We start from the raw sequence: 57,494 nt of genomic DNA, 5'->3' as shown, positions 1-57,494 counted from the left end.
TTTACGGGTATTGCCTTTTACTTTATCCGGCGGTGATAAACGCGGGTAATAAAAAAACGACGCCATGGCGTCGTTTTTTATTGGGACAATTTTATAAGCGACTAACAGTGAGATTTAACTGCTAAATTTAAGCGCCATGCCAATTACGCATTTGGTTAGCTTCTTTGGATAACACAACTACTTCAGAACGGGTCATCATATCCTGCAGTGCGAGTTTATCGTCGTTGATAAGCACCCACAGATTACCAATGCCGAGTAATGACCAGACGATGCGTGCATAGGCGGTGATAAGGCTTAGATTTTGGCCGTTTGGGTGCTGGATCTTAAGGCGCCAGGCGCGCATTCCGAGGGTTTGGCCGCCCTTACTCCAAAATAGCGCATAGAAAGTGCCTACACAGAGCGCTAACCAAAGTTGATAAATCCCATGGTAAATCGGTGTGCCATTGAGGGCGTCGGACACATGCTCAAAGCCATTCATGCTAACGAGGCCAGAGGCTGTGAGTCCAAAAAAAATACCAAAGCCAATAGCGCCCGAAAACATATATACGGCTACCGCTAGCAGTAGGTCATAGATCATTGCCCCTAGGCGGCGAAAGAATCCGGCGCGGGGAAAGTTGGCATGTTCAGCATTTAACATCGGCGATCCTAATTCTAAATGGATAAATGACGATAAGGTTTAGGCTTCGGGTTCTTCATCACGTACAAAGTGGATATTGCTAAACCCAAAGCGAGCAAATTCGACTTTGCGATAATCTTTTTCAGCCTTGGCGCCTTTGCGTGAGGTCATGGCAATTTGTTGCTCCATCGCCAGAAACTTGGTTAAGTCTATACCTTCGGCCTCCGCTACGGCCTCGTATAAATCGTGGTGTTTAGCATAACTAAAGGCAATGGTTTTCGTCTCACCTTTGAAGGTGTAAGTCACTTGACGCGCCATGGATATCTCCTGAAATAAGTCCTGAAATGGTTCTGAAATTAATTAAATTCGCTTCTAAAAATAAAATACACCGCACCGAGGATGCACAGACCCGCCCAGAGATAATCGAGTTTCAGTGGTTCCTTCATGTAGAAGTAGGCGAAGGGCACAAACAAGCTTAAGGTAATGACTTCCTGTAGGATTTTTAATTGTCCGACATTCATCACTGTGTAGCCGATACGGTTAGCCGGCACTTGCAGTAGGTATTCAAACAGGGCGATGCCCCAACTGACCAAGGCAGCGATAATCCAAGGCTTTGAGCCTAAGGACTTTAAATGTCCGTACCAAGCAAAGGTCATAAAAATATTGCTAAGACAGAGTAAACCGATAGTCGTCAGGGTTGGATTCATCATTCTTCTCGATGATTAAGTTTATAAATCATGTACATGGCATCATCAGTGTAGCTACTAAGGCATTTCTCTATGGCTTTAGGTTTAAAGCCCATTTTGCGCCAATAGCTATCAGCGCCTTGCACTGCCACTAAGGAGAGGGAGCTCAAGTTAAAGCGATCGGCAAGCTGCTTTAGACGCATTAAGGCTTTAGACCCCGCGCCTAAACCTTGAGCCTTTGCCGATATCGCAATATCGTGCAGATACAAAGTATCGGCCTTAGGTAAATGGGTGATTGGCTCATAAAGTGCGGGAGGCATATTGGTGGTCCAAGGATGAGCAAGACAATAGCCCACCACTGTGTCATTTACCTCAAATACAAAACAGGATTGAGGTGATACGTGCCACTTGCTTTGCAATACATGCAGGGGTTCAGGATCCAGTTGAGAATAACATTCCTCCTGGATCTGTAAAATAGCATCCCAATCCTGTGGGGTGATTGCACGCAGTAACATGGTCGACCTTTTTCCGTCCAAAAGCAGTTTGAATAAATAAGTCCGGGATTATATACCCAAATCGCAGCAAAAGCTTTGAAACTCCGATAGTGATGCGATTGCGCCAAGTCTAAGCGCTAGAGTGTTATTGCCAACGCTTTATGACCTAGCGCTATTGCATTTAGCCCAAATAGCGTTGAGTTAAATGCTTAGCCAGATATTGACTGTTTAACGGCTCGCCCGTGGCTTGAATGATGAGTTCATCCGTTGTCAGTAATGAGCCTTTGGACCAAATATGCTTGCCAAGCCAGTCAAATACTTGGGATAACTGACCGTTATCGATAAGGTTTTCAATAGGGCCTAAACTTCGCTCCATTGCAAAACGGCACTGAGCAGCATACATGGCGCCTAGGGTATAGCTAGGGAAATAGCCAAGTTCACCGACTGCCCAATGGATATCCTGCATACACCCATCGCGATAGTTACCATCGGTATTGATCCCGAGCAGTTGTTGCATCTGGCTTGACCAAAAGTCGGGTAGGTCATCCACACTCAAGCTACCGTCGATAAAGGCTTTTTCGGCTTCAAAGCGTAATAAAATATGGCAAGGATAGGTGACTTCATCGGCATCGACGCGGATAAGCCCTGGATTGACGCGGGTGTAGTGTCTTGCCAAGTCTTGGGCGCTGAAATCGCAGCCGAAGTGCTGTTTAATCAGTGGCTGCAATTGCCGTAAAAACGCGGGATTGGCACCGAGCTGCATTTCACAAAATAAGCTTTGGCTCTCATGGACGCCCATGGAACGAGCCAGTCCTGCGGGTTGACCGCGCCATTGTTTCGGTAAACCCTGTTCATAACGGGCGTGGCCAGTTTCATGCACTATGCCCATGATAGCACTACTAAAATCGGCTTGGTTATAACGCGTCGTGATGCGCACATCACTCGGTACACCGCCGCAGAATGGGTGGCTACTGATATCGAGCCTGCCATGGTTAAAATCAAATCCTAAATACGCCATCACATCGAGGCCAAGGGCTTGCTGCGCCTTGATATCGAAGGGGCCGTTAAGCTTAAGTGTTGGCTCACCGGCTTGTTTTTCGAGTACATTTTGGATGAGCGTGGGGAGCCAAGTTTTTAAATTACCAAAGGTTTGCTCAAGCTTTGCGGTAGCCATGCCAGGCTCAAATTTATCGAGCAGGGCATCATAGGGGGAAATATTTTGCGCTTGGGCGCGGATTAAAGCTTCTTCCCTCGCAAGGGCGATTATCGCCTTAAGATTAGGTTTAAAGCCTTGCCAATCATTGTTTTTACGTTGCTCACGCCAGGCATTTTCACACTGATAGGCCATCTTGGTTTTGGCTTGAACCAGCTCACCAGGCACTAGAGTCGCCTGTTGATACTGATATTGCATTTCCCTTAGGTTGGCGTGTTGTTCTGAGGTAAGCGCTTCTTGCGCGGCAAGAGCGAGATTTTCAGCAAGGTGAGGGGACGTTTTAAGGGTATGGATATGCAATGCGAGTTCGGCCATGGCATCGCCACGCTCACTGCCGCCGCCCAAGGGCATCATTGCTGCCTGATCCCAATCACCTAGCGCACTAAAATGTTCAAAATGTGAAATTTTCTGGAAATGCGCCGTAAGTTTATCGTAACTTTGCGTAGGTTGTTTGGTGTTCATAGCGGTATCCATAGACTCAATCTTAAGGTGCGGTCGTTATCTATTAGCACGAAAAATAACAATAACAGCATGATAATATCATGCAGTCAAAAGCACACTAGACCCCTAAAGGGAGGACGTGAACATTATTGACCATAACGGCTCACGCCATTATGGCGTAATGGGGAGTTATTCAAATCTGCTTTAGGATAAATTTTTGTTTGGAAACTAAGCTTGCCTTGCTATGCTGTCACTCGTAAGTTGATAATTACAGTGAAGTAAATGGACTGCTGTATCGTTCAAGGAGATGACTATGTGGGCGTTTTTAGTTGAACAGCCTAACCTACCTTACACTATTGCCTTCGCCTGTGTGCTTGTCCTTGGTGTTTTTGAAGCCTTATCACTCGTCATAGGATTAAGTATGATGAGCGCCTTAGACCAGTGGGTGCCTGCTGATGTTGAGTATGATGCTGATATTGGTGGTAGCGGACTCACAGGGATTGCTGGCTGGCTTTGTCTCAATCGTTTGCCGCTGCTTATCTGGTTTGTGCTGGCACTAACCAGTTTTGCCATTGCAGGCTATCTCGTTAATTACATTAGCTTAATAGTCTCGGCTACCTTGCTGCCGCAACTATTTACCTTACCTATCGCCGTAGTCGGCAGTGCATTGTCTTGTCGCTATCTTGGCCGAGTGCTGGCTGATTTGCTCCCCAAAAATGAATCTACCGCCATCTCCCTTGATGACTTAAGCGGTTATGTCGGCACTATCACCTTAGGCTGCGCCATTAAAGGCATGCCATCGGAAGCGGTTGTTCGCGATAAACATCAACAAAAACATTATGTATTAGTCGAGCCTGAAACTTCAGGTATCGAGTTTGCTAGTGGTACTCAAGTGGTGCTGCTTAAAAGAGAGGGAAGAGTCTGGTCTGCGACTCGCTTTGATAATTAATTTTCCAAAGCTATTAATGAAGAAGGAAAGCAAATGGATGTGTTAAACGAAGTCACCAGTTCGAGCAATTTTATATTGTTGGTTGCCGCAATGGTATTGATTGGCCTGATTGTGATTGGTCTGATTTTCGCCAAGTTATACAAACGGGCAACGAAGGAAATGGCCTTTGTGCGTACTGGTTTTGGTGGTGAAAAAATCATTAAAGACGGTGGTGCAATCGTCTTGCCCGTGCTGCATGAAACCATCGCCGTAAACATGAATACCCTGCGTATCGAAGTGGAAAAAACTCAAAAAGATGCACTGATCACCAAAGATCGTATGCGGGTTGATGTTAAAGCAGACTTTTATTTGCGGGTGGCACCTAATGCTGATGGCATTTCGATGGCGGCACAAACCTTAGGTACCCGTACCACGCGGGTGGAAGAGCTGAAAAAGCTGATGGAATCTAAGTTTGTCGACGTGTTGCGTGCCGTTGCTGCCGAGATGACTATGACTGAGATGCACGAGCAGCGAGCCGATTTTGTACAACGGGTGCAGAACAACGTTGCGAACGATTTAGAGAAAAACGGTTTAGAACTTGAATCAGTTTCCTTGACGGGATTTGACCAAACCGACTTGCAGTTTTTCAATGAAAACAACGCATTCGACGCAGAAGGTCGCGCGCGTCTAGCTAAAATCATTGAAGAAAAGCGTAAAGAAACCAACGATATTCAGCAGGAAAACCGCATTAAGATTGAGCAGCGTAACTTAGAGGCTGAAAAAGAATCGCTGGAGATTGAAAAGTCGGAAGAAGAAGCACGTCTTATCCAGCAACAGTCACTCGAATTTAAGCGCGCCGAGCAAAAAGCTGAAATTATTAAGCAAAAAGAAAACAAGGCGCGTGAAGAACGTGAAGCCGAAATTGCCAAAGAACGTGCAATCGAAACCGCGGAAATTGAAAAGACCAAAGATATTGAAACCCGCGAGATTGAAAAACGTAAATCTATCGAACAGGCGCGTATTCAACAGCAACGTGATATCGAAGTCGCCGAGCAGGAAAAACACATCGCGGTAGCCGCGAAGTCGGAAGAAGAGTCGGCCGCCCGTGCCCGCGCAGCAGAAGCGGAAAAATTGAAAGTGGAGAAAGAAGAAGCGGTAATTACAGCGCGCCAAATAGCCGAAGCCAATCGTCGCAAAGAAATTGAAGTGATTGATGCCCGTAAGGAAGCGGAGCGCGATGCTGTTGGTGTGACTGTGCAAGCTGAAGCCGAGAAACGTGCCGCGGAAGACAGATCGAGTGCGATTTTGATTGAAGCGCGTGCCAGTGCCGATGCGAAAAAACTGCAAGCCGAGGCGGATGAAAAAGTCTATGCCGTTGAAGCGGCAGGTAAACAAGCTCTGTACGAAGCCGAAAACGTGCTGCGTGATGAGCAGATTGCGCTGCAAAAATCCCTTGCGATCTTAAAAGCCTTGCCAGAAATTGTTGCTCAAGCGGTTAAACCATTGGAAAACATCGAAGGTATTAAAATTCTTCAAGGTTATGGTGTTGCTCATCAATTTGCTACGGGTGGTGATGGTTCCGCCATCAACCAAGGTGGTATCGCTGAACAAGTGACTAGCGCAGCCTTAAACTATCGCGCCAATGCGCCAGTTGTCGATGCCATGCTACGTGAATTAGGCTTAGTCCAAGCGGATTCTGGTACTTTGAACGATCTGCTCAATGGCAATAATGCACTGACGACCGAGGCCTTAAATGTGGTGAAATCGGCCAACACTGGGCTGAATGGTTATAGTCAGCAACAGGCCATGATTGAACCAAAGATAAATAATTAAGAGTGGTCAATCACCAAAGACTAAAGCGCCTACGGGCGCTTTTTTATGCCTGAAACGGCTGTATCGATTTGTAGTATTCCACTATTACCCTAAATTTAATGGTCGGAGTAGAGTGAAATCCGCTGTTGCGTTTTCCCTTATCGAATAAAAGGAGTTTCTCATGGCCAATATTTTGATCATCGCCGGTGATTTTGTTGAAGATTACGAGTTAATGGTGCCGTTCCAAGCCCTGCAAATGGTGGGTCACAATGTAACGGTTGTTTGTCCCGATAAAGTGGCGGGGCAAACCATTAAAACGGCAATTCATGACTTTGAAGGCGACCAAACCTATACCGAAAAACCAGGACACTTATTTGCCTTAAATGGCAATTTTGCCGGTTCGAACGCGCGTGATTTTGATGCGCTGTTGCTTCCAGGTGGTAGGGCGCCAGAGTATTTACGCCTAAACCCTGCGGTGATTGCCTTGGTGGCTGAATTTGCCGCCCAAGATAAACCGATTGCGGCTATTTGCCATGGCGCGCAGTTACTCACGGCGGCCAATGTGGTTCGCGGTAAAAAAGTGTCAGCCTATCCCGCTTGCGCGCCCGAGGTGAAACAAGCTGGCGCCGAATATTGTGATATTGAAGTCACTGCGGCAATTACCGATGGCAAATTAGTTACCGCGCCCGCATGGCCAGCGCATCCTGCATGGTTGGCGCAGTTTAACAAGTTATTGAATTAGCGATACTCATCCTGTGTAATTTATGGCATAACAGTTCGGGTAGAGGCTTAAGTTGAGTATTCTCTGGGAACTTAAGTAAGGCGCAATGGCTGGAGCAAAGCGCAATAGCTGCTTGGGGAGTAATATTGTGTGTGAAATCTATTCCGGTGCCGAACCTGAACTGTTTGAACTCAAAACCCGCTCCATTCGCATCGATGGTGTGGTGACGAGCGTGCGCCTCGAGGCGATTTTTTGGCAGATTATTGAAGAGATTGCCGAAGATGCCGAGCTGAGTGTCGCGGTATTTTTAACCCGTATTTACCGAGAGGTGTTAACTCGCCACGGAGAAGTGGCTAACTTTGCTTCTTTATTGCGGGTCGCCTGCACAACCCATCTTAATCAGGGGCAGCGTTTGGTGTTAAAACCTAAGGTTGCACTAAACGCGAAATCCTCTTGAATATCCATTGCATCTTTGCGATTTGAAAAGACTAAAGTTGCCGCATACTTGCCGCGTTATTGCAGAGCCATTTTCTTGTGAGTACTTGGAAACATGAGCTTTTATCGATTTAGCTTGCGAAGGCTTGGGTATATTTGTTGATAATCTGCTCTACTTTTCCATTGGCTTTTAGCTGCGCTATTGCGTGATTGAGCGCAGGTAGTAGAGCAGCATGCTCTTTCCGTAGCCTTAGCACCAGTACGCCATCAGAATGCACCGCGGCTAATCCAACGGGGATCTTAAGCTTGTTTGACCAATATAAGGCGGGATAGTTACCCGAGATAATGGCCGTGATGCGGTGTTTATCTAATGCCTTAATCAACTCTTGTTCAGAGGTAAAATCGACACGGATAAACTCCTTGTCGTCATGGTACAAATATCCCCTGACGGTACCGATTTGCTTGCCTTTAATTCCAGTGATTTCTTTAAAGGATTCAACATTTTCGGGTCTGGTCACTACGTACTCAGTGATAGGCATGATGGGATCGGATTTCACGAATAAGGGACCAAAATCTTGGTTTTCAAACCAACTGGGGCTAACCACATCAAAATCTAATTGACCCGTTTCAAGGGCGTTGTTCGTCCGTTTGGGCGGCAAGGACAGATTTTCTCCCTCAATATTCGCTAAGGATAAAATCTGCGGAATTAATTCAGAAATTATTCCCGGAGCATCGGGTTGATTGGCAATAAAATACGGATACCAAGAATATGAGCCAGTAATGTTGTACTTGAGTTGTTCTGCATAGGACTGAGGGGCAAACAAAATCAGTAATAAAACGCCTTTAACGAGGCAACGATAGAGAATACTTCCTTTACCCATCGAGTCCTTCACTCCTTGGTTGATCGAGCTTAGTGGTTACTACGCTACATTGTATTCTTTCGTTGTGAAAAAATGGTTATCTGTGGCGCAGTTTACCTATTCAAGCAGTTTTCAGCCGTTAAGCCAACAGTTGGCACAATGCAGGTTGCTGATTGTGAGGATAAATTCGATAGGTCTTATGGTGTTTGATAAGACTCGTTTTCTTATTGCCCTGGCTTATCAACAAACCATGGGAGAGGGCGATTTGAGTCAACTGTTGCTCATCGGCACGGACATATAAGTTGATGGGTTTGATGAGCTGATTATCTTGAATATGCTGGGTAAATTCTTTTACATCAATGACTAAGCTCGATTGGCCATCGCCGTCTAGCTTCAGTTTCGTATTAATTTCTGTATCGGTAAACACTAACCACTCGCGCTCAGTCAACTCGGCAATCATAGCGTTTAACGCCGTACCTAACTCCACGTGCGAGTTTTCAACGCTCTGATATTGATGAACAATTCTTTCCAATAACCGCTTAAGTTCGGCGCCAGCACCTTGGCTGCGAGCCATACGGATCCACGTGGTCAGATCCTCGGCAACCAATTTTGAAAAGCGTTTTTCCTTCAGGGCCTCAACCATCCAGTTGCATAAAAAATGGCTTTCCTGTGCGGGTGTGCGTTGGGCTTTTTTGGCTTGAGCTGAAGTGGTTAAATCGGTAAGCCCCGCCAGTGCGAGTTCGAGTATGGCTTGATTATAGGTTTGAGAATTCATTGTGGCTCCGCCGCGGGCTAAAGGGATTGATCTGATTAAATTGGGGCGATATTTATTGCGGCGGAGCTAGTTTAGCAAAGCAGTCGCTAAATCGATAACGATTCTTAGCGGCTGCTTGGGTGGGATATGGATTATTATGGCGCACCGACGAGGCTAGCCGCCGTCAGAATCAACTTAGGCGCAGGTCTCACCTTGTAGTTGGGATTCACATATTGGAAATGGATTAATCCTTGAGTATCAGCAATATAAATTGCCGGTACTGGCAGGACTAATCTTTTATCGCCTTCGGGCGTTGTCCAAAGTGGATTATCCAGTTTTAAGCGGCTCAGGTAAGTCTCAGTAACTTGCTTGCTGGTATAAAAGGCAAGCCCAAAGGCTTGCGATGCAAGCATTTTTTCATCTGAAAGTAATAAGTATTTCAGCTCATTTTTCGCCGCCGAGGCTTTTAACAGTGCTGGAGTATCGGGTGATATACCCACTAATTGAAAACCCATTTCAATGAGTTTTGGCTCGATCGCTTTTAATTGTCCCATTTGGTTGTTGCAAAACGGGCACCAGCCGCCACGGTAAAAGAAGAAAATCGTTGGTTTTTGTGCCGTTAATTTGGCTAAATCAACATTTTGGCCATTCATGTCTTGCAAAGTGATTGCGGGGATTTGCTCGCCATTGAGTAGTGGGCTAACCGAATATTCATCTTTGGCGATAGGTTGAGCGAGCGTGCTAAAACTGCCGAGCAGTAGGCTTATGGTCAGTAAAAAGCGCTGTAGTGTGGACTGCATTAGAGCATATCTCCTTGTCATTAGTTTTTGTTTCAATTAAATATTCTGCTGTTAACGGTAAACCGTTATTAGCCTGTGTGCTTGGGTGGACTGAGCATGGGTAGTAAACGTAGAAATAAGAACGGCGAGATGCGAAATTTATTGCAGTATTTGTCGTTATTTATTGGGTTTGTTAATCAGTGCTATCACTCGGATATTGCAATAAGAACAAGATGTCCGCAAATCACTCTGAGTCAGATAGGTTTTAAATGGTAATAAAAAAGCGTCCGTTTAAGGACGCTTTAACATTATTATTAGTGTATTAAATTAGCGCGTTAAGATAGTTATCAACACAACATTATTTGAGTTTTTTGCCTTTGCTTGGGGCTTGACCAACTTTCATTTTCACGCGGCGGCCCTGCATGCTTTTTTCGGCGATGATCTGCTCGCTGACGTTGTCGAGTCGCTGTTGTTTTTTGGCAAAACTGCGACGGGTTTGCAGCTGTTTTAACAACAACTCACGGCTACCGACCTCATATCCTGGAACGGTAATGCGGCGAATTTTTTGGCCGATTAGCTTTTCAATATCCGCTAGGGTGCGCTCTTCTTCACGGCTCACAAATGAAATCGCCACGCCACTTTTACCTGCACGACCTGTTCGGCCGATACGGTGAACATAGTCTTCGGCAAGGAAGGGTAAGTCGAAGTTGACCACATACTCAAGGCTGGGAATATCTAAACCGCGGGCGGCCACTTCGGTCGCCACTAGCACACGTACTTTACCGGATACAAATTCGCGCAGCGCACGGCGACGGCTACCTTGGGCTTTTTCACCGTGGACGACTTCAGAGGGAATACCATCTAAATTTAATTCTTTAACCAGAGTATCCGCTGCATCGCGGGTCGCGGTAAACACTAACACTTGTTGCCAGTTTTTCTTACCAATCAACTCCGATAATAGCTCGCGTTTACGACGCTGCTCTACCGGATACACCACTTGGCTAACGGTATCTGCGGTGGTGTTTTGTTTATCGGCGCTGATCACTTGGGGTTTGACCATCATCTCGTTAGCCAGTTTTTTCACTGCGCTGGAGAAGGTGGCTGAAAACAGTAGGTTTTGACGCTTCTTATTGACCGCTTGAAGAATTTTTTGAATGTCGGCACTAAAGCCCATATCCAGCATGCGATCGGCTTCATCGAGCACTAAAAAGTCAACGCTGGACAGACTTAAGTTACAGGCGGTAAGGTGCTCAAGTAAACGGCCAGGGGTCGCGACAATAATATCGGCACCGCGTTTTAACTTTTGCGCTTGAGTCTCAACTTTTACGCCACCGTAGATCGTTAATACGCTGAAATTTAAATACTTGCTGTAGGCTTCAACGTTTTCTGCTACTTGGGCGGCAAGTTCGCGAGTCGGAGTGAGGATTAATACCCGCGTGTTAGATTTTAAGGTTTCACTTGGGTTTTCAACCATTTTTTGTAGTATCGGCAGTGCGAAGGCGGCGGTTTTACCTGTGCCGGTTTGCGCGCTGGCGAGCACATCTTGGCCGCGGCGGATGGCTGGGATCGCTTGCTGCTGAATCGGTGTCATTTTTTGATAACCGCAATCTGAGATAGCGCGTAAAATCTCGGGGCAAAAACTAAAAGATTCAAATCTCATTTTGGATTCCTGTCATTCACTCATTCAATCATTCAAGCGCCTTACCCTATTACAGACACTTTTACAGCAAAGTATTCTGCCATGGGCGAACGTTAACGCACTTGTTTGTGCCTTTCTAACGCTTAGCGGTCAGAAAAATGGCGGGCGCGGAGTATAGCAAAATTTTCGGTTAAAACCTGTACTTTTTAACCCTTTGGCCGTTTATAACGATATTGCTGCTGTTTTGCTGATAATCAGAGGATTAACTTAAGGCGTGGATTGGCTTGGATAAAGGATGCCGCGCTATTGTGTGTCGACAATCGCGCGGCATTACAGCTAGCCAAAGGCGCGGCGTAGGCCAAGTGCTTTTTCAGCGCTGTGTTTTAAATGATTGGCGGCATCACCAATCTGATGCGTTGCCGCGAGGTTTTCACTGCTGCTTTGGGTGATGAAATGAATATTGTTGGTGATTTCATGCACCACTTGGCGCTGCTGATCGGCGGCCACCGCATTTTGCTGTGCAAAGGTGTGGATCTCGCTGACTTCTTGGTAAATGGTGTTGACGTTTTTGGCGGAGGTTTGAATGTCGTTAGCGCATTGCTCTGCATGTTGGCGGCTTTGCTCCATTTCTTTTGCCCACGCATTTAACATGCTGAACATCTTATCGACACTCTGCGAAATACTGTTGGTCGATAACTGAGTGCGGCTCGATAGGGCGCGCACTTCATCGGCCACCACCGCAAAGCCGCGCCCTTGTTCACCCGCTCTCGCGGCTTCAATGGCGGCATTGAGGGCAAGCAGGTTAGTTTGCTCAGCAATAGAATCAATCTCACCCATGGCACTGGCAACTCGTTCAGCTTCTTGATTAAGCAGATTGGCATTATTCGCTGCATCGGCGACGGATTTAGCCAGCTGTTCGACCTTTTGGGTATTAGCCTTCATATTGGCGCTGCTTTTTAGGCAGAGATCATAGGCGGTATTAATGCTGGTTGAGGTTCGTTGAGTGTTTTGAGCAACTTCGGTAATCGTCGAACTCATTTCTTCCATTGCACTTGCCAGTTGCTCGAGCTGGTTTTTCTCTTGATCTAGGCTGGCATAGGTTTGTTCAGTGGTGACCACAAGTTGATCGGCTATCGCATGCAATTGATTAGCTTGATCTTGAGTGCGGCCGAGTACGCCATTCATCTTGGCTTGTAATAAGATCAATTGAAAATCGAGAATCGATGAGGTGTCAGCTCCCGAGTAGATGTAGCGACTAATAGAATCGTATTTTGTTTGCATATCAATCAACTTGGCCGGAATACGAAAGGCTTCATCGTAGAAGATAGCTAAGTTAAGGCCCATTAAAATCGCGCCAGCGATAATCACTCCCCAACCCCAAAGGTAACCCGCAATTAATAATCCTGTCGATGCAACTACAGCAGAGACAACACGTTTTTGCATTAAACTAAGTGGCTTAGTAATGGATTTATTGTCCAATAACCTGCGGTAAATAGCTGTTGCTCTAGTGACATAGGCTGCCTGCGGTTGCAGACGAACCGACTGATAACCAACAATTGTGCCATTCTCAAACACGGGAGAAACAAAGGCATCAACCCAATAAAAATCGCCATTTTTACAGCGATTTTTAACTATGCCACGCCAAGATTGGCCGGATTTTAGTTTTTGCCACATCTCTTTAAAAGCGGCACTAGGCATATCGGGATGACGTACTTTGTTATGCTGATGCCCAATTAATTCTTCGGCACTGTATCCTGATACTTCGGCAAATCGTTGATTAACATAAGTAATAATCCCGCGGGTATCTGTGGTGGATATCAATTCGTCTTGAGGAGTGAGGCGGATCTCTTGTGCGTGATGATGGTTGTTACTGATTTTATTGTGACTAGGGTTACTCTGGCTCATTTCGTGTGTCCATTCTGGGCCGATATTATGATTAGGGTAAATGTAATGCTAAAGCTTGTGCCGACTCTCATGGGGGTCGGCTAATTATGTGATAATGGTATCATTTTTGTGTGGATATTGGAAAGTGGTTTTTAGCATTACCCATAAGAAAAGTAATGCATTTTTATTTTTCTAACTTTTTAAAAATATTAGTTTTTTTATTGCTATTTAAACGAGTGTTTATCCTGTTCATCAGCATATTTAGTGTGATATCTACTTTAGTATTAGCGGTTTTTGTCAGGTTAATAAGGTTGTTTTGAAGCAATAGGGAGAGGGTTTATACAAGCCAACGTCAGTGCATAAAGCGCTTTATATAGTGAATATTCGTCGTCCTTTGTGAGCCTCACAGGCATTGTGCCCACATGGTGCATTGACTTAAAAGGAAGTCGCGTCAATGCACCTTGGATTGAAATACCAGTGATAGTCCGAATTGATTAGATATCTAATGTTGTTGGTATTACATGATGATCTGCGGTTTACTGACGCACAAACCTAAAATGGTGTAGCTTCAATACTCTAAAACAATAAACCCAAGACAGTATGTCTTGGGTTTATCTAGTTACGAGGGGTTTTAACGATGAGTCATTAAATAGCTTTTGTCGCCTGTGTGAGCCACTCTAGTTCAGTGCCAGACATCAAAGGCGACAGGGTATTAAACACTTTCTGATGGTAAGCATTAAACCAGTCGATTTCGCCTTGGGTTAACAGGCGCTTATCGATAAGGCGAGCATCCATGGGGATCAGCGTTAGGGCATCGAATTCATACATTTCACGTTCGGCGCCCTTTAAGGCTTCGCAATGCTGCACTACCACTAGATTTTCGAGGCGAATACCAAAACTGTCGGCGCGGTAATAACCTGGCTCATTTGATAACACCATGCCAGGCATTAAGGCGATAGCATTAAGATTTTTACCGATGCGCTGTGGGCCTTCATGCACACTCAGGAAATGACCGACGCCATGGCCTGTGCCGTGGTCGTAATCAAAGCCATGTTGCCACAGATATTGGCGGGCAAAAGCATCGAGTTGTTGGCCTGTCGTGCCTTTAGGGTAGCGGGCTTGATCTAAGGCAATATGGCCTTTAAGTACCAGTGTCACCATCTTTTTCTGTTCATCATTCACTTCGCCAATGGCGATGGTGCGGGTGACGTCCGTGGTGCCGTCCAGATATTGAGCGCCAGAATCCACTAAGTAGATGCTGTTCATCGTCATCATCGCAGGCGTGCCATTGTTATGGTTATAGTGACACATGGCCGCATTGGCGCCAGCGGCGGAGATGGTGTCGAAGCTTGGCTCGCGATACTTGGGATCTTCGAGGCGGAAACTTTCTAACTTGTCGGCAAGAGTGGCTTCATCGTGCAGACGATTAGCCACGACTTCGGCATCGAGCCATGCAAGAAAACGGCTCACTGCTACACCATCACGGATATGGCTGGCACGCATGCCCGCTAATTCGGCGGCATTTTTTTGGGCTTTAGGCAGAGAGACTGGGTCGATACCAGCAATCAATTTGGCGCCAGCATCGCGGGCAAGATTTTGCGCCCAAGCGTTAGCAGAGTTGGGATCGGCCAGCAGTTTCACGCCCTGCAAACTTGCCAAGGTATCGGCAAGTGAAGCTTCACTGTTAAAGCTCACACCCGCTCCAACGTGTTCCTCAATGCCTTCGGGGAGTTTGCTCAAATCGGTAAACAGCTGCATATCACCATTGGCATGGAGCAGGGCGCAGCCGAGCACGACAGGGAGGCGAGGAACATCATTACCACGGATATTAAGCAGCCAGCAGAAAGAATCCAAAGCGGCTATTAGCGCGACATCGGCGCCGGCTTTTTTGACTAGTGCGCCAATCTCGGTCCGTTTTTGCAGGCTGGTCTTACCCGCACTTTCATTACTAAATAAGGTGATAGCTGCGCTCGACGGTGCAGGTCGATTTTGCCAGTGCTTATCAATCGGATTCTGTTCGACGGCAACCAGCTCGATTTGGGCTTTCGCTAACGTCGCTTTGGCGTTTTCAAACCAGGCTAAGGTGTGTAAACGGGCATCAAATCCGACACGTGAACCTGCGGGTAACGTGTCGCATAACCATTCGATTTGCGGAGTGTCTGTCAGGCTTTCATAGCTAAAGAGGTTTGCATCGACCTGTAAACGCACTTGTACCGTATAACGACCATCGGTAAAAATGGCGGCTTTGTCTTTTAGGACAATGGCCATGCCGGCTGAACCGGTAAAATCCGTCGCCCAATAAAGACGCTCGTTGTGCTCTGGCACATATTCGCCTAAATACTCATCGGCGCGCGGAATAATAAAGGCGTCTAAGTTGGCGTTTGCTAGCTCGCTACGAATGGCGGCAAGACGGTTGGCAATCTTATTTGATTGCAATGGTTGTGACGACGAAGGTAACGACATAGGGGCTCCAAATTGATGGCATGGGCTACAAAGGTAGGCTGCCAAATTATCATGGGTAATGCTGGCGAAAAGGATGCAAATTGACAGCGATTATCGCAAGCTCAGCAACGAAGTTGCAAGGTATGGAATAAAGGATTTTGTATACAATTTTGTTTTTTAGGCAACATTTTGTGATGAAAATGGCTGTGATCTCTCGCTAATAATCAAATTGAATTGTTATCTTAATCACTCTGGAATCATGACTAATTCTTACAAATTAGCTACTTAAGTTTTATTCAATCGCTAATATTGACCCATTATGCTAACATTCGCCATCTCCGCTCGGGGTCAGAGGGGAGCACATGTATCAGTGGAGTTGGCGATGCAAACATTAACAATAGACGTGGGCGGTAGCAAAGCCCTGTTCGAACTTCAACTCAAGGGGCATACAGAACAATATAAAATCCCCACGGGTGAAGGCTTTAAAATAGAAGACTTAAATAATCAAATCGCGGCGTTGGAACGGGATTATGATTTACAGCATTACCATTTAGCGATCGCTGTACCAGGGCTTGTACAACAGAATCGTTTGGTATCTTGTAAATCCTTGCCCGGTTTAAATGGGTTGAGTTTTGATACCTTGAAAACCCAAGGTCAGCTTAAGTTTATCTGTAATGATATCGATGCGGGCATGCAGGCAACCTGTGATGAAAAATATGCCTGTGAGTTGTTAGTCATGTGTGGCACCGGTATCGGTATGTCGATTGCCTTTAACGGCAAAGCGTACACCGGTGCAACTGGCGTCGCAGGAGAGCTGGGACATTGCCGAGTGATGACAGAATCGGGGGAGTTCACTTTAGAGCAGCTTGCCAGTGGTGATTCTATCCGTAGTCGGAAGATTTCTACTGCCGATGATGTATACCGTGCAGGTACTTATCTTGGTATGGGACTCGCATGGGCGGTAAATCTCTTTAATCCTAATCGGATCTGGTTAGCGGGCGGCATGATGAACAGTGCGCCTTACTATAAAGGATGTCTGGACAGTTTAAGACGCATGGCCTTGAGTGCGCCATTAGCCGAAATGAAGATTAATCGTGTCGATGATATGGAAACCTTAGTTTGTCGTGGTTTATCAGTGATCTTGGCAAGGGATTTTTCGGATAAGGCAGATTCGTAAAAAACGGAGATAGAAAAAACAAAGCCCTACAATGCAGGGCTTTGTTTTTAATGCAGAAATTAATTTATCTTTAGCAGCTCTACATCAAAAATCAGTACCGAACCACCGCCAATTTTGCCTGTGCTACGATTGCCGTAGGCAAGCTCACTTGGAATAAAGAAGCGATACTTATCGCCTTCGACCATCAGTTGCACGCCTTCGGTCCAACCTTTAATCACCCGATCCAACGGGAAGGCAATGGGCTCACCACGCTCGACCGAGCTATCAAATACGGTACCGTCGATCAAAGTGCCATGGTAATGCACGGTCACTGTATCGCTCGCCTTGGGATGAACTGTGCCAGAGCCTTGATTTAACACTTGATATTGCAAACCTGAAGCTGTGCTGAGTACACCTTCTTTGGTTTTATTTTGTGCTAAAAATTCATTACCTAAACGGATATTTTCTTGGGCCGCTTTTTGGTTATTCATCGAGGTAAAGAAGTAAAAAATCACCCCAGCAATCACAACAACGGCAAGTAACATTTTCATTTTAAGGAACACCTTAGTCAATTTTGGCTATGTTATCAGTTTTTTAGCGTGAGAGGCTAGCGATGTTCGTGCGCGTAGCCGTGGATGATTCGCGTTACATTTTCTCACGCTTTAAAAGCATCCGAAGGCTTTATCCAGCTTTAGATATCGCTTAACCTGTGGCATTAGACTCTATAAAAACTCAATAAAAACAGATAAGAAGAATAAACAAGGATAGTCCTATGTTAACTAAAGCCGCAAAACCGCTGGTCAAGCTTGTCGACCGTTATTTACCCGATCCCTATATTTTTGTCTTACTCCTCACGCTAGTCGTGATGATTTCGGCCGTGGTGGCCGAGCAAAAAACACCCATGGACGTCATCAGCTACTGGGGCGATGGCTTTTGGGCGCTGCTGAGTTTTTCAATGCAGATGCTGTTAGTGCTGGTGGCGGGATTTATGCTCGCCAGCTCACCACCGATAAAAAAATTGCTCGATGCCATCGCCGGCTTGGCTAAGTCTGCGCCGCAGGCGATTATCTTAGTGACGCTGGTTTCTCTGGCTGCCAGTTGGATTAACTGGGGCTTTGGTTTGGTAGTCGGCGCGTTATTTGCCAAGGCGTTGGCCCGTAAAGTGAGAGTGGATTATCGTTTATTGGTTGCTAGTGCTTACTCTGGTTTTGTGGTTTGGCACGGCGGCTTGGCGGGGTCTATTCCGTTAACCATTGCCACTGCGGGGCATTTCTCAGAATCACAAATTGGCATTATCTCTACCAGTGAGACCATTTTTGCCAGTTTTAACTTGCTGTTAGTGTTGGTTTTATTTGTGGTGATGCCACTGGTAAACCGTTTTATGTTGCCAGAAGAAAAAGACAGCATTTATATCGACCCTAAGGCGCTTGAAGATGTGAGTAGTGAAGAGAGCAACACAGGACATGTGCCAAACGCTATTACTCGTCCCGCAGATACATTAGAAAATAGCCGTTTACTGGGGTGGAGTGTGGGCGGCGCAGGGCTGGTGTATTTAGGCTATTACTTTGCAGTGCAGGGCGGCAGCTTAAACCTTAATTTAGTTAACTTTTTATTTTTGTTCCTTGCCATAGTGTTGCATCAAACGCCACGCAGTTTATTGCTGAGTCTTAACGAAGCGATTAAAGGCGGTGCGGGCATTGTGATTCAGTTCCCCTTCTACGCAGGCATTATGGCGGTGATGATGCAATCGGGTTTAGCCCAAAGTATCTCCGAAGGATTTGTAGCCATTGCCAGCGCTGAAAGCCTGCCATTTTGGAGCTTTATCAGCGCAGGCATTGTGAACATTTTTGTGCCTTCGGGCGGCGGACAATGGGCGGTGCAGGCGCCGATTATGTTGCCAGCGGCTGAAGCGCTGGGCGCCGATGTGGCACGTGTTGCTATGGCGGTGGCTTGGGGTGATGCATGGACCAATCTTATTCAGCCTTTCTGGGCTCTACCTGTGCTGGCCATCGCCGGATTAAAGGCGCGGGATATTATGGGATTCTGTTTAATGCAGTTGATTATCACAGGGGTCATTATCAGTATTGCCCTAAGCTGGTTTTAAGTACTGATATAGCTCAAAATTTCCCCGTTAAAAGAATTAACGGTTAACGGGGCTAATTTTTTCATTGCGACTTCCGTATTGTGTCAATTCCAAATGTGGCCGACATTTTGTTATGTATGAGCCTTGAATTGGCGTCCCTAAGGGCTCTACAACTTGTAGGCACTCTGACATTCGTATCTTCAGGTTGATTGGGGATTTCAGGTTGATTGGATATGCGCGCTTTAAATCAATCTATCCATCACTCCGGTTTGGAGCCCATAACCCAGCAAGGCCAAGTTGGTTACTACCGTTAGCCAAAACAGTTTACGAAAGGCCGTTTTTACTGATTTATGGCGTAGAAGGTGCTGGGCAAACAGTGCACCGGGCCAGCCGCCCATCAGCGACATGAGGTGCAAAGTACTTTCTTTGGTGCGCCATTTACCTCTTTTAGCGGCTGATTTATCAACGGCGTAGGTGATAAAAGTGCATAAACTCAGCGCCAGATATAAACCAGCAATCGCGACTGGCAGCATATGCCACCAAGCCGCGCCAATTAACATGGCGAGAAAGGCCAGTGCTAATAACAATGGCATCGAACTCGCCTTGCTGTGAATCACTCCCGGCTTTGAGGCGCGGGGCGAGCGGGTGTGAGTCGTTTTTTTGTTGTTCATTTGTTCTGGTGCTTGGGACGAATGGATTTAAAGGCGAGGTGGCGCCAGAGTTTTTCGAGCGGCCCTTGCTTAAAGTAGCGTAAATATACACTCGCAAGCAGCAATTGCAGTAGCGAATAACCCAAGGCTATTGCCATATAACTGCCTCTATTGAGGGTTAACAGTAACTCAGGGGCAAAGTGGCGAAAGATAAATACGCCAACGATAGATTGCAGAATATAAAGGCTAAAGGCGAGTTTGCCGACATTTTGCAGTGGCTTTAGCACGGTCGAGCGGTTTTGACAGATATAAACCACTATATGGATATAAATCAGCGCCATCGGAATAGCACTCAGCATGACTAGAATGTCTGAAAACATCACCAGTATGGGGTTTTCGGTTAAGCCTAATAGGGTATCCATGGAGGATAACACTAAGGTGGCTAAAGCGAGTTTGAGTAAGGTGTTACGGTCAAAACCCTGTTCAAAGATGCCCTGTTGATAGAGTGCCATCCCCAGCAACATTAAGCCTGCCGTAAACCACATTAAGGTAAAAGGGATCACGAGCGCCATATAGCCAACTTGAATTAAATGCAGCAGCAGTTGGTTAGGGTAACTTGCTGTCCAAGCGTTATATTGCTCGGCAAAAAGTGCTGATTCGCGGGTAAACAGTTCGTCACTGCCGCTAAGCGCTATTAAGCTGATCATCACTAAGGCAATGAAAATAAAAATATTGGCCTTACGTTTTAACTCGTCGATGCTGGCATCACGGTAACAAAGTGCTAAAAATCCACTGACCCCATAGGTCAGTAAAATATCACCGGGCCAGATAATGATGCCGTGGAGCAGGCCAAAGACAATCAACCATTTCAAGCGTGAGCTTAGCAGCGAATAAGCGGCCAAGCCATTGTTGCTAAATCGCTGAAATTGAATATAAAGCCCAACACCAAAAAGGATAGAAAATAGGCTGATAAAGCGCCCTTCAATAAAGAAATTGCTAACGCTTTGGAGGATTTGGTCTGAAAGTAAGGGGATTTGATGGGGCGCATAGCCATAAAAACTTATCCCCATAAAATAGATATTCATAAAAAATATCCCCAAGACGGCTAAGCCCCGAATCGCATCGAGGTTGGCATTGCGAGTACTTGGGATCGAGAGATCGTGAGTGTGATTCGCCTTTGAGGGATTTGCCCAAGGATCTTTAGCAGCTTGAGTGATAGGTTTGATAGTAGGCATCCTTTCTCTACACGAAATGGGGTAAACCGAGTCGGAGCTCAGCTCCGTTCAATTTTATGGTACAAGGCCTTCACCGAACTGGTGCTTAAGGCATATCACTGCTGGACCATTCGATAAGTGCTACAAACATCGTTGCTATTCACCAATATCTTCGTTCCATAGCTGTGGCTTGGCGGCGATAAAATCGCGCATTAATTGCTTGCACTCGTGATTGTCTACCACTGTCACGTCGACTCCGCGGGACTGTACATAGGCTTCCGGCCCTTGAAAAGTGACATTTTCACCGACCACTACCTTAGGGATGCCGTAGAGTAAAATAGCGCCACTGCACATATCGCAGGGGGAGAGGGTTGAATAGAGCGTGGCTTTTTGATAATCGGCGGCGGTCAATCTGCCAGCGTTTTCGAGGCAATCCATCTCAGCGTGTAATACGGCGCTGCCTTGCTGCACACGTTTATTATGCCCGCGGGCGACAATTTTACCGTCAATCACTAATACTGAGCCAATGGGGATACCGCCTTCGGCTAATCCTTGTTTGGCTTCATCAATGGCGGCCTGTAAAAATTCATCCATGTTGTCCCCCTGTTAGATTGTTTTGCTTAGCATAGCAGTCCGTAAGGTTTGGGCAAGACAACTTAACTTGTTATCTTGCTTGACGATTAACCTTGGCTCGGTGGCGTTAACTTATTTTTGCGGCTTTTCTGAAATCCATAATTTAATATGCCCCTTCACGACCACGACTCCTTGAGTGTCGTAGGCGGTTACGGGCACCAACATATCGCCGGGGGCCCATTGCTCTGGCGTGACTTCAGCCACACACAAAATATCGCTGCCCGCTTTGGCGGTGTAATCCACACTCATGCCCTTAGGGATCCAACGTAGGTGCGCTGGAATCGAGGCTTCGGCCATCACGCCCATTGCCATTTCTAAGCCATTACAAATCGCAATCACGTGCACCGTTTTTATATGGTTATGAACAGCATGACGTTTTTTTATTAAACATGAACAGTAGTTAAGGCGCAATTCAGTGATCAGTGGTTTGATGGTGCCAAAATAAGGCGCCATACGTGACACCATCATTGAGAAGATTTTTTGGCCAAAGGGTAAACCTTGGGTCTTGTGGTAAAGCGCAAGCACCTTGTTCGGTTTGGTACGGGTTTCTTCGTGAGTACTCATGTTTATCCTTCATCGGAGTGCAAACTAAGGGGGATAATCTTTGGCCAATGATGATGTTAGGTCTTAGTGGCGCGGTTATCTTTTTCTGGTCGGATGAGTGTAACATTGAGGTAACAATAATTGCCAGTCGGCTGAATTAAGTAAACTTCATTTCGCTGTTTTTAGGCTAACACCGTATAATCACGACAAATTTGTCATCAATGACACCACATATTGATTTAGCAACAAGGACTTACATTGAAATATTTGCTGACCTATTTTAAGGGCATGGCCATAGGCGCCGCCGATGTGGTGCCAGGGGTTTCGGGCGGCACCATCGCCTTCATTACTGGCATTCTTGATACCTTGCTTGAAAGCGTTAAGCGCATCAATCCATCCCTTTGGGGTGTGATTAAGTCGCAGGGGCTAAAAGGCGCTTTTATACATATCAATGGCGGATTTTTAGTGAGTTTATTGGCGGGGATCCTGACCAGTATTTTTAGCTTCGCTAAGCTGATTTCGTGGTTGCTGGTGGCGCATCCCATTCCGATTTGGTCATTCTTCTTTGGCTTAATCATTATTTCTGTGGTGCATATGCTCAAGCAGGTGAGTGGCTTTACGCTGGCACGCTTGGGTTTATTCGTGCTCGGCGTGTTAGCTGCTTGGGCAATTACTGTGCTTAATCCTGTGTCGGTGGAAGCCAGTTACTTAAATATCTTCTTTGGCGGTGCGATTGCGATTTGTGCCATGGTGTTACCCGGGATTTCGGGCAGTTTTATCTTATTATTGCTTGGCTTATATCCTGTAGTACTCGCAGCGGCGAAAAATATTCAACTGGATATTCTAGCGTGTTTTGCTGTGGGGGCCGTAATGGGGTTACTGACATTTAGCCATTTATTGTCGGCGCTGCTACGTAAATACCATGATGCTACTATCGTGTTTTTAACCGGATTGATGCTTGGTACCTTAGGCAAAATTTGGCCTTGGAAACAAACCTTAACCTGGCAGACCAACTCCCATGGCGAGCAAGTGCCTTTGCTGGAACAAAATATTTCGCCACTTAATTTTGAGCAAGTGACTGGCCAGCCCTCACAACTCTTGTTTGCTATTGTGTGCATGTTAGCGGCGATTGCCTTAGTGTGGGGCTTAGAAAAGGTTGGTAAACGGGATTAGCTAATTCTGTGGATGATGTTGAATAAAAGCAGCGAATATCGCTGCTTTTCTGTTTTAAGGGCGATGGAATATCTCGACTTTAGGGCAATGTCATTTTGCTCGTACTTTAGTTACAATCGCCCAATTATAATGAGTGCTCAGCCATCGATGTTGTGCATCCGTTTAAACTCAGTGAGAGTTTGTCGTTACGATAAGGATATAGTTGTGGAAAAAAAACAGGTTCCCTGGGTTGGTGTGGCGCTAGCAATTTTTGCCTTAGGTCATGTAGTTAACTTGCTCATTGATAAACAAGATTCTGAAATATCACCTGAATTAAAGCAGCAAATTTCTGACACGATCTTAGCTCATCGGCCATCATCCGCCGTGAATAATGTTGTCACTTCCACCCCGAACAACCTTGAGCTGGTTGACGATTCGCCCAAAATCCCGATGCCCGCTCAGTTAGCCCAAGTGAGTCAAATCTACAGTAATCTCAGTGCATTTGCGGCGCTCAAGCAAGATGGCACTGTGGTGGCATGGGGCGAGCCTGACTGTGGCGGCGATATCAATAATGCCGCCGAGCCTCTGGTCAATGTAAAACACCTATATGCGGCAGAGGATAGCTGTGGTTTTGCGGCCTTAACCCATGACGGAAAGCTTATTCCTTGGGGAATGGCGATGAAGCAAGTGCTGACCGGTGTTCGTTCTTTTGTGTTGGGAGAGGTGCTGTATGCGGCCATCAAACAAGATGGCAGTGTAGTGAGTTGGTCTAACTTGGATTCAACGCCTGCCGAACTGATCTCGGGGCAATATGCCGCGCCTGCTATGACCAATATTGACACAGTGTTGATTAACAAAGGTGCCTATGCTGCCTTAAAGCAAGATGGAACTGTAGTCTCTTGGGGGGGCGCCGATTATGGCGGCGATAGTCGTCACGTAGCCTCTGAACTTACCCATGTCGATTTGCTCTATGCTAATGATAATGCCTTTACCGCGAGGACCGCGACAGGGAAATTAGTGTCTTGGGGCGGGCCCAGCGATGAGCAAAAAGGCCGTGAACAATTAGCCAAACTTAGCCAATTAGCACCAGCCGTGAAAGTTGTTAACACCGATCATGGGTTTGCGGCACTGCTGGCGGATGGCAGCGTATATTCGTGGGGTGAGGGCGAATTGACTGAGTATCATGCCGCGTTTCCAGCGCGTTTATCTACCACAAGTCGCGCCAATAAAGTAATTGATATTTATGCAAATCGTGGTGCGTTTGCCGCTCTAACCATTAGTCGTCAACTGTACGTATGGGGCAGTAAATTCAATGGTGCCGATACGTCAGTCATACAGGAAAAGTTGCAAAACATTGATAAGGTTTATCCCTTTGATGAGGGATTTGTCGCGCTACGTCGGGATAATACGGCCGTTGCTTGGGAAGGTTGGGACTTGGGACAGCATCAACCACGTTATCAAGAAATCCCGCAGGTGGACAAGGTGGTGACCTATGAGCGGGAGTTTGCCTTTTTAAAACAGGATGGCACCGTGGTTGATGGTCACTCTGGACCTAAAACTCAAATCACTCAAGCATCGGATATTTTCCCGACAGGCTTTGGGTTTACGGTTAAACGCCAAGATGGTTCCATTGCTGTATGGATGGGTGAAGAGCCTGCGATGACGTTAGATAAGCAAGCCGTTGATTTGAGTCAAATGCGTGAGATTCGAAGCAATTTGTTTGATGCCATTGCGTTAATGGCCGATGGCACGGTACAGGCATGGAATATGATGGGCTTGAGCGGACAAGCCTCGCAATAATGAGCGCAAAATACTAAAACGCAAGGGCTAAGGTTATTAGATCTTAGCCCTTTATTTTAGGCTGAGGCTTTGTCGTTTTCAGCTTGATTGGCTTTGATTTCACGCAAATAGCGGTAAATGGAATGCACTGAAATCCCCAACCGAGTAGCGGCTACTTGGGCGCTGTCTTTGAGTTCAAAAATCCCTAATTCATGGAGTTGATTGACGATTTCGCGACTTTTTTGCGAAGGTGAAATCGCAGCGTTAGCACGAACTTCGTGATTCACACTGTCAATCGCACTATGTAGCGCCTCATCAATATTGCGTGCGAATACTTCGGGTGAATGGGTCTGCTCATTGCTAAACAGTTGTTCTGGCATCATAGAGCGCAGGACTGATTGCAATGGGGCATCCATATCCGTGTTGATACAGAGCAATCCAATCGGTTGATCTTTGCTATTGCGGATAATGGTGGTGGTTGATCTGAGTGTTTTGCCGTTGGCACATTTTGTCAGGTAAGCGTTAGAAATATCTTGTCCCGATTTTAGTTTTTGTATCGCAAGATTGGTAATCGGCGCGCCAACTTCTCGCCCGGTTATATGACCATTGGCAATTTTGACCACCGAAGGATGCTTAGCATCTAAGCTGTGCAGCACTACCTCTGTATGCTGGCCATACATGGCGGCAATCCCATCGACGATATTTTCGATAGACTTGAGTATATCCAGATCGCTTTGGGTTAAGTCATGTAATTTCATCATGTTAGCCTTTATTCAGAAGCCTATCAGTAATAACCGTCTTACTCTGACATGATGTTAATAATGGTGACATCTGTTGATGACATACCATTAAGGACCATTCTGCCAATGTTTTTGATGGTCTTCTCAACATCTTTGGCAATGATGCCTTGCCCAGAAACGTTTTGGCTGTTGAGCGCCATTAAGAAGGAGCGCACCGCCGCACTCGATGAGGTACTGACCTTCATAGCGCAGGAGGCTTTCGCACCATCACAGACCATACCCGAGCTGTCGCTGATAACATTTTGAATCGCAAAGCAGGATTGCTCGAAACTGCCGCCTGCTAAATACACCATCGCCATAGAGGCCGCCGCGCTGGTGACCGTATTGCCACAAAATGCCGATAATGGCGGGTAGTGTGACTTAATATAAATCGCCCCTAAGTGGCTCATAATTAAGGCGCGCGCCAGTTTTTCTTCACTGACTTTATAACACTGAGCCGTGATCACTACCGGAATCGTGGCCGCAATCCCTTGGTTACCACTGCCTAAATTGCTCATGGCGGGCAGGTTAGCGCCGCCCATACGCGCATCTGAAGCCGCCGCAGTTAGCATCACAATTTTATTGAGTAGGTCTTCGCCAATAATCCCCGCGGCAATACCGTTTTTCATGGTGCGGCCGACTTCTAATCCATAGGGTTTGGACATACCTTCATCGGATAATTTGCTATTTAACTCAGAGGCTTTAAGGATAAATTGGATTTCTTCGAAGGGCACTTCTTGGGCAAAACGGTAAATCGATTCAATATTGATATCAACGCCGTCGCAGATTGAGCCTGTAGCCTTGGCTTGGGCGTTATCGGCGGTAAATACTAACTCACCATTTAAGCGCTTCTCGGCTATTAAAGTATGGCCGCCGCAGATTTTCACCATGGCTTCTTGTTCACCCGCGGTTAAGGTCACACAGCAATAGATAAATTCATCGGTCGCGGTACGCTCGACTTTTACTTTACCCGCATCAATAAGGGTTTGTGCTTGCGCCACTTGCTCTGGGGTGACGCTGGCAAGGACTTCTAAGCCCGCATCGGCATTGCCCGCAAGTGCGCCAGCGGCGGCGGCAATTGCAAGACCTATTTTACCTGTTCCAGGCACATAGACGCCCATTGAGTTTTTATACAGATTATCAGAGACCTGCACTGCAATTGCGTCTGGATCACCAGTCAACAATGTGCGTGCAACCGCCGCCGCGTAAGCTGCGGCAATCGGCTCTGTGCAGCCTAAAGCAGGTTTAACAACTTGGTTGATGATGTGAATATACTGCTGCCATTGGGGTTTCATCGGGCTACAACCTTACAGATGCTTAATCGTTAACGTGGGCGATGGCTTCGATTTCCACTTTGACACCCAGTGGGAGATCCTTCACCGCAAAACAGCTGCGCGCTGGGCAGTCGGTTTTAAAATAGGTTTTATAAACGTCGTTAAAAGCGGCAAAATCACTGATTTCGCTTAAGTAACAAGTGGTTTTAAGTACGGTTTCAATGCTGCCGCCGCCAGCTTCGAGCACGTATTTTAGATTCTCAAGGCATTGCACCGATTGCTCGCTGATGCCGCCATCAACCACGCCACCTTTGTCTTTGCATACTGGCAGTTGTCCTGAGGTAAAAATAAGGTTGTTACAGCGAGTGCCGTGGGAATAAGGGCCAATGGCCAGAGGCGCGTGTTCTGCGTGAATAATGCTTTTCATGATTGAATCACCAAAGTCTAAATTTGCAACATTATTTGCATTTTTTGGCGATAGAGCAATCGTTATTGCAAATATTTTTGTATCCATAGAAAGTTTTTGTATTTTTTATTTAGCTATATCAGATTGTTATGTTTTGTGGCTGCTACTGTTGGAAACACTCAACTTGGCTTTGACTCAAATGAATTTGCATTAGATAGCGGTTTTATGACTCGGTAATGCCCTCGTTAGCCTCAACTCTGGTTAATAGGGTTAATAGGATTAATAGGGTTAATAGGGTTAATAGGATTAATAGGATTAATAGGATTAATAGGATTAAGCCCAAATGAATCCGAGCGAAGATTTTGGCTAGATTCTAAAACTGTTGCCAAATTTAGTTGACCACTACAAGGTGAGTTTACGCGGTAATCGTGAGCTTATTGCAAGTCCATTGAACGTAGTTATCATTGCAATAAGCTGTTTGATATACATTTATTTATCTGAGCTTGGGGTATTCAGGCAAACGCTTACTCTTACTTTTTGTCATAAGAGCTGCTCGACATTGAAGTAGAATAACTAGGCGTTATTCCTTGTTTCACGATCTTGCCATAACGAACAACATTTAATCTCGAAACATTCCATATGCCCGAGAAATGAGCACACCCTCAAAATTGTTTGAAGGTGTGTGAATCAAGCTAAAGCTTAAACTGCGAAGTCGCATTCTTCAGTTCATCGGCAAAATCGACTAAGCCTTCTGACACATTTCGCACCTGTGACAAAATCTGTAAGGTTTCGTCAAAGGAAGCATTCATACTAACCACATTATTTACAACGAGAGAGGCGACAGAAGCTTGTTCTTCGGTTGCAGAAGCAATATTCGTGTTCATTCCATTAATACTGACGATTTGCTCTTGGATTGACTTTAAGGCGAGGCCAGTATTTTTAGCATTGGTTTCATTTTCTGAGGATTTGGTTAAGGCGGCATTCATGGTATTGACGGAAGAAACCGCGGCGGTTTTAAGATTTTGTAATACTTGACGGATTTCAGTGGTTGCATCGGCGGTTTTAGAGGCCAGGGCGCGCACCTCATCGGCGACGACCGCGAAACCTCGGCCTTGTTCACCCGCACGTGCGGCCTCAATCGCGGCGTTTAGCGCTAACAGATTGGTTTGTTCTGCAATCGAGGTAATCACATTTAAAATTGAGGTGACATTTTCAGTATCTCTAGCTAACTCATTGATAGAATTTGAAGCAACTTGGATTCCTTTGTTGAGATCTTGGGAGATATCTATGGTTCGTTGCACCACATTCATGCCTTGCATGGCTTCTTTTTCGGCAACTTGGGCGGCACTGGCGGCTTGTCGAGCATTTTGCGATATTTCAATCACGGAATGACGCATATCCTCCATTGAAACTTGCACTGTACTCGCATCTTGACTCTGTTGCTGAGTCGCTTTAGTCGCATCTTCCATCCGCTGTTTTAACGAATGTGAACTCTCTAACAGCGGGTCTGTTACGTTCACTACTTGGAGGATGGAATCGGCAAGTAATCTTAGAAATCGATTGAAGTTGCTGGAAACTTGGCCTAACTCATCAGTGCCAGAAACAGTGAGTTGATGATTTAAATCCCCTTTGCCATCAGCGAGTTCTTCAAGCGAGCGGGCAACGCTATGGGCGGCGGAGCTAATCGAGCGAGCAATTGCAATGGTCACAATAAACATCACGATAAGTAATGCAATACCAGAGGACACCGTTAGCCACAGGCTTTGCTCCGATCTGTCTGCGGCTTCTTTGATCGCTTGTTTAAACTCAATGATTTTACTCTGTTTGTAGGCTTGTACCTCATTGAGAACCGCTTCAAAGGCTTGGGACTTTTCTTGGCTGATTTGGCCAATATTTGCCATATCGATAGTCCCAGCCAGCATGCCTTTAGCTAGCTTTAGCGTCATGTCATTGTAGCGGGTGAGTTTATTAGATAAGCCGTTTAACTGAGTTGCCTGCGAGGGATCAACGCTATCAAGCTGTTGTAGATTCTTACGAACTGACTCGTACATATTTTCCGCGTTGGTCAATAAATCTTCATCTGCAAAGGAAACCGATTGGGTATAAAGTTCATCGAGTCGTTGCACAAAAAATACGTTTTGATTGGCTAACTCTACTCTTTGATAAACTTGTTGCTCCATATAATTAAGCGTTGCGCGATTTTTATTAATTGAAATAACACTAATGCTTAAATTTAATGTGAATATAACGACAGCTAAAATAAAAATTGCGCCAACTTTTTTAAAAATAGAAACGTTGTTAAAAAAATTCATTATCAGCCCCCAAAAGGTGCCGGAGTATACTCCGGCACACCAACTTAAAATTCGGCAACCACTTTGACCGAATCATTGGCCTCACTACTATCAATATAGCCAATAATATTGGGGTTTGAAGAAACAAGTTTAATCATTTCTGCCCCACTAGTGACTTCTTTGGGCGGTGTTCCTTTACCGGTAAATACTTTTTGTGACCAATAGGATTTGAGTTGACTCGATGATTTACCTAAGACTTTTGAGTCAAAGGTTTCCCTTAATGGTACGGCACTGTCCAAATTCACTGGAACAGCGGAGGCACCGTTAGGGAAGGTTTTTGTTTTTCCTAGATAAATGTTTTCTATCGCTTTTTGATCAATAGTATCGCCATTGCTCGGATGAACAATTACCACCACGCCTGCCCAAATGGGCATTGATACTAAGCTAAGTAGGATTGAGCAAAGTAATTTTTTCATGTCTCTCTCCTAAAATACCAAGTCAACGCCGAGGCTGATGGATTGCGAGTCTCCCGCGACCTTCATGCCTGGGCCGCCTTCATCTTTTACATCATCGTATTGAATTTTAAAGGCGGCAGAGGGATGGAAATCCCAACGTATACCCGCAGAAGTGGTGTGATGGACTTCACCACCTTCACCATCATTAAAGTCAGAATACGAGACATAAGGCATAACAGATTTTATGCGGTATCCCAATGTGACGAGATAAGTGTCTAGATTACTGCCATCTAGATCCAATCTATTCAGCTCAGATAAAAATAAGAAGTTGTTATAATCGATATTGACCGATAAGCCGTAAAATTTACCTGTTCTTTGTTTATTGCCATTCCATTCTTGTTGTACACCGCCAATATAACGTTCATTGGTATATTGCATATGGGTTAAGCGAATATCCAACCAGTCACGGTTAAATTGTACTACGATGCCGCCAATATCTTTCCAAACTTCACGGGTGTTCTCTAGGAAGAAGAAATCAGAAAGTAATTTATTGGGGTCACTATCTTCACTGCCGTAATAGACCTGTCCTGACATAGTCCATTCACCCATTAAATAGTTATATAATGCGCTGACACCCGTGTAGTTAAAGACTTGCCATGTGTAGTTATCTGCTGGTGGACGGATCCAAGGATAGGCATATCCCACGTCGAAAAAGTCACTGTAATAATAGAGTGGCAGTCTTTTTTTACCGCCTTGTACCGTCCAGTGTTCATTTAATTCGTAGGATAAATAGGCCCACTCAAAATCGGCTGAAAAGTCATCGGCACCTCGGGAAACCACCTGAGCAGTGGCGGATAATCCTTCAAGTAAATCGGCTGAAAATTGAATACCAAAAAGTGTGTCGGGTTTAAAGCTGATATCTTCATCGTATGCGCCCACGAGTGGATAATCAGCTAGGAAGGTTGGGCCAAGGTCAAACTCTGCAACGCCAGTGCCATCTATTACTCTACCCGCAACCACTGAGGCAAAACCTGAAATATTCACTTCGGCTTGGGCACTGGTGGCAAGTAAGAGAGAACAGAGACTGAATAACAGTTTATGTTTCATAGATAAACCTACTTTGTAAGGTATGTGCATTTTTAAGCCTAGAATGAATGTGGTTTTTTACCATTATTTTTGGAACAATTTTGCAACAATCACGTCTAAGTTTCATTTTCCGGCAGAGCTTCAGGGCTTTTTTACTTTGATTTTGATTTATTTGGTGTTTAGTCATTTTGACCATGCATCAGTTAAGAGGCTGTCGAGCCAAACATGGATAAGTAATGTGTGACAACGTTTTTAAGAGTACTGAATTGACCGACCACTAAACGCAATACCTTTGCGACAAAATGTCCCACTTATCTTAACTGTTCTTGCATTTATGTGCTCTTTAAGGGTTTTTTTTGGTACATCGATCCCATTCCCATCCACGACACTATTGAGGTGCAGATGGGACTTTCTATAATCGCTATCAAGTACTTTAGTGGTCTCTTTTTTTCTAATACTTATCCATATAAGGAATGTCTAATGCAAAGGCGTGATTTTTTGAAAGGTGCAGCGATTTTGTCGGCAGCGGGAACCGTGATGCCAGTGTTGGCGGCGTCGACCCAAGCCAGTTCAATGGTCGATAAAGCCTGCGGCCGTCGCCGTTTTACCTTAACCAATACCTATCAATTAGTCGCGCCAGAAGGCTCATCCGGTGTGGTGAAGTTAAGGGTGCCGCTACCCGAAAACACGGCCTTTCAACAGGTTGAAAAACTTAACTTTAGCGGCACTTATCAAGATGCTTATATCAGTGCTTATAACCATTATGGCGCCAAAACCCTGTTTGCGACTTGGCCCGATGCTAAAGGTAAAATGACCTTAACATTAGAATTAGTGATAGAAACCCAAGATTGGGAACCCCTTAAAAGCGGCGAGTTAAGCCATTATCGCGCGCCAGTAAAACCTGAGTATCCTGCTGAAGTGGCCATCTACCTTAAGCCAACCAAGCATATGCCAGTGGACGGTATCGTGAAGCAGACCGCCGATAAGATTGTGGGTAAAGAGACCGAACCACTCAAACAAGCACAACTCATTTATAACTGGGTGAGTGCCAATATGTACCGTGATAACAGTGTGATAGGTTGCGGTAATGGTGATGTGGCAGCGATTCTTGAAAGTGGCAAACTCGGTGGAAAATGTACTGATATCAACTCAGTGTTTGTGGCGCTGATGCGCGCAGTGGGTGTGCCTGCCCGTGAGATGTTTGGTATTCGTTTAGGCCAAGCGATCAAGATGGGGAAATACTCTAAAAAAGCCTTTGGCAGTGCTGATGAAAAAGGGGTTGCCGATGTCACTGGTGGCCAACATTGCCGTGCTATGTTCTACCTTGCTGGTTATGGCTGGTTACCCGCCGATCCTGCGGATGTGACTAAAATGCGCCTCACCGAGAATAAAGAACATAACGACCCTGCTGTGCAAGCGGTGAACGACTACCTATTTGGTAACTGGGAAATGAATTGGGTAGGCTTTAACTATGGCCGTGACTTTGACTTATTCCCAGCCGCAGAGCAGACTCCACTCAACAATTTTGGTTACCCTTACGCTGAAGTGGATGGCGACCCTGTCAATTACTATGAGCCAAAAGTATTTGCCTATGACTACCAGTCAAGCGAACAGCGTTAAACAGCTGTTAGCCACCATGACCGCCGCAGTGATTGCGGCGATCGCCTCCAGCCTTTGTTGTATTGCGCCCTTAATCTATTTAGTGTTTGGCGTCTCTGCCGCGGGGCTGTCGGGGTTATCGAGTTTAGGTTGGTTACAAGTGCCTATGTTGATCCTGTCAACCGGGCTTATCTTGTTTGGGTTTTGGCGTTTGTACTTTGCTAAAAAGCCGCTTTGTACCGGCAAGTTTAGCCGAGGACAAATGTTGCTCATTTACTGGCTTAGCGTGCCGATTGTGTTGGCCTTTCAGCTGTATCCCTTTGTTTTACCTTGGTTGCTTGAGGTGTTTGAATGAAGCCACGATCACGTATCACAGAATTTACCACACGATTAACCACACTATCGACCCTATTAGCCATCACATCATTAGGATTTACGCCCTCCACTTGGGCAGACAATCTGTTGGTCACACTCGATGTTAAAGGCATGACTTGCCCATTATGCGTTACCGTCGTCAATCAAGCCCTGCGCAAAACCGATGGCGTGATTAAGGCCAAAGCCAATTTGAAAACTGAGCAAGCGGTAGTGACAGTCGCTGAGGATTATAACCTCGACAATCTGCTAAAAGCTGTTGATGCCACTGGATACAAAGGCAGCATCAACAAGGTTGAAAAGCAGAGTTGAGAAACTTTTAGCCGTTCGAGTGAGTCGTTAGAGCAGGCTAATCTTGGCTTTCCAGAACGGCTTTTAAGCGCGCAAAGGTTTTCATTGAGTCAGTGGCTAACATCGTTTGATAGGCTGGATTTTGGGCGTGCAACTCATATTGATTCGGCGCTGTTTTTCTAACAACGCGGAGCAAATATTGGTTATCACCCGTATCTTGCTTTATCTGGTGGTGTTGTGGTTTTTTTAAAACGATTCAGATTGCTCTTGCTACAGTTAATATTAAGTCCATTTTGCGTATTTCCTAATAAGTTAAGTCATTTAAGCGGCTTTATATTAAGGCGCACAGCTTGGGTTGACGAGTTTTATTAGGGATTGCAGATGTTAACTATCGTGCTAGCGGGGAATGGCAAGGGGTTAACAGTTGAGTGTTAACCCCTTTTTTTGAAGCGTTTTACTTCGGTTTTTTAAATCATTTTTTGAAGAAGGCTTCGTTGGTGCCGTATGGGCCTAAATCTAAGTCGCGTTTGCGGATGGCATCTACACGGTCGAAGGCTTCTTCGGCCACGCGTAGGTTTTTCACATCTTTACGCCAGTAGTATTTAAATCCATCAAAGTGGGCGTTGTTTGGATACCAGTAAAACACACCTAAACCTTCTTTATTGAGGATTGGGGTGTTGTGAATATGGGCACCAGGAATATAGAAGTACTGACCTTTTGCTAAGGTTTCAAATTTATTGTTTGCCAGTGTTTTACTGGTGCCGTTGACCACGTAGTAACACTCTGGTTGACCATGGAAATGTGGCTCATGGTCGGATTTCAAACCATTGGTGATACCGATAACCATTGGGCTGTCTGAGAGTTCTTTCCAGATATAACCCACTGGTGAGTTTTTAGGATCGCAGTTTTTGGCTTCGAGTACGTTACCGTGGTCATCCAAGGTTTTACAAAAACGTTGGTCTGCAGCAATGCTGTCATTGGGTTTGATGGTGTTAAAGTCGATTTTGCCTGCTTCCCAATCGGCAATGTAGGCTTCGATTTCTGGGTTGCTGCACTGCTCTGGCATGGTGTTTTGCGGCACATAGGGCGTGCTGTCGTACGGCACTGGCGTCATTTGTTGATAGGGCAGTTGCGCATGGTTACATTGTGGGCCTTGAGCCATAACCGCTGTAGACGTTAGTGCGGCTAATCCGAAAAGCATTTTTAATTTCATCATTCCAATCCTATTTTTACATCGCTTAATGGCGATATTGTGTTGGTTATTTTGTTACGTGACTAACAATAAAGTGATTGGTTGATGGTAAAGGTGAATTGGATCACGGCATATTTTGAGTGGCAAACTTATTCGTGACTCTACTCGCGAATAATCTTACCGTCTGAGCCGCTTTACAGCTGCAATTGCATGCTGAGCTGGGCATAGTTGGCCATTCCCTGCTGCGCATAGGGATGGGCTGAGCTGTTGTTATCCTCAATTTGATAGCGGCCCACTTCAATACCTAGGGTGAGTGCTTGGGTTAAATTGGTAAACAGATTCACACCAACGTGGCTGCGATCCGTTTGTTCTCTCTCAGTGCTTGTGTGTCCAAAAAAGAGTGTCGAGCGGGTGTAGTCAGTCCAAAAGTGCCTGTAGGCAAACATGGCTGATGTCGAGGTTTCTAATTCTCCTTCAATAATATCGCGCGCAGCGTCGGTGCCGACATAACGACCTAGGTGGCCGTAGTGCAATTGTAGGCGCAGATCATCTTGGCCAAAGGTAAAGAGTTTGGCAGCAAGGGAGAGCCCGCCAGCCCATTGCGAAGTGCCCGCTGGATCTAAATAACGCACTAAGCCTGAGAGAGACACATTGCCCCACTCGCCGGATTGGTTGTAGCGGGCAATCATATCTGGGATGTAGTCATGGCTGGTATCAATCCAGTCAGGTTTGGCTGCTGTAATGCTGGTTAGCCCATCCGTTTGGGCTTGGGTGCCGTAGGTGTAGGGATTTTCGAGGGCGAATTGCCATTGTTCGGTGCTATAGCGGATAAGTGCTTGTCTTACCATGGCTTGTCCAACTAATGGCCCGCCTAAATCGGCTGTTTCGGCAAAGGTACTGGTATTGACTAAGGTTGACCAGGTTTGCCCGGCGGTGATGCCTTGATAACTGATATAGGCATGCCTAAGCCGTGGACTGTAGGAGTTGGAGATAATCGGATTTCCTTGGCTGGAGCCAACAAAATCGATTTCGGCAAAGGCTTTGGCCTCATCGGTGTTGAGTGTCAAATTAAAGCGGCTTTCTTGGGCGCCAAATTGGGTGCGTTTGCTGTGCTCAACAACTTTGCCTCCACCTGTCCAACTGTCTTGAAAGGCTAGATTTCCTTCAACAAAGCGAGTGTTGGCCTTAATAAAGCCGCCTAATTGCACATCGGCGGCATACAGTGAGGATGAACAGATAAAATAAACAGCAAGTGTAGGTAAATATTGTAGTTTCATCGTTCACTCTATAAGAAAAAAGCATAAAAAAAGCCCTAACGAATAGGGCAAAAAAAGGTATAGCAGTCTAAAACGGCAGGGAGGAGGGACGTCCTAAACTGCGCAAATATTAGAAGTAGTAACCAAAGTTGATGTTGATACGTTTATCCCAATCGTTACCGACTTCTGGTAGGCCAACGTGGTCGTTATTGGCGGTCGAGAAGGTCATGTTTTTACCCATGACAAAGTCAATCATGGTGTAAGTTGGGCCAGCAGAAATCGCCATACCGGTGACGTTTTGCATGCTGTTGTCGTAGCTATCGTCATCAACATCAGGCGTCATTAAACCAAAGTCGTTATAAAACTTAATGCTGCCCCAATCTGTGTTAACCGTTTTGGCAATGTTGATGTTATAGGCTTGGCCTTTTGAGGCGATTTCGTACTGCCAGCTCACCACCGATACGCCAATTTTGTTGTCGTCGATAGCATCTGCAGCATTGTATTCATACTGCATGGCTTGCATTTGTAGGTTCCAGCCGTTGTAGCTGCTGTCTACATGCAGTGCGACGGCATAGCGGTCGCCATTATTACCGGTTTTGCTGTTGTAGATTTGGCCGACCTGTACTGAGCCACCAAAAGTGGTTGCGCCACCTTCGTATTCGGCGGTGTAGGTTTGGCGCACGTTGAGTTGGTTGGTTTCTTCGTTGTTGTATTCAGTGCCATTGATGGTGCCGGTATACAAGTCAGTTGAATAACGCTTGTTTTCGGTTGGGCCGTATTCGGCATTTTTATAAAACGCTAAATCCGTGTGCCAGCCGTTTTTCTCATAGGTCGCTTTTAAGCCGATGTCATGGTCATCTTCAAAGCCTAAATAGTAAGGCAGACCAAACCACCAACTGTTAGAGATAAACTCGCGGTTACCAAAGGGCACTTTGTTGATACCAAATTGCAGTTGCCAGTCTGGATCAATGTTGTAGTAGCCATAACCATACTTGATGTAGTTAGTGCCTGAGGTAAAACGGTATTCCGCCGCTAAACCGAAATCGCCTTTTTTACCATCAAATTTAATCGCGGCCATGTCGAAGTTAAAGTCGCCGCCTTTATCCTTCGATTTTTCATCATAATCGCGATAGCCATAGTTAACGCGCACGGCGCCGCCAACATTGATGCCATCTTCTTGCTCTGCGGCAAAGGCGTTAGTTTGAGATAGTGCGATAGCGGTTGCCACCATGGACAACATAAACCGGGTGGATTTTTTCATCATCATTACCTTTCTTAAGTTTTTGTATTATAAAAATTAAATTACATTTCTTTGAACCAAGTGCGGTGACACTCAGCGCACACTGGAGCCTTTTTCTCATGCTCGCTGTGACAGGCTAAGCAGCTGGCGCCTTCGTTGTAGTGCAGTGATTTGTGTGGATGGGCTTCAGGGATGGCAAGCTTGGACTCATCCACCGCAATACTGGTAATTTCGCCATGACATTCAACGCAGGCCGCATCGGTGGCATTTTGTTTACCCGAACCTTGGTGACACCCTTTACAACCATCTTGGTAGATAAATTCGTGGTTGGTTCTGCCTTGGGTGCTGCCTTTCATCTTGACGAGGTCTCCGGCATTGGCTGCGCCAGTGAACAGAGTTGCAACAACGAGTGTGAGTAGTAATGTTTTCATCATGATTTAGGCCTGCATGTCAGATTTGATGGTTTCAGCAACGATAATTCCCATCGTTAAGCACTCTAGACAAGCTGTTGAACTTAAACGGGTTCCACCGTGAGTTCCGCCTGTCGCTTCGCCGACGGCATAGAGCTTTTTGATGGAGGTCAGTGACTGGCTGTGTATGACTCGCGCACCTAAATCGGTTTTTAAGCCGCCCATGCAGTAGTGCACTTTTGGCCAAATACGCGACACAATAAACGGCGGTTTAAGCTCAACTGCCGTATCCATCATGCGGCCAAATAAAGGGTCGATGCGCTGGGGCACTTGCTTGTTGTACTCGGCAACGGTTTGTTTGAGCTGTGCAACTGGAATATTGAATTGCTTAGCTAATTGCTCAAGGCTATCTACTTTCCAAGCGATTTGGTCACGCACTGCGCGGGTCACTTCTTCTGCACCAACATGATCGTCATGGTTAAAAAACACCACGGGATAGGCGGGTGAGCCATCTGGATGACGGTTTTTCATAATGGCATCGGAGCAGGTTTTTCTATCGGCGCGTTCATTCATAAAACGCTTACCGTCTAACACATTGACTGAAATTCCTTTATGGAAACCAATCGAGAGCAGAGCATTTGACCAGCCAAAGCCGCCTTCATCGGGCGAGCCCCAGTGACCTGTTTGAATAAAGCTCATATGAACCGGAAAAGCACCGTGGGCCATAGCCGTTAGCGTGACTTCGCCAGTTGCGCCGAGTGCATTGGTACAATCTAAGGTTTTATCTAATGCAGGGTCGACCAGTTCACGTAGTACTAAGTTACGTGAGAAACCACCGTGGGCAAGGATAACGGCCTTATTGGCTTTGATGTAGATCGTTTTACCGGTTTTGAGATCCGGAAAGCGATAATTTTGACGCACTTTCAAGCCAACAATCTCTTGGCCATCCATGATGAAGTCTTCAACATAGTGTTGTAAACGGTATTCAACGCCTTCTTTTTTACCTGCTTCGTACAGTTTAGTGGTGATATCGCCACCGACACCGTGCTGAGTGCGGATAGCACGTGCTTTATTGTGGCCACCCACTTGTTGGTTAAAGCCTTCGCGGAATTTGACGCCAGTGTCGATACACAATTGGTAGGCATCGAGGGCGCGATTGGCAATTTGTCGCAGCATGTCGGTATTTTGCATACCGCGGCCAGAAATGATTTGATCCTTCACCAGCTCTTCGGGCGAGTCATCGTTGATCCCTTGAGCTAATTGAATTGGGTTTTTAGGGATAGCTAACCAGCCACCGTTGATCGCAGAGTTGCCCCCGATCACCTGCATTTTTTCTAATACCAGTATCGAGCCTAGACCTTGACGCTTAGCATTTAGTGCGGATGACAGACCCGCAAAACCCGAACCCACGACAATCACATCGCGAGTTTCATCCCATTTAATGTTTGAGGCGCATTCAGTGGCTGATGCTGCACTTGGTAGTGCCGCTGCGATACCACCGACCGCTGCGCCTGCACCTAGCTTTAAAAAACTTCTTCTATCATGCATTTTTTGTTAACCCTCTATGTCAGTTATCAGCAAGATAGAGGTTATGAACCGCGCCTAAGGAGAAGTGAGTCACGACTTTTTTTCAGTGACAATTTTATTCGTGAGTTATCTCGTGAATATCTTTTCTTTGAAGTAGATTGCTTTAATAACGAACGAGATGAAGATAATTTAATCTATGAAAGTATGCTGTTGATAAAATGTAAGTTTGAGGTAACTCACAAAGGTTGGTATTTAAGAGGTTTGGATGTGACCTTTATCCCGATTAACTATTTACTGTCTATAAATATTATTTGTTAGCAACACATAATGTACTTTTTACGTATGTTGGAATAAATGAATGAAATGTCCATCTGATTCACTCTCTATTTTACGTTGTAATCAAATATTGGATGCGGCTGAAAGGCTGATTGAATCACAAGGTATTGTATCATTTAAGTTTTCCCAGCTGGCACATGAGGTTGGATGTTCTACAGGTACTTTATATAAGTTTTTTGAACGTAAAGAAGATGTGTTGGTTTGTTTATTTTTAAGAAGTGCAACATCAAATCACTTACCGATATTTATCCATAAGAATCCAGAGTTAACTGCACAAGAGAAAGTGCTTTTACCGATATTATTTACCTTTGAAACCATTAAGCGCAGTAGTAGCTTTTTTACGCTGCGTTCGGTGTCGGTAAATCCGACTTTCCGCACCTGATTTAGGAATAAATTTGCCGATACCGTTCGCCTAACACGTCGAGAATGATCTGCTGGTCCACTGTGAGTCCTGTGACTTGAGGTGGCGCCTCTCCCAACTGGTACTCGTGCACCCCGCCAAAGCGTAAAAAAATCCACCGCGCAGTCGGTTTTTGCGTGGGTTTCTTTTTCATGTCCGCCACACTCCGGTTCTGCTCTACTAAGCCCTGCCGGATCCGGTGCTCCAGCGCCGCATAAATCATCAGGCTACAGGTCATCACCATCAGCAACGCTTCGATACGTTCCGGTTTTTTAAGATATAACGAGGAGGTTAAAAATTCGGGACTTTTCAGAAACCTAAAACCACGCTCGACATTCTGCTGGGCTTTATAGGTAGCCAACAGCTCAGCCATGGTGAGCGTTTCACTGTGATCATTGGTCGCGAGGATGAACACCCCTGTCTGGTTGCGCGCCTCAGCCACCCGCGCCAAGCTACTTGCGGCTAACCCCTTGATGTGAAATTGGTAGTTCACCGGCATTTCACCCTTTTGGGGCCTTCCGCGCCCTGCATAGATAGGTTCACTCACGACTTCTGCTTCTAGTTGCAGCAGATTTAAGCTGACAGCAAAACGGGCTAATTCAGCCTGCGCATCGGTCTCGCAGGCAAAACGCTGGGCACATAATTTGTTGAAGGCTTTCAGTTCACGCGTGCTGTCTTTCAGTAGGTTTTTGGCTAATGTTTGCTGCTCACGGTGGCTGGCCTGTTCGCTGCGCACCAGCAACCAACGCTGCGCGACGTCGGCATAATTGGCGCTTTGCCAACAGCCATGATAGCCATTGCCCAGCGCAACCAGCGACTGGGTGCCAATGGTTGCCACGGCTCGCTTGGCTTCATTGAGGGTGACAGGCACACGAGTCACGAACAACTGTTGCTGTTGTGCCAGTAGTTGCAAGGTGTCGGCGCAATACAGCGCCGCATCGCCGACCAGATAACGACTCTCCTGCGCGGCCTTGAGACTGCTCAAGTGGCGCCGTACCGTCTGGGCAAAGGCCTTGGTATCATTAATATTACCACTCAAGGCTTGCATGTAGATGGGCAGGCCGGCCTGATTTTCACAGATAAGCTCCAGGATAACCTGGTTTAGCTCTGGCCGATGGTCGCGGCTATAGCCCCGTACCAATTGCAACTTACCGAGCTGCTCGCCATCGGCTTGGTCATAGGCGCCATCGACGTGGAAGCTGGTGATATCGAGGTGTACTGCAGTACTTTTGAGCCCCAATCGTTCAACGACCTGCTCCGCCATCACCTGATAAAGCGTGCTGACATCGGCCTCAAAGAGGGCATCAAGGCAGCGGCCGAGCACATCATCATTGAGGTCATCGGCACAGATCCCCGGGCCAATCAGGCGTTCTACAGGCTTGTTGGCAAAGAATTGCGGGAACATGTGCAAGGTCGAACTATGAAAGCCAAGACCGTTCAGTATCATCGCCACCAACGCTTCACCATGTGAGACTTTGTAGGGCGGCGTTTTGGGTAGCACCGCATCAATCATGCGAGCAATGCCGAGTTCTTGGCAAAGTGCAGCGACCAAACCAAGGTGGTCGAGGTTACGGATAGAGATAGCGGGAGCGGCCATGATGAATTACCTGCAAAAGAGAGTAATAGATCAGAATGACCGATCGCCGTCAAGTTTTTTAAATCGAAAATTAGGTGCGGAATGACGGGTAAATACCATGGTTTGGAAATTGGCGAGTGATGAAAAAGTTGAACGTTTTAAAAAACGTATTAATGCTTTTTGGAGTTGGTTTACAGACTCATTACATTTAGCGGTTGAGAATGGTGAATTAGTCGCCACTCCATTACAAATAAAAGAATTAGTTCAAGGAATTACCTTTTATCTAACGGGAGCTCTGACACAATTTGAAAGTCAATTGATTGCGCCTGAGTTCTTATCTGATCGCCGTGAAACCTGTTATCGACATTTGGCAAACCTGATGGCGCGATACGATTGGAAAACGCCTTTAACCTTTGCGCTGTTTGATTCGTTAGAGGCCAGAACCATCAAGTTTTTTGACCAACATTATCGTGACCATATGACCTGCGCAGCCTGTAGCGCGCTATCAAATACCGACACCAAGGCATTATCTCCCTGTACTCGTCAGTGTGGTTAGGGCGTCCTGCAATTCGGGTTTTATTCCACTCGCAGTGAGCGAGCTTTGTCTCACTGCGACTAAGAATTAGGCTCATTAAATCATAAGCTTAATTTCAAAATTTATGATTGGCTAGCAACCAAGCAAGTTCGGCGGCGTTACTCACCTGCATTTTTTGCATGACTTTTTGCCTATGCAACTCAATGGTTCGCTGCGCGATATCTAGCTCCGCTGCAATGACTTTGTTCATTTTCCCTGCCAGTATGCCTTCCATCACCTGCGTTTCACGCTGGCTGAGGGTGGCGAGTCGATTGGCAATGTCTGATTGCAAATTTTGTTGATGCCATTTTTGCTCAGTATGTTGTTGGGCTTGGGTTAAAAGCTGAAATAGCTTCTCACCATCAACCGGTTTTTCAAGAAAGTTGAGTGCGCCCTGTTGGATGCAGTCTACGGCCATGGCAATGGTGCCGTGACCGGTGAGCATGATGACGCTGATTACACTTTGCACTTGATTTAAATGGCTTAGCAGTGCCACGCCGTCCATACCTGGCATTTTGATGTCGAGCAAAAGTACGGCGGGTTGCTTGATATCAACGCTTTTTAAAAACGTATCCGCAGCGTTAAAGCCTTTGCAGTTAAGCCCCATCCCTTCAAGCATCCAGCTTAACGAATCCAGTACATCTTGATCATCATCTACAAGGTAAAGTGGTGTCATTTGAGCTCTCTTAAACTGATGGCTGGTTGAGTGGCAGGGTGACTTTTACCGTTAACCCCGGCGCGGCGTGCTGTGCTTCAATTTTGCCTTTGTGTTCCTCAATAATGCGTTTGCAGATAACCATGCCTAGGCCAAGCCCTTGGGGTTTTGATGTTTCAAAGGGAAAGAATAAGCGTTCGAGGGCGTTATCACTCAGGCCGCAACCCGAGTCAGTGATATGAATATAGACGCTTTCGCTTGTGGTACCTGTGTCGATAATCAATGACTTATGGGGGCTGTTTTCCATGGCATCTAGGGCATTGCGTAATAAATTCACCAGCACTTGCTGGAGCAAACTGGCATCGGCAAATACGGGTAAGGTTTGTAAGTTGACTTTAGGGCTGAGTTTGAGCCGCTGAAATTCAGGTTGCATCAAGGTCAAGGTTTCTTCTATCACGGCGCGTAAATCACAGGGCTGGTAATCACTGGTTTGTTGGCAAAATGTGCGTAGACGATGGATTGTGGTTTGGGCTCTATCGACTTGGTTGATGACCTTATTGAGCGCGGTAGCAAGTTCGGTTTGGGTGCTATCTAGCCGATATAAACAGCCTTGGGTGAGATAGCGAATACCGGCCAAGGGTTGTTTAAGCTCGTGGGCAATGCCTGAAGCCATTTCGCCCGTCAGCAGTACCCGTTGGGCGCGATAAAACTGTTGTTGTTGCTCGAGTAAGATTTTTTGGGTGTGCTGATGATGGGCTATTTCGGCAGATAAGGCTTGGGTGCGTTTGACCACTAAACGTTTAACCCTTAAGTGGTGAATATAGCCCAGTAGCAAGGCAAAAATGAAGCTTGCACCCCAAGGTAAGGCATTGTGCAGTAATCGCTGCCAGTTAGTGACAAATGGCCATTGCTCTAATTGTTTTAACAGTTCAAATACCGGGCTATCGTCCACGGGAGCCGACCAATATTGATATCTTCCTTGCACCGCCGCTTGGCTCTCTGGGGGTATTTGCAACAGGCTGGTGACCACTTGGGTAGCAAGTTTATGATCTGTATGGCCTAATTTGGTTAAGGCATAGCCGGGATACAACTGGGTGGATACTTCGCAGGCAAAATCAGGATGCGGTTGCTTAAGGACCACTTTTAATTTATTCGCTGGAATGAGTCCTCGCTCTAGTGCATTTTCCAATACGCAGCTAGGTAATATCGCAACATCAGCCTCACCCGATAACAGCATTTGCAATAGTTTTTGCTGTGGAAAACCAATAAAGCGCAGCTGGGGAATATCGCGGTAGGCATTGATGCCTTTGGTTGCCATCGTCGCTGCAAAAATTTGAAATCCGCCAAAGGCTTGTGGGTCGCTTGATACTAACTTTTCATCTTTAAGTTGTGCCCATTGGCTCAGGTTGTTGTCAATTCGCGTGACGATGGCAGAGCCGATGCTTTGTTCGGGTGAATGCACGCGGTTATGGACTAGGGTGAGTAAGTGACTGGTACCATAGTTTTTTTTAAATGCGACCGTGGTGAGGGCATTGCCAATTAAAAAGTCGATACGTTGCTTAGCGAGTGCTTCATCTAATTGAGTTGGCGTTAATGGCGTGAGTTGTACCGGACGATGCAACTGCTGGCTCAGCCAATCAGCAGTAGGTTGCCAATTGGCCATGACTTCATCGGGTTCATTAAACGCCATTATGCCTATTCGCACCGGATCACTTGTATGGCTATCGGCGGCAATGGCTGGCAGCTTAAAGCCGATAAAAAGGGCCAGGATAAACATTAATCGAGTGAAGAATTGATACATGATTTAATCCAGGCTGGGCGATTTCATTTAGTGGTTAACACAACAAGACGTTACAGCATCGCTCTGAAGAATCCCCTGATGATTTACAAATAAATCATCAAATTAGGGTGGAAGCGCATCTTGTTGCATGATCAAATGGTTTCGCCAAAAACTACACTTGGACAACAAGATGCGCGAAGCCAATATCCTACAACATTCTTTACACCAATACTGCCCAGAACTTCACCTAAAACGATTAAACAGCTTGATGCTGGCCTCTAAGGCACTGATTGAATGTAAGACACTGACCTTGACTGAGTTAGGTCGAAATTTACCAACCACGGCCCGAACCAAGCACAACATCAAGCGCATTGATCGTTTGCTCGGCAACACGCATCTGCATCAAGAACGGTTAGCTGTCTACCAATGGCATGCCAGCCTCATCTGTTCTGGTAACCCTATGCCGATTGTGCTCGTCGATTGGTCAGACATCCGAGAGCATAAACGCATCATGGCTCTGCGCGCCTCAATAGCCTTCAATGGCCGCTCTATTACCCTGTATGAGAAGTCCTATCCCCTATCAGAACAATGCTCTAAGGCCTCCCACAACGGTTTTTTAGCGGACTTAGCCAAGATTTTACCTTTGCATGTTACCCCTCTCATCGTGACTGACGCGGGGTTCAAAGTGCCTTGGTACAAAGAGGTTGAGGCGCATGGTTGGTTTTGGCTAAGCCGTATTCGCGGTACAGTTCAATTTGCAGATATTGGCGCTGAAAATTGGCGTGCAGTTCGCAGTACACATGACTTGGCCAACGGTCAAGCGAAGAGCCTGGGTTGTAAGACTTTGACCAAAACTAACCCTATCAATTGCCATCTCACGCTTTATCGTAGCAAACCTAAGGGGCGTACAAATCAGCGTTCAACGAGGACTAATTGCCACCATCCATCGGCAAAAACGTACTCAACATCGGCGAAAGAGCCTTGGGTGTTAGCCAGCAATTTACCACCAGAATCTCGGAGCCCAAAGCAGCTGGTAAACCTGTACGCCAAACGTATGCAAATAGAGGAAACCTTTCGTGACCTCAAAAGCCCGGCATACGGCTTTGGCTTACGCCAAAGTCGTACCAACAGTCCAGAGCGATTCGACATCATCCTACTGATAGCGTTGATGGTTCAATGCCTGTTGTGGCTAGTTGGTTTACACGCACAGCAACAGGGCTGGGATAAGCATTTTCAGGCCAATACCATTGGGCATCGAACGGTACTCTCAACGATTCGCTTGGGATTGGAGGTACTCAGGCGGCCTGATTATCAAATCACGGAGAAAGAATTGCTGGCGGCCTGGGTATTATTCGCCAATCAGTTGCTCAAATATGGCTATGCTATGGCTGATTTATGAGGGGATCCTTCAGAGCATCGCTGTAAAATAGGCTGCGCGATGCTGAGCTGATGGCCAAAAATAGTGGCCATATTATGCCCATTAGTGATTGCTGATGTATTGAGCCGCTTCACACATTAGCCTAAGGGGTGAGTTTAGCGCGATATTGTTCAAATTGTGGGGTGGCGATTTTAGTGCCTTGTTCATCCAGAAACCATACCGCTTCAATATCGCCAATACGCCTTATTAAGGCTTGCGCTTCAGGCATCGGTAATAAAAACAAACTGGTTGAAATCACATCAGCAAGAATGGGTTTATTCTTCATAATAACCGATACTGAGATACCTTCATTTTTCGGATAGAGTGTCGTTGGATCAATAATGTGATGATACTCTTGACCATTCACAGTGTAATAATTGAGATAATTCCCACTCGATACAATGGTTATATCTTCACCTTGAATGATTTCATGGTAAATATCACCGCTATTAATCTCGATATTATCTTTATGTTCTAGTTGATATTTGCGGATTAATGGATTTTCGATTGCTGTAATAAATTGGCGGCCATCTGGGTGGGTGCCAAAATGGCGAATATTTCCACCAGCATTAATCATAAAGGCAGTAATATTATCGGCTTTTAATTGGTCATACACTTTTTCAACCATCCAACCTTTGGCTATACCGCCTAAATCCAGTTTCATTCCTGGTTTCATTTGAATGGTATTATTGTTTACATCGAGTTTTATCTGTTTTATATCAATGTGTTTTGCCGCGTTGGCTAACTCGATATCACTGGGTAGTTCGCATGTGCCGCCCTGTTGGCAACGTTTTCGATAGCTTCGCCAAACTTCTAACACGGGGGCTAAAGCAACGTTAAATCGGCCTTGGGTAATGCTATGCCATTCAATACTGGTTGCTAATAATTCGGTGAGTTTTGCATCGATATGGTGTAATTTTTCAGGATTGTTATTGATAGTCTGGATATTGGTGTAGCCAGGGTAAGTGCTAAAGTTTGATGCTAAATAATGATATTCCTGCACCACATTAAGTGCATGGCATAATGCTGAGTAGGCTTTGTTTTTGTCTGCCTCATAAATATCAATGGTAATGGAAGTGCCAAAATATTTTAACGTATTCATACTGCCTTTTCCGTGCTCATAATTAAATGTTGCATTGGTATTGCAGTCGAATGGTGAAAAAGTCGCATTTGCCATTGTTGGCGTAAAAAAGAGATAAATTAATACAGTAAAAGATAATAAATATTTCATACATCCCCCATCTTGATGACGATTAAATTAGTAGCATGAATTTCAGTTGATGACAGTAATCAATCAGCAAAGTGTTAGCTAACTCAACTATTTTGAATTGAGGTTGGCATATTGCGGTTATCCGCAATTGTCGAATTCTTTCCGAGGTCTATGCTGGCGGCAAGTTCATTAGTTGAAGAGCGTTATATGATGAAAACTGAATTACATTTTAAAAAAAGTTTGCTGGTTAGTGCGGTTGCATTCGCAACATTTGCCTTAGCAGGTTGTGCTAATACCGCACCGCAGGGGAAATATATTGATGGCGTCCATCATGTCAGTGGTAAGGGTAAAAAGAGCGACATCACCCTTGAAGTTAAGGTTGAGCAGGGGAATATCACTCAGGTAAAAACTCTGTCACATAAAGAAACCGAGTCACTGTACCTTAATTCTGAGCGTTTGCTACCCGAGATTGTGAGCCGTAATGGTCATGAGGGGATTGATGCTATTTCAGGCGCAACCTACTCATCTAATGGTATTTTAAAAGCAATCAATGATTTACCTCGTGTAGATGGCAGTAAGCCTGAATATCAAAGCGTGGGTGCTCGCAGCCAAACAGGGGATGATGATTTTAAACTGAAATGGTCTATCCAACCGCGTTTAGGCTTAGTGAAAGGTGATTACTACTTTGAAGAAGCCCGTTTCCGTCAAGGGCATATGGGTAGCATGTTGGTGGTAGTGGATTCAAATAACCTTCAGGATGTGATCCTGGCCGAGTTTAATGAAAGTGGTCGTCCGAATTACTATACCCGCCTTTACCAAAATGTGCCTAAGCGTATGTCTGAATACAATTTCTCCATGGGCAAAAAGAAAGGCACTGCATGGGTTCAATCCGCATTAACCATGGAAAAGTTAATGATGGAAAAAGACCAACTTACCTTTGAGTTAAATCCTCACTACGATCCTAAGTTAGGCAACCAGCTCAGCGAGCCTAACCGATTAAAATATAAAGGTATTGATATTGTTGCTGGCGCCTCAAACAGTATCCAACAATCGATGATCCCTTTGACCGCGAAGATCCACAATCGCATTCAAGCGGGGGCAAGTGATGCGCTTTTTTATCAGCAAGCCGAAAAATTGCTCGATGAAAAAGGTCGCTGGACAGGCGTTACCGCGATGTTGCGGTTAGTGGTTGATAAAAATAGCCACAAAATTACCCATGCCCATTACGATGAAATCTTTGCTGACGAGAAGAAAGATATCCAAGACGCCTCATTGAAAGCATTTTATCGCCAATCCAAATATGACTCGATTAATTATGTTGAACCCGCGCGTATCGGATTTAACGTGATGATTGATGCCTTATCTTCGCATCTGAAAGAGGGTGGTTCGCTGTTCAATATTAATGATTTACCAGCAGCAGGTGATACCGGTAGTTACGCCCAAACCGGCTTTACTAAGCGTTCAGATGCCTGGGATAACTATCTGCGACTCGCTGATGTGTTGTACAAGCAAATGCGTGCCGATGGCGTGATTAATGAACATGCCTTACCTGCTCAGTAATATTGGATACTTAACATGATGAATAAATCATTTGCTATTTCGATGCTTACCTTGGCTCTATGTGCTACACAGGCCGTGGCCGATGAACATAAGTTTTATGGTCGTATCGATTATTCGGTAACCAATTCCGATAGCGGCAGTGCGACGCATAAAAATAAAAGCGGCACCGTATTAGAAAATAACTTTACGCGCATCGGTATTAAAGGCGCTAGCCAATTAACCGACAGCACCTCACTGTTTTACCAAATTGAGGTTGGCGTAAATGGTGAGAGCCAAGATAGTGGCGATAAACCATTCTCAGCACGCCCAACATTTATTGGTGTGAAGCACAGCTCTTATGGTGCCTTAGCGGTTGGACGGATTGATCCGGTATTTAAAATGGCTAAGGGGATGTCTGATGCCGTCATTCCGCACCTAAATTTTGCAATTTTCAGTGCTTGACAGCGATCGGTCATTCTGATCTATTACTCTCTTTTGCAGGTAATTCATCATGGCCGCTCCCGCTATCTCTATCCGTAACCTCGATCACCTTGGCTTGGTCGCCGCACTCTGCCAAGAACTGGGGATTGCCCGCATGATCGATGCCGTACTCCCCAAAACGCCGCCTTTTAAGGTCTCGCATGGTGAAGCCTTGGTCGCCATGATAGTGAACGGTCTCGGCTTTAACAGCTGCACCCTGCACATGTTCCCGCAATTCTTCGCTAACAAGCCGGTGGAGCGCCTGATTGGCCCCGGGATCTGTGCTGATGACCTCAACGATGATGTGCTCGGTCGCTGTCTCGATGCCCTCTTCGAGGCCGATGTCAGCGCCTTGTATCAGGTGATGGCGGCGCAAGTTGTCGAGCGGCTGGGGCTCAAAAGCACCGCAGTGCACCTCGATATCACCAGCTTCCACGTCGATGGCGCCTATGACTGCAACGATGGGGAACCGCTCGGTAAGCTGCAACTGGTGCGTGGTTATAGTCGCGATCACCGGCCAGAGCTGAACCAGGTGATCCTTGAGCTCATCTGTGAAAATCAGGCCGGGCTACCTGTCTATATGCAGGCCCTGAGCGGCAATAGTAATGACACCAAAGCCTTTGCCCAGACCGTTCGTCGCCATTTGAGCAGCCTCAAGGCTGCGCAGGAGAGTCGTTATCTGGTCGGCGATGCCGCACTGTACTGCGCCGATACTTTGCAACTGCTGGCGCAACAGCAGCAACTGTTTGTCACCCGGGTACCTGTCACGTTGAACGAGGCCAAGCAGGCCGTAGCAACAATCGGCGCGCAACCTCTGACTGCCTTGGGCAATGGCTATCATGGCCGTTGGCAAGGTGCCAATTATGCCGGCGTCGCGCAGCGCTGGTTGCTGGTGCGCAGCGAACAGGCCAGCCATCGCGAGCAGCAGACATTGGCCAAAAACCTGCTCAAAGACAGTACTCGCGAGCTCAAAGCCTTCGCCAAATTGTGTGCCCGACGCTTTGCTTGTGAGGCGGATGCCCAAGCTGAGTTGAGTCGTTTTACCGCCAGCTTGATGCTGCTGCAACTGGATGCCGAGGTGGTGAGTGAACCCGTTTATGCAGGGCGTGGCAGACCCAAGCGTGGCGAAGAGCCAATTGGCCATCAGTTTCAAATCCGTGGGTTGGCGGCAACTAGCCTGGCTTGCGTTGAAGAGGCTCGCAACCAGACCGGTGTGTTCATCCTGGCGACCAATGACCACAGCGATACGCTGACCATGGCCGAACTACTCGCCACCTATAAAGCGCAGCAGAATGTCGAACGAGGCTTTCGTTTTCTCAAGAGCCCGGAGTTTTTAACCTCCTCACTGTACCTGAAAAAACCGGAGCGGATTGAAGCGCTGCTGATGGTGATGACCTGTAGCCTGATGATTTATGCCGCGTTGGAGCACCGTATCCGGCAGGGATTAATGGAGCAAAACCGCAGCGTGGCGGATATGAAAAAGAAACCGACCCAGCAGCCGACGGCCCGTTGGATCTTTTTGCGCTTTGGTGGCATCCATGAATATCGACAGGGAGACGCTCCGCCACAAGTAACGGAGCTAACAGGAGACCAGCAGATCATTTTGGAGGTATTGGGTGAACGCTATCGGCAAATTTATTCCTAAATTAGGTGCGGAATGTCGGCTGATGCAATGGACAATTACTCCTTAAAACATGACCGTTTATTTGCCGGTGATAAGCGTTGGGGGGACTCCTTTGAATACAAATCCGCCCATTGGAATAAGTTGCAATTAGGTGTGAGCTATTTATTGGAGGACAATCATTACACTAATAATGATAACCGCCGTGATAATGGCAATTACCAGTTAGCGGTTACCTATGGTGATAAGTTCTTTAAAACGGGCGATGTGTACGCTGCAGTTGCCTACAGTGATGGTGTGGAAGATATTGAAGCTTACCGTGGCGTTGTCCAATATAAGTGGGATAAGTGGCAGTTTGCGACAATGCTACAACCGTCATTCCGCAGCTAATTCCAGAATTTAAATAGTGTGATCTGGCGATCAGCTTTTCATAAAAACTACGACACCATCTTGACCGCGATCGACAGTTTTGATCTATTACTGCTATTTGACGGTCTCAAAATATGTCTACCCATCCTGTTATTAAACGCTTAGATCACCTTGGTCTCATTGCCGCCTTTTGTCACGAAATTGGCCTGCCACGGATGATAGATGCCGTTATCCCAAAATATTCTGACCACAATGTTTCTCATGGTGACGCGGTATTGGCCATGCTCCTAAATGGACTTGGCTTTCATAGCAGAACACTGCACATGTTCTCGGACTTTTTTAAGACCAAGCCTGTATCTAAGCTACTCGCCAAAGACATTGAAGCACACCACCTGACTGATGATGTACTAGGCCGCACATTAGATGCTCTATACGAAGCCGATGTCTCAGCGCTCTATCAGGTTATTGCTGAGCGTGTTGTTGATAAACTGGGCTTGACGACCGATTCTGTTCATCTTGATATCACTAGCTTCCACGTTGATGGTGAGTATGCACAAGATGAAAACACCAACGTGATTAAGCTTGTAAGAGGTTATAGTCGGGATCATAGGCCAGAGCTTAACCAAGTCGTGCTTGAACTCATCTGTGAAAACCAAGCAGGTATTCCTGTTTACATGCAAGCACTGAGTGGTAACACCAATGATGCCAAGGCATTCGCTGAAGTCACTAAAAGACACATACATTGCCTAAAAGCCGCGCAAAATAGTCGTTACTTTATCGCTGATGCCGCTTTGTACACCGAAGAAAGCATCTCCTCGCTAGATGAGCAAAATCAAAAATTCATTACCCGTGTCCCCATGACCATCAAGCTCGCAAAACAAGCACTACTTGCGCTAGAGCCAGAGCAATTAAGCACTATCGGTCATGGCTACTCAGGATGTTGGATAGACTCGGATTACGGAAAGGTCAATCAACGTTGGTTGCTCGTTCACAGTGAACAGGCCACCAAGCGGGAAGAAATCACTTTCTTCAAGAACTTAGAGAAAAACATAGCAAAAGAAATCAAAGCGTTGGAAAAGCTAAGTAAAAAACCATTCGCTTGTGAAGTTGACGCAGAATTAGCGTTTAACGATTTCAAGAAACAATGTGACTTACTTGGGTTTGAACAAGGCACTCTCATCAAACAGCCGACTTACTCTCATTCGGGCCGCCCAAAGACAGATGAAGCACCGACAGGATACCAATACTTTATCGAAGCCGCCCCCTTCACCGACCTAGAAAAAGTAAAACTGGCTAAGCTCAAAGTAGGCATGTTTATCCTCGCGACGAATGACACCGACAATGAAGCACTCACCATGGCGGCTCTTCTAGCACATTACAAATCGCAACAAAAAGTCGAGCGCGGCTTCCGTTTTCTAAAAAGCCCTGAGTTTTTAACCTCTTCCATCTTCTTGAAAAAGCCTGAGCGCATTGAAGCGTTGCTAATGATAATGACGTTGAGCTTGCTTGTTTACGCTAGTTTAGAACACAAAATCAGAGAACAACTCGCACAAACCGAAGCGTTCTTCCCAAGTATGGTAAAGAACAAGACGACCTCCAGACCGACGGCACGTTGGGTCTTCTTGCAATTCGAAGGCATAGATACGCTAGAGATTAACGGCCAAAGGTTCATCACTGGACTTCAAGATCACCAAACACAACTACTCAAATTACTCGGTAGATTCTATGAGGTAGTTTATTCCTAAATTAGCTGCGGAATGTCGGATAAAAGTAAACGTGCACGATATAGCGCTGCCATTAAGCTTGAAACCGCTCAATTAGTCGTTGATCAAGGTTACACACAAGAAGCGGCGGCGAAAGCCATGAACGTGGGTAAATCGACGGTCAGTAAGTGGGTAACACAGCTTCAAATCGAGCGCCAAGGGCTTGCGCCTAAAGCCTCACCCATGACGCCTGAGCAGATTGAAATCAAGGCACTTAAACGTGAAATTGAGCGCATCAATCTCGAGAAAGAAATTTTAAAAAAGGCTACAGCTCTATTGATGTCGGACTCGCTGAACAATTCTCGATAATCGAGAAACTCAATCAGAGCAACAAATACCCTATTTCAGTGTTATGCCACGTATTCAACGTGAACCGGAGCAGGGCTTTGTTTCCTAAATCGATTCAGCGAGCAAAGCTCCTCATAATCGTTTGAATATTAAACTACACGGTAAGTTTCAGGCATGCCTAGCCCAGTGAGTTTGTTCAACGCCTTTATCATCGCGTAAGTTTCTCCTACCTGACCGTTATAATTTCGCAGGCTCAATCTGCCACCAAGTAGTTGCTTCACTCTGTACATTGCTGTTTCTGAGATTGACCGCCGATGATAACCATACCGTTTTTTCCACTGTTTATTTGAACCATGAAGCTGTTGCCAACTGACCGCTAAGTTACGCGGATGACCTTGTTCCCAGAGCGCGGCACCTTCCCTCGGTGGAATGAGTACTAAAGCCCGTTTTCTACGAACGGCATCGTGACAGGCTCTTGTGTCGTAAGCACCATCACCTGAGATATTGCGGATTTTGCGATGGGTTTGCTTGAGCAAATTCGGCATAACTTCAGCGTCAGTGACACCGGATAAACTCAGTTCCGCTGCAATAATTTCATGGCTATGGGTATCGACAGCGATATGCAGCTTACGCCACACGCGGCGCTTGCCATCTGTGCCATGTTTCTTCACTTTCCACTCACCTTCGCCATAAACCTTCAAGCCTGTCGAGTCGATAGCCAAGTGCTCAATGGTGCCACGCGTCTTGGTTTTAAAAGCAATCTTGACGGTTTTAGCGCGTTTGCTGATGCAAGTGTAATGTGGGCACGAAAGCGGAATATCAGCCAGTTTAAACACCGAGTTGATAAAGCCTTGTAACGCTCGTAGTGGCATCGAGAAAACACGTTTAACCATCAGCGCGGTGGTAATGGCTAAGTCGCTAAATACGCGTGGTCGACCTTTCCTTGGTTGCTCGGCCTTAGCTTTCCACTGGGCGATAGCGTCCTCATCAATCCAGAAGGTAAGTGAGCCACGATTGATCAGGGCTTGATTGTATTGCTTCCAGTTGATTGTTTTATATTGAGGTTTTGACACGATTGATGGGCGAGTTGATGGGCTATGTCGATCAGATCACCAGCTATGGTTTTAGTTCAACTGATTTAGGAAACAAAGCCCCGGAGCAGTTACCGTTATTGGATGAGCCGCGAGCTTTGTGTAACACCAGAGCAGCGGCTTTTAGAATGTGAAATCAAAGCGATACATACTGAAAGCAAACAGTCTGCGGGTGCGAGAAGTATCGCCACAATCGCCTCTGAACGTGGCTTTGCATTAAGTCGTTATCGGGCAACGCGGTTAATGAAAAAGCTCGGATTAGTGAGTTGCCAACAACCCAAACACCGTTATAGAAAGGCTGAAAATGAGCATGTGACTATCCCTAATGCACTCAAACGGCAATTTGCAGTTGTCGAACCGAACACCGTTTGGTGCGGCGATGTGACGTATATTTGGGCGGGTAATCGTTGGTGCTATTTAGCGGTTGTGCTGGATTTATTTTCGAGAAAGGCCATTGGTTGGGCGATGTCATTTTCACCGGATACTGAGTTAACGGTGAAAGCGTTAGAAATGGCATTTGAATCAAGAGGAAAGCCTAAAAACCTGATATTCCACTCAGACCAAGGCTGCCATTATACCAGCCTGAAATACCGTCAACGGTTGTGGAAATATCAAATCAGCCAGAGCATGAGCCGTCGCGGTAACTGCTGGGATAATGCGCCAATGGAGAGATTTTTCAGGAGTTTAAAAACGGAATGGATCCCGACACAAGGCTATAAGAGTTTTAGCGAAGCTAAACAAGATGTGACCGATTACATCATTGGTTATTACTGTGAAGTCAGGCCACATCATTACAATGCAGGATTGAGCCCAAATGAATCAGAGCGACGATTTTGGGCTGATTCTAAAGCTGTGGCCAAATTTAGTTGACCACTACAGTGTAAGGCGACAGATTGAGGTGACCTATGGTCCTAAAAAATAGTCTCTTATCATGTTTATTATTGGGAGTAAGCTTTATGGCTTCAGCAATGCCTACACAAGTCATTATTTCTAATACATTAGACCATGCTACTGGTAGAATTCGTATTATTGATATAAAAACTCTCGCAACTATAAAAGAATATAATATAAATGCGGGTAATGGTCCTGTTATGCAAGTTTATGGTGATAAATTATCCATTTCCAATGGGGTTTTAAATCCTGGAGAGTATATTCTTAATCTTCAGGACTCTTCTGTTGAGTATTACCCTGAGCGCCGAGGCACCGTTTTTTTTACTGAAGACTCATATATGTATTTTTCAGAAAAAAATAATGCAGGAGAAATTGTTTTTGTTAAAAATGACCAAATTATTACTGCGTTAAAAAGAACCGATGCAAGTTTTCGCCCCCCCAATGTTTATCAATATCTCTCTGGTTACGTAAGCTTTTATTTTTCAAATGGTGACTTATACCTTGTCAATGGGAACGATTTATCCTTTAGTAAGTTTTCATTAAAAGGTTATGCAGATGTGATCTATTTAAATGAAGATAAGGGATTAGCTGTTCACGGTAGAACACTCTATTGTTTGCGGCTTTCCGATGGGCAAGTGCTGAAAACTAAAAAATTATCCTTTTCGGGCAATTTTTATTTTGTAAGCAAAAGCGATGATGGCAGATTTATAACACTTCGAACTTTCAGTATGTCTTTGGTTCCTTGGTCAGATACATTTATGCATGAACGCATCGATTTATATGTATTTGACTTGCAAAATGAGACGCTTGAAAAGCTTGCAAGCAGTGTGGCAGGTAATGGAGTGGGCCTTACGGTGAGATAAAATCAAGTAATTGTTTATAGATGATAGTCCTTGAAGCTTACTGTGAGTACCAAAATGTAGAGGGTGAACTGGCACCCTCTTAACCTTTTAGATTTCTAGCTCGACAAAGTCCTTATCGATATCGTCTTGCTCAATACCGATATATCGCAAGGTGGTTTCTTCGGCGCTATGCCTGAGCATCTTCATTACTCGACCAATGTCTTTGGTTTGTTGATACAGCAGATAGCCACGGGTTTTGCGCATCGAGTGGGTGCCTAAGGCGATTTTGAGCTCTTCACCAATCATCGCCAGGGCACGGCAAATATAGCGGCGTGACAAAGGCGCGGGTTTGATGTTTTTCGCTCGTTGATTACGGTAGGACTGGAACAGGTAGATATGGTTAGGATGCTCGTGCGCAATACGCTGTATCCGTTCCAGCGTTTTTGAGTTGAGCTTGATATTGGTAAGCGGTTAATAAACCCCACATACCAATAATACCAATACTTTGACATAGTGCCTTTTTCATCGGAGGCACTGTGAACCAAGAGCAAAAGCGCGCCCATTGGGCAACAGTTGTTGAGCAACAAAAACAAAGCACGCTTTCCATCAAGCAATTCTGTGCAGACAGCGGCATCAGTTATCAAACCTTCTACTATTGGTCTAAGCGATTGCGTTCTCCTGACGCAACGCAAACACTTCAGCCTATTATTTTCAATGAATATGAAGAGACGAAGGCTGAGTCGGTGATCATTACTTTTGCCAATGGTATTCGCGCTGAATTACCAACAACACTGAGTACCGCTCAGATCAAACACTGGGTGGATGCCTTGCAATGACTCCCTCCGGCAAGGTCTTTCTGGTCTCCGGTGTCACCGACATGCGAAAGTCTATCGATGGTCTGTCGCTCATTGTCGCCGAACAACTCGACATGGACCCGTTCAGCGAGGCCTGGTTTATATTCTGTAATCGCGGACGCGATAAACTCAAAATCTTGTTTTGGGATACCAACGGGTTTTGGCTTTACTATCGCCGTTTGGAGAACGGTACCTTCAAATGGCCTCGCCCGAATTCCCAGGGCGTGATTGTCATCAGCAAACCGCAACTTCACTGGTTGCTCTCTGGGCTGTCACTCGAGAACAACAAAGCCCATCGGCCTTTAAATGGGCTAGAAGTGTGATGCTAGACACTGATCGTAATTTTGCACTTGAACGATCCTTTTTAACCGTCACACTGGGCACCATACAATGCTGTAGATGATGCCCAGTGACCGACTACCCCGATGATATAGAACAACTCAAGGCCATGCTTCTTGCCAAGGATGCATTGTTGCAGGCCAAAGAGGAGGAAGTCGCCGCCCTCAAAACGCAGGTGCAATTGCTCGTTGAGCAGCTCAACCTCAGCAAATCCAAACGCTTCGCTGCCCAAAGCGAAAAAGTCGCCAAAGGAACGTTCAACGAAGCTGAACAGCAAAACGCGTTGCCTTCCTCACCTAAAGAGCGCAGAAAAACGGGTCGTAAACCGCTGCCTGCTGACCTTGAACGCGAGGTGCAAACCCATACCTTAAATGCGC

54 protein-coding genes and 5 pseudogenes (2 of these 59 only partly in view) are annotated in these 57,494 nt (G+C 45.9%); 26 read left to right on the top strand and 33 right to left on the bottom strand.

Annotated features, from left to right (window positions below; genetic code table 11):
• Positions 1-36, top strand: partial view of an LPS export ABC transporter permease LptG gene (lptG, locus tag FJD32_RS16110; RefSeq protein ID WP_037425424.1) — the final stretch only. The gene continues 1,023 nt to the left of window position 1, outside the view; only the last 36 of its 1,059 coding nucleotides appear in the window; its start codon lies off the left edge, out of view; its stop codon occupies positions 34-36.
• Between the two features lie 91 nt (positions 37-127).
• Here the strand turns inward: lptG and FJD32_RS16105 are convergent, their stop codons facing one another.
• The 5 genes from FJD32_RS16105 to FJD32_RS16085 all read right to left on the bottom strand — a co-directional run bounded on the left by FJD32_RS16105 (position 128) and on the right by FJD32_RS16085 (position 3,483).
• Positions 128-637 carry an RDD family protein gene (locus FJD32_RS16105; RefSeq protein ID WP_069454493.1) on the bottom strand — a complete coding sequence of 170 codons (510 nt, stop codon included), beginning with the start codon at positions 635-637 and terminating at the stop codon, positions 128-130.
• A gap of 39 nt (positions 638-676) precedes the next feature.
• On the bottom strand, positions 677-934 hold the full coding sequence (locus tag FJD32_RS16100; RefSeq protein ID WP_011071581.1) for a DUF2960 domain-containing protein: 258 nt from the start codon (positions 932-934) through the stop codon (positions 677-679).
• A 38-nt stretch (positions 935-972) separates the two neighbouring features.
• A complete protein-coding gene (locus FJD32_RS16095; protein WP_037415674.1) occupies positions 973-1,323 on the bottom strand; it encodes a DMT family protein in 351 nt (116 codons plus the stop codon).
• Entirely contained in the window at positions 1,323-1,817 is a 495-nt protein-coding gene (locus FJD32_RS16090; protein ID WP_088585887.1) for a GNAT family N-acetyltransferase, read from the bottom strand. Before FJD32_RS16090 ends, FJD32_RS16095 begins: the two co-directional genes overlap by 1 nt.
• Before the next feature lie 160 nt (positions 1,818-1,977).
• Positions 1,978-3,483 carry a carboxypeptidase M32 gene (locus FJD32_RS16085; protein ID WP_181159807.1) on the bottom strand — a complete coding sequence of 502 codons (1,506 nt, stop codon included), beginning with the start codon at positions 3,481-3,483 and terminating at the stop codon, positions 1,978-1,980.
• A gap of 280 nt (positions 3,484-3,763) precedes the next feature.
• Between FJD32_RS16085 and FJD32_RS16080 the strand changes: the two genes are divergently transcribed.
• The 4 genes from FJD32_RS16080 (at position 3,764) to FJD32_RS16065 (ending at position 7,368) form a co-directional block, all read left to right on the top strand.
• Positions 3,764-4,399, top strand: coding sequence for a YqiJ family protein (locus FJD32_RS16080; protein ID WP_088585885.1), 636 nt, complete (start codon positions 3,764-3,766; stop codon positions 4,397-4,399).
• Positions 4,400-4,432: 33 nt separating this feature from the next.
• Positions 4,433-6,211 (top strand): flotillin domain-containing protein, encoded by a 1,779-nt coding sequence (locus FJD32_RS16075; protein ID WP_088585884.1) that lies wholly within the window; start codon positions 4,433-4,435, stop codon positions 6,209-6,211.
• Between the two features lie 160 nt (positions 6,212-6,371).
• On the top strand, positions 6,372-6,932 hold the full coding sequence (locus tag FJD32_RS16070) for a DJ-1/PfpI family protein (protein ID WP_037425433.1): 561 nt from the start codon (positions 6,372-6,374) through the stop codon (positions 6,930-6,932).
• Positions 6,933-7,059: 127 nt separating this feature from the next.
• Positions 7,060-7,368, top strand: coding sequence for a ribbon-helix-helix domain-containing protein (locus tag FJD32_RS16065; protein WP_037416089.1), 309 nt, complete (start codon positions 7,060-7,062; stop codon positions 7,366-7,368).
• Positions 7,369-7,477: 109 nt separating this feature from the next.
• Here FJD32_RS16065 and FJD32_RS16060 read toward each other — a convergent pair whose 3' ends face one another.
• From FJD32_RS16060 to FJD32_RS16035, 6 genes are all read right to left on the bottom strand, one after another.
• Positions 7,478-8,227, bottom strand: a complete 750-nt coding sequence (locus tag FJD32_RS16060; protein WP_037415702.1) for a transporter substrate-binding domain-containing protein — start codon at positions 8,225-8,227, stop codon at positions 7,478-7,480.
• 118 nt (positions 8,228-8,345) lie between these two features.
• The gene (locus FJD32_RS16055; protein WP_037425436.1) at positions 8,346-8,981 is read right to left on the bottom strand and encodes a DUF2913 family protein; all 636 of its coding nucleotides are present in this window, start codon (positions 8,979-8,981) and stop codon (positions 8,346-8,348) included.
• A 134-nt stretch (positions 8,982-9,115) separates the two neighbouring features.
• Positions 9,116-9,760: a peroxiredoxin-like family protein gene (locus tag FJD32_RS16050; protein ID WP_037415710.1), complete on the bottom strand. Its 645-nt coding sequence runs from the start codon at positions 9,758-9,760 to the stop codon at positions 9,116-9,118.
• 337 nt (positions 9,761-10,097) lie between these two features.
• Complete coding sequence (locus tag FJD32_RS16045) at positions 10,098-11,399, bottom strand: DEAD/DEAH box helicase (RefSeq protein ID WP_037415712.1); 1,302 nt, start codon at positions 11,397-11,399, stop codon at positions 10,098-10,100.
• 315 nt (positions 11,400-11,714) lie between these two features.
• Positions 11,715-13,283: a PAS domain-containing methyl-accepting chemotaxis protein gene (locus FJD32_RS16040; RefSeq protein ID WP_055647342.1), complete on the bottom strand. Its 1,569-nt coding sequence runs from the start codon at positions 13,281-13,283 to the stop codon at positions 11,715-11,717.
• Positions 13,284-13,907: 624 nt separating this feature from the next.
• Positions 13,908-15,725, bottom strand: a complete 1,818-nt coding sequence (locus FJD32_RS16035; protein WP_088585883.1) for an aminopeptidase P family protein — start codon at positions 15,723-15,725, stop codon at positions 13,908-13,910.
• A 361-nt stretch (positions 15,726-16,086) separates the two neighbouring features.
• Between FJD32_RS16035 and FJD32_RS16030 the strand changes: the two genes are divergently transcribed.
• Positions 16,087-16,881, top strand: coding sequence for an ROK family protein (locus FJD32_RS16030; RefSeq protein ID WP_037415724.1), 795 nt, complete (start codon positions 16,087-16,089; stop codon positions 16,879-16,881).
• A gap of 59 nt (positions 16,882-16,940) precedes the next feature.
• Here the strand turns inward: FJD32_RS16030 and FJD32_RS16025 are convergent, their stop codons facing one another.
• The gene (locus FJD32_RS16025) at positions 16,941-17,411 is read right to left on the bottom strand and encodes an FKBP-type peptidyl-prolyl cis-trans isomerase (protein ID WP_037415735.1); all 471 of its coding nucleotides are present in this window, start codon (positions 17,409-17,411) and stop codon (positions 16,941-16,943) included.
• Positions 17,412-17,632: 221 nt separating this feature from the next.
• Between FJD32_RS16025 and FJD32_RS16020 the strand changes: the two genes are divergently transcribed.
• Positions 17,633-18,964, top strand: a complete 1,332-nt coding sequence (locus FJD32_RS16020) for a short-chain fatty acid transporter (RefSeq protein WP_088585882.1) — start codon at positions 17,633-17,635, stop codon at positions 18,962-18,964.
• Positions 18,965-19,185: 221 nt separating this feature from the next.
• On the opposite strand, the gene FJD32_RS16015 is transcribed toward FJD32_RS16020, so the two are convergent.
• From FJD32_RS16015 to FJD32_RS16000, 4 genes are all read right to left on the bottom strand, one after another.
• Positions 19,186-19,614: a DUF1294 domain-containing protein gene (locus FJD32_RS16015; RefSeq protein WP_181159806.1), complete on the bottom strand. Its 429-nt coding sequence runs from the start codon at positions 19,612-19,614 to the stop codon at positions 19,186-19,188.
• On the bottom strand, positions 19,611-20,828 hold the full coding sequence (locus tag FJD32_RS16010) for a DUF418 domain-containing protein (RefSeq protein ID WP_181159805.1): 1,218 nt from the start codon (positions 20,826-20,828) through the stop codon (positions 19,611-19,613). The genes FJD32_RS16015 and FJD32_RS16010 overlap by 4 nt, the downstream gene beginning before the upstream one ends.
• A 135-nt stretch (positions 20,829-20,963) precedes the next feature.
• Positions 20,964-21,401, bottom strand: coding sequence for a nucleoside deaminase (locus FJD32_RS16005; protein WP_088585881.1), 438 nt, complete (start codon positions 21,399-21,401; stop codon positions 20,964-20,966).
• A 111-nt stretch (positions 21,402-21,512) separates the two neighbouring features.
• Positions 21,513-22,004, bottom strand: coding sequence for a hotdog fold domain-containing protein (locus tag FJD32_RS16000; protein ID WP_037415749.1), 492 nt, complete (start codon positions 22,002-22,004; stop codon positions 21,513-21,515).
• 237 nt (positions 22,005-22,241) lie between these two features.
• Here FJD32_RS16000 and FJD32_RS15995 point away from each other — a divergent pair, with 237 nt between their 5' ends.
• Together FJD32_RS15995 and FJD32_RS15990 are read left to right on the top strand one after the other, a co-directional pair.
• Positions 22,242-23,156, top strand: a complete 915-nt coding sequence (locus FJD32_RS15995; RefSeq protein WP_140906902.1) for a DUF368 domain-containing protein — start codon at positions 22,242-22,244, stop codon at positions 23,154-23,156.
• A 204-nt stretch (positions 23,157-23,360) separates the two neighbouring features.
• A complete protein-coding gene (locus tag FJD32_RS15990; protein ID WP_088585880.1) occupies positions 23,361-24,935 on the top strand; it encodes a hypothetical protein in 1,575 nt (524 codons plus the stop codon).
• Between the two features lie 56 nt (positions 24,936-24,991).
• Here FJD32_RS15990 and FJD32_RS15985 read toward each other — a convergent pair whose 3' ends face one another.
• From FJD32_RS15985 to FJD32_RS15960, 6 genes are all read right to left on the bottom strand, one after another.
• Positions 24,992-25,672 carry a PAS domain-containing protein gene (locus FJD32_RS15985; RefSeq protein ID WP_037425470.1) on the bottom strand — a complete coding sequence of 227 codons (681 nt, stop codon included), beginning with the start codon at positions 25,670-25,672 and terminating at the stop codon, positions 24,992-24,994.
• 41 nt (positions 25,673-25,713) lie between these two features.
• Positions 25,714-26,988 carry an L-serine ammonia-lyase, iron-sulfur-dependent, subunit alpha gene (locus tag FJD32_RS15980; RefSeq protein ID WP_069454506.1) on the bottom strand — a complete coding sequence of 425 codons (1,275 nt, stop codon included), beginning with the start codon at positions 26,986-26,988 and terminating at the stop codon, positions 25,714-25,716.
• A 22-nt stretch (positions 26,989-27,010) separates the two neighbouring features.
• Positions 27,011-27,394, bottom strand: coding sequence for a RidA family protein (locus FJD32_RS15975; RefSeq protein WP_055647334.1), 384 nt, complete (start codon positions 27,392-27,394; stop codon positions 27,011-27,013).
• 671 nt (positions 27,395-28,065) lie between these two features.
• A complete protein-coding gene (locus tag FJD32_RS15970; protein WP_055647332.1) occupies positions 28,066-29,685 on the bottom strand; it encodes a methyl-accepting chemotaxis protein in 1,620 nt (539 codons plus the stop codon).
• A 44-nt stretch (positions 29,686-29,729) separates the two neighbouring features.
• Positions 29,730-30,140, bottom strand: coding sequence for a phosphate ABC transporter substrate-binding protein (locus FJD32_RS15965; RefSeq protein WP_037425478.1), 411 nt, complete (start codon positions 30,138-30,140; stop codon positions 29,730-29,732).
• Positions 30,141-30,149: 9 nt separating this feature from the next.
• Positions 30,150-31,226, bottom strand: coding sequence for a porin (locus tag FJD32_RS15960; RefSeq protein WP_088585879.1), 1,077 nt, complete (start codon positions 31,224-31,226; stop codon positions 30,150-30,152).
• A 459-nt stretch (positions 31,227-31,685) separates the two neighbouring features.
• Here FJD32_RS15960 and FJD32_RS15955 point away from each other — a divergent pair, with 459 nt between their 5' ends.
• Genes FJD32_RS15955 through FJD32_RS15945 form a run of 3 tightly spaced genes read left to right on the top strand, consistent with a single transcriptional unit; the run spans position 31,686 to position 33,488 of the window.
• Complete coding sequence (locus FJD32_RS15955) at positions 31,686-32,825, top strand: transglutaminase domain-containing protein (protein ID WP_140906901.1); 1,140 nt, start codon at positions 31,686-31,688, stop codon at positions 32,823-32,825.
• Between the two features lie 16 nt (positions 32,826-32,841).
• Positions 32,842-33,159, top strand: a complete 318-nt coding sequence (locus tag FJD32_RS15950) for a mercuric transporter MerT family protein (protein ID WP_047540796.1) — start codon at positions 32,842-32,844, stop codon at positions 33,157-33,159.
• Positions 33,156-33,488 carry a heavy metal-associated domain-containing protein gene (locus FJD32_RS15945; protein ID WP_051714064.1) on the top strand — a complete coding sequence of 111 codons (333 nt, stop codon included), beginning with the start codon at positions 33,156-33,158 and terminating at the stop codon, positions 33,486-33,488. Before FJD32_RS15950 ends, FJD32_RS15945 begins: the two co-directional genes overlap by 4 nt.
• A 451-nt stretch (positions 33,489-33,939) precedes the next feature.
• Here the strand turns inward: FJD32_RS15945 and FJD32_RS15940 are convergent, their stop codons facing one another.
• The 5 genes from FJD32_RS15940 to FJD32_RS15920 form a co-directional block, all read right to left on the bottom strand.
• Positions 33,940-34,683, bottom strand: coding sequence for a cupin (locus tag FJD32_RS15940; RefSeq protein ID WP_037425485.1), 744 nt, complete (start codon positions 34,681-34,683; stop codon positions 33,940-33,942).
• A 170-nt stretch (positions 34,684-34,853) separates the two neighbouring features.
• A complete protein-coding gene (locus tag FJD32_RS15935; protein WP_088585878.1) occupies positions 34,854-35,936 on the bottom strand; it encodes a hypothetical protein in 1,083 nt (360 codons plus the stop codon).
• A gap of 109 nt (positions 35,937-36,045) precedes the next feature.
• A complete protein-coding gene (locus FJD32_RS15930) occupies positions 36,046-37,179 on the bottom strand; it encodes a membrane protein (protein ID WP_037425559.1) in 1,134 nt (377 codons plus the stop codon).
• A 38-nt stretch (positions 37,180-37,217) separates the two neighbouring features.
• Entirely contained in the window at positions 37,218-37,589 is a 372-nt protein-coding gene (locus FJD32_RS15925) for a cytochrome c3 family protein (RefSeq protein WP_088585877.1), read from the bottom strand.
• 3 nt (positions 37,590-37,592) lie between these two features.
• Positions 37,593-39,113, bottom strand: coding sequence for a flavocytochrome c (locus FJD32_RS15920; protein WP_088585876.1), 1,521 nt, complete (start codon positions 39,111-39,113; stop codon positions 37,593-37,595).
• 337 nt (positions 39,114-39,450) lie between these two features.
• Here FJD32_RS15920 and FJD32_RS15915 point away from each other — a divergent pair.
• A pseudogene (locus FJD32_RS15915) lies at positions 39,451-39,792 on the top strand (TetR/AcrR family transcriptional regulator); the annotation flags it as partial.
• Positions 39,793-39,811: 19 nt separating this feature from the next.
• Here the strand turns inward: FJD32_RS15915 and FJD32_RS15910 are convergent.
• A complete protein-coding gene (locus tag FJD32_RS15910; RefSeq protein WP_011715680.1) occupies positions 39,812-41,425 on the bottom strand; it encodes an IS1634-like element ISShes12 family transposase in 1,614 nt (537 codons plus the stop codon).
• A gap of 88 nt (positions 41,426-41,513) precedes the next feature.
• On the opposite strand from FJD32_RS15910, the pseudogene FJD32_RS15905 reads away from it, so the two are divergent.
• Positions 41,514-41,960 (top strand): annotated as a pseudogene (locus FJD32_RS15905) (TetR/AcrR family transcriptional regulator); the annotation flags it as partial.
• Between the two features lie 94 nt (positions 41,961-42,054).
• Here FJD32_RS15905 and FJD32_RS15900 read toward each other — a convergent pair.
• Together FJD32_RS15900 and FJD32_RS15895 are read right to left on the bottom strand one after the other, a co-directional pair.
• Positions 42,055-42,654: a response regulator gene (locus FJD32_RS15900; RefSeq protein ID WP_037425499.1), complete on the bottom strand. Its 600-nt coding sequence runs from the start codon at positions 42,652-42,654 to the stop codon at positions 42,055-42,057.
• A 10-nt stretch (positions 42,655-42,664) separates the two neighbouring features.
• Positions 42,665-44,434, bottom strand: a complete 1,770-nt coding sequence (locus FJD32_RS15895; RefSeq protein ID WP_088585874.1) for a PhnD/SsuA/transferrin family substrate-binding protein — start codon at positions 44,432-44,434, stop codon at positions 42,665-42,667.
• A 169-nt stretch (positions 44,435-44,603) separates the two neighbouring features.
• Here FJD32_RS15895 and FJD32_RS15890 point away from each other — a divergent pair, with 169 nt between their 5' ends.
• Positions 44,604-45,812, top strand: coding sequence for an IS4-like element IS10A family transposase (locus FJD32_RS15890; RefSeq protein WP_001206290.1), 1,209 nt, complete (start codon positions 44,604-44,606; stop codon positions 45,810-45,812).
• Between the two features lie 121 nt (positions 45,813-45,933).
• On the opposite strand, the gene FJD32_RS15885 is transcribed toward FJD32_RS15890, so the two are convergent.
• Positions 45,934-46,932 (bottom strand): FAD:protein FMN transferase, encoded by a 999-nt coding sequence (locus FJD32_RS15885; protein ID WP_224020850.1) that lies wholly within the window; start codon positions 46,930-46,932, stop codon positions 45,934-45,936.
• A 315-nt stretch (positions 46,933-47,247) separates the two neighbouring features.
• On the opposite strand from FJD32_RS15885, the gene FJD32_RS15880 reads away from it, so the two are divergent.
• The 6 genes and pseudogenes from FJD32_RS15880 to FJD32_RS15855 all read left to right on the top strand — a co-directional run.
• On the top strand, positions 47,248-48,600 hold the full coding sequence (locus FJD32_RS15880; RefSeq protein WP_088586968.1) for an FMN-binding protein: 1,353 nt from the start codon (positions 47,248-47,250) through the stop codon (positions 48,598-48,600).
• 15 nt (positions 48,601-48,615) lie between these two features.
• Positions 48,616-49,041, top strand: a complete 426-nt coding sequence (locus FJD32_RS15875; RefSeq protein WP_226871897.1) for a porin — start codon at positions 48,616-48,618, stop codon at positions 49,039-49,041.
• Positions 49,042-49,090: 49 nt separating this feature from the next.
• Entirely contained in the window at positions 49,091-50,704 is a 1,614-nt protein-coding gene (locus FJD32_RS15870) for an IS1634 family transposase (protein WP_037431746.1), read from the top strand.
• Positions 50,705-50,716: 12 nt separating this feature from the next.
• Entirely contained in the window at positions 50,717-51,070 is a 354-nt protein-coding gene (locus FJD32_RS15865; RefSeq protein ID WP_226871896.1) for a porin, read from the top strand.
• Between the two features lie 113 nt (positions 51,071-51,183).
• Positions 51,184-52,794 (top strand): IS1634-like element ISSpu7 family transposase, encoded by a 1,611-nt coding sequence (locus tag FJD32_RS15860; protein WP_011787758.1) that lies wholly within the window; start codon positions 51,184-51,186, stop codon positions 52,792-52,794.
• Between the two features lie 12 nt (positions 52,795-52,806).
• Positions 52,807-53,192 (top strand): annotated as a pseudogene (locus tag FJD32_RS15855) (transposase); the annotation flags it as partial.
• Positions 53,193-53,249: 57 nt separating this feature from the next.
• Here the strand turns inward: FJD32_RS15855 and FJD32_RS15850 are convergent.
• Complete coding sequence (locus FJD32_RS15850) at positions 53,250-54,173, bottom strand: IS5-like element ISSpu11 family transposase (protein ID WP_069455281.1); 924 nt, start codon at positions 54,171-54,173, stop codon at positions 53,250-53,252.
• An 81-nt stretch (positions 54,174-54,254) separates the two neighbouring features.
• Here FJD32_RS15850 and FJD32_RS15845 point away from each other — a divergent pair.
• A pseudogene (locus tag FJD32_RS15845) lies at positions 54,255-55,061 on the top strand (IS3 family transposase); the annotation flags it as partial.
• Between the two features lie 86 nt (positions 55,062-55,147).
• Complete coding sequence (locus FJD32_RS15840) at positions 55,148-55,945, top strand: hypothetical protein (protein WP_122040754.1); 798 nt, start codon at positions 55,148-55,150, stop codon at positions 55,943-55,945.
• Positions 55,946-56,032: 87 nt separating this feature from the next.
• Here the strand turns inward: FJD32_RS15840 and FJD32_RS15835 are convergent.
• Positions 56,033-56,386: pseudogene (locus FJD32_RS15835) on the bottom strand (tyrosine-type recombinase/integrase); the annotation flags it as partial.
• Between the two features lie 74 nt (positions 56,387-56,460).
• Between FJD32_RS15835 and FJD32_RS15830 the strand changes: the two are divergent.
• The 3 genes from FJD32_RS15830 to FJD32_RS15820 all read left to right on the top strand — a co-directional run.
• Positions 56,461-56,760: a hypothetical protein gene (locus tag FJD32_RS15830; RefSeq protein ID WP_088585869.1), complete on the top strand. Its 300-nt coding sequence runs from the start codon at positions 56,461-56,463 to the stop codon at positions 56,758-56,760.
• Complete coding sequence (tnpB, locus tag FJD32_RS15825) at positions 56,757-57,101, top strand: IS66 family insertion sequence element accessory protein TnpB (RefSeq protein WP_088585868.1); 345 nt, start codon at positions 56,757-56,759, stop codon at positions 57,099-57,101. The genes FJD32_RS15830 and tnpB overlap by 4 nt, the downstream gene beginning before the upstream one ends.
• An 86-nt stretch (positions 57,102-57,187) precedes the next feature.
• Positions 57,188-57,494 carry the 5' portion of an IS66 family transposase gene (locus FJD32_RS15820; protein ID WP_088585867.1) on the top strand. Its footprint extends 1,196 nt past the window's final position, so 307 of the gene's 1,503 nt are visible here — the first part of the coding sequence; it begins with the start codon at positions 57,188-57,190; its stop codon lies beyond the right edge, outside the window.

The sequence above is a fragment of the Shewanella sp. LC6 genome, assembly GCF_006385735.2.
Lineage (GTDB): Bacteria > Pseudomonadota > Gammaproteobacteria > Enterobacterales > Shewanellaceae > Shewanella > Shewanella xiamenensis.
Note: the sequence above shows the minus strand (reverse complement) of the source record. Positions and strands in the feature narration are given on the sequence as shown.

Excerpts from the sequence above, each read along its gene's own strand:
- FJD32_RS15970 (WP_055647332.1), bottom strand. The coding sequence starts at position 29,685 with ATGAATTTTTTTAACAACGTTTCTATTTTTAAAAAAGTTGGCGCAATT.
- FJD32_RS16040 (WP_055647342.1), bottom strand. The coding sequence starts at position 13,283 with ATGAGCCAGAGTAACCCTAGTCACAATAAAATCAGTAACAACCATCAT.
- FJD32_RS15895 (WP_088585874.1), bottom strand. The coding sequence starts at position 44,434 with ATGTATCAATTCTTCACTCGATTAATGTTTATCCTGGCCCTTTTTATC.
- FJD32_RS15880 (WP_088586968.1), top strand. The coding sequence starts at position 47,248 with ATGATGAAAACTGAATTACATTTTAAAAAAAGTTTGCTGGTTAGTGCG.
- FJD32_RS15885 (WP_224020850.1), bottom strand. The coding sequence starts at position 46,932 with ATGAATACGTTAAAATATTTTGGCACTTCCATTACCATTGATATTTAT.
- FJD32_RS16095 (WP_037415674.1), bottom strand. The coding sequence starts at position 1,323 with ATGAATCCAACCCTGACGACTATCGGTTTACTCTGTCTTAGCAATATT.
- FJD32_RS15870 (WP_037431746.1), top strand. The coding sequence starts at position 49,091 with ATGGCCGCTCCCGCTATCTCTATCCGTAACCTCGATCACCTTGGCTTG.
- FJD32_RS16105 (WP_069454493.1), bottom strand. The coding sequence starts at position 637 with ATGTTAAATGCTGAACATGCCAACTTTCCCCGCGCCGGATTCTTTCGC.
- FJD32_RS16010 (WP_181159805.1), bottom strand. The coding sequence starts at position 20,828 with ATGCCTACTATCAAACCTATCACTCAAGCTGCTAAAGATCCTTGGGCA.
- FJD32_RS16100 (WP_011071581.1), bottom strand. The coding sequence starts at position 934 with ATGGCGCGTCAAGTGACTTACACCTTCAAAGGTGAGACGAAAACCATT.
- FJD32_RS15890 (WP_001206290.1), top strand. The coding sequence starts at position 44,604 with ATGCGCGAAGCCAATATCCTACAACATTCTTTACACCAATACTGCCCA.
- tnpB (WP_088585868.1), top strand. The coding sequence starts at position 56,757 with ATGACTCCCTCCGGCAAGGTCTTTCTGGTCTCCGGTGTCACCGACATG.
- FJD32_RS15975 (WP_055647334.1), bottom strand. The coding sequence starts at position 27,394 with ATGAAAAGCATTATTCACGCAGAACACGCGCCTCTGGCCATTGGCCCT.
- FJD32_RS16020 (WP_088585882.1), top strand. The coding sequence starts at position 17,633 with ATGTTAACTAAAGCCGCAAAACCGCTGGTCAAGCTTGTCGACCGTTAT.
- FJD32_RS15875 (WP_226871897.1), top strand. The coding sequence starts at position 48,616 with ATGATGAATAAATCATTTGCTATTTCGATGCTTACCTTGGCTCTATGT.
- FJD32_RS15960 (WP_088585879.1), bottom strand. The coding sequence starts at position 31,226 with ATGAAACATAAACTGTTATTCAGTCTCTGTTCTCTCTTACTTGCCACC.
- FJD32_RS15965 (WP_037425478.1), bottom strand. The coding sequence starts at position 30,140 with ATGAAAAAATTACTTTGCTCAATCCTACTTAGCTTAGTATCAATGCCC.
- FJD32_RS15980 (WP_069454506.1), bottom strand. The coding sequence starts at position 26,988 with ATGAAACCCCAATGGCAGCAGTATATTCACATCATCAACCAAGTTGTT.
- FJD32_RS16030 (WP_037415724.1), top strand. The coding sequence starts at position 16,087 with ATGCAAACATTAACAATAGACGTGGGCGGTAGCAAAGCCCTGTTCGAA.
- FJD32_RS15925 (WP_088585877.1), bottom strand. The coding sequence starts at position 37,589 with ATGATGAAAACATTACTACTCACACTCGTTGTTGCAACTCTGTTCACT.
- FJD32_RS15930 (WP_037425559.1), bottom strand. The coding sequence starts at position 37,179 with ATGATGAAAAAATCCACCCGGTTTATGTTGTCCATGGTGGCAACCGCT.
- FJD32_RS15920 (WP_088585876.1), bottom strand. The coding sequence starts at position 39,113 with ATGCATGATAGAAGAAGTTTTTTAAAGCTAGGTGCAGGCGCAGCGGTC.
- FJD32_RS16070 (WP_037425433.1), top strand. The coding sequence starts at position 6,372 with ATGGCCAATATTTTGATCATCGCCGGTGATTTTGTTGAAGATTACGAG.
- FJD32_RS16050 (WP_037415710.1), bottom strand. The coding sequence starts at position 9,760 with ATGCAGTCCACACTACAGCGCTTTTTACTGACCATAAGCCTACTGCTC.
- FJD32_RS16000 (WP_037415749.1), bottom strand. The coding sequence starts at position 22,004 with ATGAGTACTCACGAAGAAACCCGTACCAAACCGAACAAGGTGCTTGCG.
- FJD32_RS15945 (WP_051714064.1), top strand. The coding sequence starts at position 33,156 with ATGAAGCCACGATCACGTATCACAGAATTTACCACACGATTAACCACA.
- FJD32_RS15950 (WP_047540796.1), top strand. The coding sequence starts at position 32,842 with ATGACCGCCGCAGTGATTGCGGCGATCGCCTCCAGCCTTTGTTGTATT.
- FJD32_RS16015 (WP_181159806.1), bottom strand. The coding sequence starts at position 19,614 with ATGAACAACAAAAAAACGACTCACACCCGCTCGCCCCGCGCCTCAAAG.
- FJD32_RS16060 (WP_037415702.1), bottom strand. The coding sequence starts at position 8,227 with ATGGGTAAAGGAAGTATTCTCTATCGTTGCCTCGTTAAAGGCGTTTTA.
- FJD32_RS15935 (WP_088585878.1), bottom strand. The coding sequence starts at position 35,936 with ATGAAACTACAATATTTACCTACACTTGCTGTTTATTTTATCTGTTCA.
- FJD32_RS16035 (WP_088585883.1), bottom strand. The coding sequence starts at position 15,725 with ATGTCGTTACCTTCGTCGTCACAACCATTGCAATCAAATAAGATTGCC.
- FJD32_RS15910 (WP_011715680.1), bottom strand. The coding sequence starts at position 41,425 with ATGGCCGCTCCCGCTATCTCTATCCGTAACCTCGACCACCTTGGTTTG.
- FJD32_RS16090 (WP_088585887.1), bottom strand. The coding sequence starts at position 1,817 with ATGTTACTGCGTGCAATCACCCCACAGGATTGGGATGCTATTTTACAG.
- FJD32_RS16045 (WP_037415712.1), bottom strand. The coding sequence starts at position 11,399 with ATGAGATTTGAATCTTTTAGTTTTTGCCCCGAGATTTTACGCGCTATC.
- FJD32_RS16005 (WP_088585881.1), bottom strand. The coding sequence starts at position 21,401 with ATGGATGAATTTTTACAGGCCGCCATTGATGAAGCCAAACAAGGATTA.
- FJD32_RS16055 (WP_037425436.1), bottom strand. The coding sequence starts at position 8,981 with ATGAATTCTCAAACCTATAATCAAGCCATACTCGAACTCGCACTGGCG.
- FJD32_RS15985 (WP_037425470.1), bottom strand. The coding sequence starts at position 25,672 with ATGAAATTACATGACTTAACCCAAAGCGATCTGGATATACTCAAGTCT.
- FJD32_RS15840 (WP_122040754.1), top strand. The coding sequence starts at position 55,148 with ATGGCTTCAGCAATGCCTACACAAGTCATTATTTCTAATACATTAGAC.
- FJD32_RS15955 (WP_140906901.1), top strand. The coding sequence starts at position 31,686 with ATGCAAAGGCGTGATTTTTTGAAAGGTGCAGCGATTTTGTCGGCAGCG.
- FJD32_RS16025 (WP_037415735.1), bottom strand. The coding sequence starts at position 17,411 with ATGAAAATGTTACTTGCCGTTGTTGTGATTGCTGGGGTGATTTTTTAC.
- FJD32_RS16080 (WP_088585885.1), top strand. The coding sequence starts at position 3,764 with ATGTGGGCGTTTTTAGTTGAACAGCCTAACCTACCTTACACTATTGCC.
- FJD32_RS16085 (WP_181159807.1), bottom strand. The coding sequence starts at position 3,483 with ATGGATACCGCTATGAACACCAAACAACCTACGCAAAGTTACGATAAA.
- FJD32_RS15865 (WP_226871896.1), top strand. The coding sequence starts at position 50,717 with ATGTCGGCTGATGCAATGGACAATTACTCCTTAAAACATGACCGTTTA.
- FJD32_RS15860 (WP_011787758.1), top strand. The coding sequence starts at position 51,184 with ATGTCTACCCATCCTGTTATTAAACGCTTAGATCACCTTGGTCTCATT.
- FJD32_RS15940 (WP_037425485.1), bottom strand. The coding sequence starts at position 34,683 with ATGATGAAATTAAAAATGCTTTTCGGATTAGCCGCACTAACGTCTACA.
- FJD32_RS15900 (WP_037425499.1), bottom strand. The coding sequence starts at position 42,654 with ATGACACCACTTTACCTTGTAGATGATGATCAAGATGTACTGGATTCG.
- FJD32_RS16075 (WP_088585884.1), top strand. The coding sequence starts at position 4,433 with ATGGATGTGTTAAACGAAGTCACCAGTTCGAGCAATTTTATATTGTTG.